The sequence below is a fragment of the Hymenobacter sp. M1-2 genome (assembly GCF_057808495.1).
The window spans coordinates 1-57671 of sequence record NZ_JBTYZO010000022.1 but is presented as its reverse complement, the minus strand read 5'-3'; the positions used below and the strand labels follow the sequence as shown (position 1 = coordinate 57671).

Below are 57671 nucleotides of genomic sequence, written 5' to 3'. Positions count from 1 at the left end.
TGGCAATATCCGGCTGCACCCCGACTACCTCATCGTGTTCTTGCAATACTTCCTGCCCGCCATGCTGCTGATCTACGTGATGCTGAACCGTACTTCCATTCTGAACCTGGGCTTGGCGGCCGTCAATTCTATGGCGGAACACTCACCCCGCTTTTCGCGGCTCGCTCGCCTATTCGTGCGGCGCAAGCTGCGGGATTTGCATAAGCAGGAATTCGTCTTTTTCACGAAAGGCGACAACGTCTCCAACCTCAACAAGGTGATGGCCTACGTGGTGGAAAACGAGTTCACGAACCGTCTCAAAATCGTGACCCTACTCAAGGCCGGCGAGCAGTATCCGCAGGAGCTGCTGACGGATATTCACGTGCTGGACCGCGCTTACGAGCAAATTGAGGTGGATTTTGTGTCGCTGGAGGGCCAGTTCGGCCCCGAGCTTATCGACCGGCTTTCGACGGAGTGGAACATCCCGAAGAACTTCATGTTCATCGGCTCCCCCGGCGACCGTTTCCCCTACCAGGTTTCCGAGCTAGGCGGCGTGCGGCTTATAGTTTGAGAATTGTCTTTTAGTCTTCGATAGCCAAACTGTCATTGCGAGTGAAGCGAAGCAATCCTTCCTCTCTGTGCAGAGACCTTCACTTGTAAGACAAGCCCTGGGCATTGGTGTGGTAACCTAACGTCAAAGGCTTGTCTGTTCAGTAAGCTTACTCGCTGTGAGAGGAAGGATTGCGTCGTCGTGCCTCCTCGCAATGACAGGTAGTACGACAGCTCGCTAGAATTTCACTCCTATCGAAGCCAGGAAGTTGCGGGTGGCCTGGGGGAAGTAGAAGTTGAAGCTTTGGCGCTCACCGGCGCCGTTGAGGTAGCCGTAGGTATAGCCGTTGGCCACGTATTCGCGGTCGAGCACATTGTTTACTAGTAGGCCGAATTCCAGCTCTTTCACGAAAGCGGGCCGAATTGCGTAGCGCAGGCGAAAATCCAGCACTTGATAGGGCTTGATTTGGCGGGCGGCGCTGGCGGAATTATCCAAGTACTGGCGGCCGACGGTTTTGTAGAGCAGCGCCACGCGCAGGCCCCGCAGCGGCTGCCCTTCCAGCGTGTGCGCCGATACCACAGTGGGCGAGTAGGAAATGGTGGAAGTACGGCCTTCCGAGGCTACCACAGGCTCGAAATTGCTGTCGTACACCACGTCGCGGTAATTGAGGATGCGGTTGCGGCTCAGCGTGAGCGTGCTGCTGAGTCTGATATGGTCATTGGCGGAGGCGAAGCCTGTCAGCTCGATGCCGGTGCGGTAGCTGCGGGCCACGTTGGTGCGCAGCGGCGTGCCCACGTCGTTGAGCTGGCCGGTAGCTACGAGCTGGTTGCGGTAGCTCATGTAGAAATAATTTGCCTCGAAACGCAGTACCGTATTAGGGCCAAGCAGGCTGGCCTCGGGACGGGAGAAGCGGTAACCGCCTTCGAAGTCGTTCAGACGCTCGGCTTTGGCGGTCTGGTTGCCAGCGGGGCGGTCGGTGAAATCGGAGCGGACGGGCTCGCGCTGGCCCACGGCGAAGCTGGCGTAGATTTGCTGGCCTTCGGCGAGGGTTAGCGTGGCGCCGGCTTTGGGGTTGAAGAAAGTGTAGCGGGCGCGGGTGGTCACGTCGTTCTGGTCGTCTTCTACGCCGTCGATGTTGTAGGTGATGTGGCGCACTTGAGCGTCGGCGTACACGCCCAGGCGAGGCAGCACCTGCCAGGTGGCGCGGGCGTAGGCGTTGTAATCGGTTTTGGCGGCGTCGTTGAAGTAGTAGCGGTGGCGGATGCTACCGTTGGAAGCATATTGCGCCCAGATTACTTCGCCGTAGTGGTCGTTGAGGAAACGGTTCCAGGCGCCGCCCACGGTGGCTTGCAGCCTATCGTTGGCGCGGGGCTGGTAGTTGAGCGCGAAAGTGCCGCCGAAGAAATAGTTGTCGAGCCACTGGCGGTCCACGAGGTTGGTGCGCATTAGCGTGTCGCCACCGATAATCACGTTTGCCAGGCCGTAGTCGGCAAATTCACGGCCGGCCCGGTAGCTTTCGTAGTAGCCGAAGCCGCGCGTGAGGTGCAAGGCCGCGCCGAGGTTCCAGTCTTCGCCTACACCCTGCGAGAGGTGCAGCTGATAGTGGTTTTGCTGATAATTATCGGTCTGGTTGTCGTAGGTGTAGTAGCTGTAGCGGCGGCCTTCCTGCCAGAGGCGGGCGGTATCGGCGGCCGAAAACTCGCCGTTGTCGAGGAAGGGTTGCAGGGCAGCGCGGTTGCCGGTGAGGGCCGGCTCGGGCACGCCGTTCCACGCCTGGTAGGTTTTTTCGCGGCCCGAGAAGGTGATGAACTTGAGCAGTGTGTTCTTGCCCTGGTAGCCCGCCGCGAAATAATACGACTTCAAATCCGACGAAGCCCGCTTCATATACCCCTCGCTCACAATCCGCGACAGTCGCCCATCGACCATAAAATGCCCGTTCAGCAGCCCGGTACCAAAGGAGGCGTTGTTCTTCCAGGTGTTGAATGAGCCGTAGGTGTTCTGGCTTTCGCCGTAGGCTTCGCGGCGCACATCGAGCGTAGAGATGTTGATGCTGGCCCCGAAAGCTGCGCCGCCGTTTTGGCTCGTGCCCACCCCGCGCTGCACTTGCAGGCTATTGACAGACGACGCCAGATCGGGCAGGTTCACCAGGAACGAGCCGTGCGACTCGGCATCGTTGAGCGGCACACCGTTGATGGTCATGTTGATGCCTGTATTGCTCGTGCCCCGGATGCGGATGTCGGTGTAGCCCACGCCGGCCCCGGCATCGGAGTTCACCACCACGGAGGGCGTCTGGTCGAGCAGGTAGGGCAGGTCCTGGCCGAAGTTACGCTTGGCTAAATCTTCGCGGCCGAGATTGGTGTAGGCGGTGGCCGTGCGGTCGTTGGCGCGGGAAGCCGTTACGAGGGCCTCGCCGGTAAGCACGCCGCCCGGCCGCAAGCTGCCAGCGAGTTGCTGCGGCGTGGTTTGGCCTTGCAGCGGCCGTACGAGCGGCTCGTAGCCCACAAACGTGATGCGCAGCTCGTGCGCCCCGGCGGGCACGGTAGCAATGGAAAACGTGCCGGCGGCATCGGTGGCGGCGCTGGGGGCGCCATCGAGCAGTATTGTGGCGCCGGGCAGCGCTGTTCCCGTATTGGCATCGGTGATAGTGCCGGACACGGGACCTTGCGCCCATGCCGCTAGAGGCAGCGCCAGCAGCGCCACCCCGGAAACCAGGAAATTTTTCAAGAATTGAAAAAAGAAAAAGTGGAACGGACCGGATGCCAGGGGTCGGCATCGTCGGTTTGTCGCTCGCGGATCGTCTGTTCCCTTCGCCGGCATTACCCGGATCAGGTTCAATGGGTATGATCTCAGCCCCGCGCCACTCCCGGCTTGGGGCACCCCTAAACTTCTAGGCGCAAATGTACGCGGCAGTTTCTGGATGCAGCGCGAAATTTCATCTTGCAGGCCGGTAGGCGTTGCTCCATAGCCTAAGCGCTCAGGAATGCAACTCTAGGCTATGAAGCGGGACAGGAAACAAAATTTCGCGGCAGCGCAGAAATTACGCTTGGGCTTTTGGTTGATTATCAGTTACCTTAGAAAGGTGTTCTGCGCGTGTTATCCTCACTTTTACCAAAACAACGAGGGTGCTGGCTTCGTTACGTATCTAGTTGCCGTCGCACCGCTCGTCCGTTTGCCTTTTCAGTTTCCCCGGCCATGACTCCCCTCGTCTACCTGCTCCTGCTTCTAGCCATTGCCGTGTATTACGTAGTGATTCCACGTCGCCGTTTCCCCAACCCGCCGCACCCCGACAACGATGACGAAGGCGGCGAACCGCTCGATGACGGCCTGCCCGACCTGGACCTGCCGCCCGGTATCTCGCGCCCCATCAACGACTGGGAACCCGACTACAACCGGCGGCCCCGTACACCCGCACGGCCTTCTGAGCCCATTTTGGGGTGAAAGAAAAACGCAGAAGTTGCATCTAGTAACTTCTGCGTTGAAGGGACAGAGTCAAGCCCCAGCGGGGCGGCATGTCGGTAGTCGTTATGCCTCAGTCATTTCAAAGCCCCCTCGGGGCGACACAGACCTTGCGGAGTGTCGCCCCGAGGGGGCTTTAAGCAGTTGTGCGGGCGGTGTTTCTACCGACATGCCGCCCCGCTGGGGCTCAGCTAACTACTGACAGGCATTGCTTGAAATATATAGCTGTCTACAGCTCGCAAGCCATACGGATGTATGGGATAGGGCCTTTGAAGAATTTGGGGCCTTCCGGTTGCAAGCCAAACCGGGCGTAGAAAGTGGCGCTGTCTTGGCGGGCGTCGCACCAGAGGTGGCGGGCGCCCCGGCGCTGGGCTTCGGCTATGACGTACCGCAGCAGCGCGCTACCAATGCCTTGGCGTTGATGGGCCGCGTCGGTGGCGAACTTGCGGAAACGGGCTTCTTCCCCGGCTACGAACAGCGAAATGACAGCCACCAATTGCTCGTGCAGAAAAGCGCCGAAATGCTGGCCCTCCTCATCGTTTCCCACTTTCACGAACTCCAGTGGCTTGTCGGGCCAGAGCACTTGGTGGCGCAGTGGGTAGGTTTCGGCAGGCGTGATAGCGCGGATTTCCACGGCGGCGGGCATGGCTATTCGGCGGTGATGCTGTAGGAGGCCACGAATTCCTGCCCCGGCTCCAACGCCAGAATGCCTTCTTTGTCGGCCAGCTGGCCGGTGTCGCCGACGGAGCTGGCGATGCCGTGCCAGGGCTCGATGCACACGAAAGGAGCCCCGAGGCCCTTGGTCCAGAGGCCAAGGTAGGGGAAACCGTCGAAGCGCATGCGCACCGAGCGGCCGGAGCGGCGGCTGCGGAGGGTGAGATGGGTGAAATCGAAATGCTTTAGCACCAGCGCGTCGCGCTCAAACAGGGCGTAGCTGAGCGGCAGGGTGGCTTGTTGCTCCAGCACCGGCCTGGTTTCGCCCGTGAGCAAGCCGCCTTCCAGCAAGTGCTGCGCGAAGCTTACGGGGTGGTCGAAGACAAATTCATAGTCTTCAAATGTCTCATCCGGCCCCAGCGGGCAGCGAAAAGCCGGGTGCGCGCCGATGCTGAACAGCAATTCTCCCGTGCCCACGTTGCGCACTTCCCAGCCAATGGTGAGCGTGGGCCCCGCTAGCCGGTACGATATCACCAGACTGAACTCGAAAGGAAACAGGGCGCGGGTGGCATCATTGGCGCGCAGCTCAAACCATAATTCAGCCGCCGTTTCCCGCACGAGCGTAAATTCCTGGTCACGGGCAAAACCGTGCTGCGAGAGTTGGTAGGCCTGGCCTTGGTGCTGGTAGGTATCCTGCGGCAGCCGCCCGACGATGGGAAACAGCACCGGCGCGTGGCGGCCCCACACGGCGGGGTCGGCTTCCCAGATATATTCCAGGTTGTCGAGGTCTTTGCGGATGAAGCTGCTCAACTCAGCGCCGTGGCTTTGCACCTGCACGCGGCACAGCTCGTTTTCGAGGGTATGGGTGGTCATGAGAGAAGTGTGTAGCCCAGGCGTACGCCCGTGCCAAAATGAAACGCCTAGAACGCAGAACCCATACGCAAATCTGGCAGCAGTGGGCGTAGCATGTTGCGGTAGGGCTATTGAGCAGCAGAACCGCCCATCGTCGCGCTGGTTTTTGGCGCCGCGGAGAGTTTAGGCCATAGTTGCCAGCAGCTTGTCGACATGGTAGCAAGCCTGTTCGAAACGCTGAGCGGGCGGACCACTGATTTCAGCGGAATGGGCCTTTTGCTCTTGCAAGTTGCGGCGGTACAGCTGGTAGAAATATTCCCGCAAATCTGGGTGCTCCCGCAGCGGGTCGGGCTCCCAGGGCAAATCCACGTTTAGCAGCAGAACCAGGTCGTAGTGTTGCTGGGCCATGCGTTGCAGAATCCAGTCGGGGCAGTGGCCAAAGGCGTGCTCGGCCCAGATTTTTATTACCAGCAGATCGGTATCACAAAAGAAAACCAGTTGACCCTGCTGGACGGCGGCGTCTTTGGCTTCTTGCTCAGCGCGCAACTGTCCGTGGGCTATGGCTTCTAGGTCGGCGAGAGTGTACTGTGGACCTTTTTCTTCGAGGTATTCACGAGCATATTCGGCAGCCCAGCTGGTCCGGTAATAAGCGGCGAGCTGACGGCTCAGACTAGTTTTCCCCGTCGATTCAGGACCCGTAATAGCAACGCGCAGCATTTCTTTGAATGAAGAATGAAGAATGAAGAATGAAGAATGAAGAATGAAGAATGAAGAATGGCTACGCCGTCTACCCTACGCCGGGTTGTCTCAATTTCTCATTGATTTCCCACTGCCCTAATTCCTCATTCTTCATTCTCAATTCTTCATTTCTAAACGATTTTCGCCATTCGAGGTAGCCGTAGAAAGCCAGGCCGAGGTAGAGAGCGTAGAGGCCGCTGGTAGGATAAAGCTGTTTGTACCAGAGAATAGGCACGTAAAGAATATCGACCAGAATCCAGAGCCACCAGTTTTCCAGGCGTTTGCGCATGAGTAGGTATTGCGCGGCCAGGCTCACGGCCGTCGTGAAACTATCCCAGTGCGGCAGCGCGGCATCGGTGTGGTGTTGCAGATAGTAGCCGAAGCCCGTAGTGAACAGCAACACAAACGCGGCGCACACCCCCCATTCCCACCGCCGCGTGCGCGACACCGGCAACTCAGTTTTGCTGCGGCCGCCGTAGAGCCACTCGTACCAACCGTACACGCTCAGTGCGATGAACATGACCTGCAAAGAGGAGTCGGAGTAGAGCTGGGCCCGGTAGTAGACCACGATGTAGAGCGCGCAGCTGACAATGGCCACCGGGAAATTCCAGAGCGACTCGCGGGCCGCTAGCCACACGCAGGCAAAACCTGTGAGCACCGCCACCCATTCCAATGGCGTGTTGCCGACGGCGGCGGTCCAGAACTCGTACAATGAATGCAGCAAAGTGGAAGGCTAAAAAGGCGAAATGCCCACCATCGGCGCCGGGCCGCACGATAGGCGGCCAAAGCTAACCAGCGTTGCGGTATTTTTGCGGCGCGGCCTTTTCCTGCTGCTCCTCCTGCCTATGCTGCCCGAACTCACGCCCGAAGAACTGCACGCCCGCCTCGCCAGCGGCGAACCTCTGCAACTCGTGGACGTGCGGCAGCCCGAGGAATACGATTACTGCCGCATCGAGGGCAGCGAACTAATTCCGTTGGGCGAGTTGGCCCGCCGCGCCGATGAAATTGCCGACGACCGGCCCGTGGTGCTTATCTGCCACCACGGCGTGCGCTCCATGCAGGCACTCGCCTATTTGCAGCACCGCCACGAGCACACCAATCTGCTGAACCTGCGCGGCGGCATTCACGCCTGGAGCCTACAAGTAGACCCCACGATACCAGTGTATTAAGTTGATAGTGCAGAGTGCTTGGTGCTTAGTTTGACTAGCCTACTCTGCGTCGTCTGCGCCTACTTCCGCGTCGTCTGCGGGCTAAAAAACCAGACGCTCAATTCAGGTGGCGCTCTGATAAAAAGCCAACCACCAGGCACCTGAAAACGAAACCTCTATAATCTATGACCTATCCAGATCTTCCCATCGTAGCAGCTCTGCCCGACTTGCTCACGGCGCTGGCCGCTCACGAGCGGGTGGTGTTGCAGGCTCCGCCCGGTGCCGGCAAAACCACGGTAGTACCGCTGGCGCTGCTGGATGCCGCCTGGCGCGCCGATGGCAAGATTCTGATGCTGGAACCCCGGCAACTGGCCGCCCGTGCCGCCGCTACCCGCCTGGCCAAGCTACTCGGCGAGCCAGTAGGTGAAACCGTGGGCTACCGCGTGCGGCTGGAAAGTAAAGTTTCGGCCCGTACCCGCATTGAAGTCATTACGGAAGGCATTCTGACCCGTCTTATCCAGGATGATCCAGCTCTGGAAGGCGTGGCAGCCGTCATCTTCGACGAGTTTCATGAGCGCAGCCTGCGTGCCGACCTTGGTCTGGCTCTTGCGCTCGACGCTCAAGCTGTATTGCGGCCCGAGCTGCGGATTCTGGTGATGAGCGCCACGCTAGAGGCAGCGCGCATGGGTACCTGGCTACAAGCCCCGGTGGTAAGCAGCGCCGGCTTTCTATTTCCTGTTGAAACCCACTACCTGAGTCCGCGCCAAGCAGCGGCCGGAGGCACCCGCCCCGCCGAACGACTGGCAACACTAGTGCCCAGCGCCGTACGCGAAGCCCTCCGCCAACATCCCGACGGCGACCTGCTTGTATTCCTACCCGGCCTCGCCGATCTGCGCCGCGTGGCTGACAAACTAGAACCAGTCATATCCGACCAAATTCGCCTGCACCTGCTGCACGGTGAGTTGCCCTTCGAACAGCAGGATGCCGCCCTACGCCCCGCTCCAGCTGGCATTCGCAAAATCGTACTCAGCACTGCCATTGCCGAAACCAGCCTCACTATCGAAGGCGTGAGGGTGGTGATTGACGGCGGCTACGCGCGGGTGCCCTGTTTTCAGGCCCGCACCGGCTTCAGCACCCTCGAAACCGTGCTCGTCAGCCAAGCCGCCGCCGACCAGCGCCGGGGCCGCGCCGGCCGCCTTGGCCCCGGCATTTGCTACCGCCTTTGGACCACTGCCGAGCACGAGACGCTACCCGCCTACCTGCCCCCCGAAATCCTCACCGCCGACCTCAGCGGCCTGGCCTTGGAGCTAGCCCTCTGGGGCGCCGCACCGCAAAGCCTCCGCTGGCTCGACGCCCCGCCCGCTCCCGCCCTTTCCCTCGCCCACGATCTACTGCGCCGCCTGGGAGCAGTGGTAGCTGAAGTGACAAGTGAAGAGGTGATTGGTGACAAGTGGAAAGATGAAAGCAACCTCTCTTCACCTGTCACCTCCTTACCTGCTACCTCCTTACCTCCTCACCTGTCCCCTAATCACCTCCAAAAGCCCCCAAAGCCTACGGCGCATGGCCGGGCGCTGGCGCGGCTGGGGCTGGTGCCACGGCTGGGGCACTTGGTGGTGCGCGGGCATGAGCTAGGGCATGGTCCGGCCGCCGCCGCGCTTGCGGCGCTGCTCTCGGAGCGGGATGTGCTGCGCGCCGCCGACGCCCACCCGACTCCGCCCGACCTACGCCTGCGCTTTGAGGCCATAGCCTCCGGCCGGCCGCCTTTGCCGGGCCTGTTGGTGCAACACAATACCCTACACCGGGTACGGGACGCGGCTCGTAATCTTCGTCAGCGGGCCGGAATCAGGGAAACCACCACTGCCGACGCGGCCGACGCGGCCGGTTTGCTTACGGCCCTGGCCTACCCCGACCGGGTGGCCCAGCGCGAAACCGCCGACCGGGTGCGCCTCGCCACTGGCCAGCGCGTAGCCTTGCCCGCTGAGCATTTCGGCCGCGACGACCAGTTTTTGGCCGTTGCTTACCTCGATGGTCCCCCACAGCAGCTACGGGCCGCATTGGTCGCGCCCGTTAGTCGGCAGGAATTGGAAGAGCTGTTTCAGGAACAGATAGAAGCCACCGATGAGGTGCGTTGGGATGCTGCCACTGGCCGCGTACAAGCTCGGCGTCGGCGCCGGTTGGGGGCGCTGGTTCTTTCCGATGCTCCCTTGCCCCACCCCGATCCGGCGCTGGTGGGCGCGGCGCTACTCGAAGCCTTACGCACCGAGGGTATAGCGCGCCTGCCCTGGTCTGAGGCGGCCACCGCGCTGCGCCAGCGGCTGGCATTTTTACATCAGCACTTCCCGGAAAACTGGCCCGACGTATCAGATGAGGCGCTGCTGGCGGAGCTGGATGAATGGCTGGAGCCGCACTTGGTGGGCTTGAAAAGCCTCCAAGAAGTGAGCCGGCTCGATTGGTCTGAACTGTTGCTCCAGCGCCTGCCCGGCAGTTGGGCTCAACGCCAAGAGTTGGACCGACTCGCGCCCTCGCACCTGACCGTACCTAGCGGCTCCCACGTTGCGCTAAATTACTCCGAACCGGCCGCGCCCGTGCTGGCCGTAAAGCTCCAGGAAGTGTTTGGCTTACTCGATACGCCCCGTATTGCCGCCGGCCGGGTGCCGCTCACGCTGCACTTGCTCTCCCCTGGCGGGCGCCCAGCCCAGGTCACACGCGACTTGCGGAGCTTCTGGCAAAACGGCTACTTCGAGGTGCGCAAGGACCTGCGCGGCCGCTATCCCAAGCATCCTTGGCCCGACGACCCACTTACGGCCGTGCCTACCAAGCTCACCAAAAAACGGTTTGAAGCCAGGCAGTAACTGTCAGGCATGCCATTCTATTCACTCGAACGGATACCACCCGGCCATTTTTCGATCTTAATACTTACACTTGGCACTAAGCGCAGCCTACCTATAGCCTAGGAATCATCTAGCCCGCAGTTTGCTCTACGCGCGTATTTCTGAATAAGCTCATCTACTGCATAGGACCTCTGAAAATATAGTTGGTAACATTAGCGTAACACTGATAATATTTCGGTAATATGCTTAATGGACTCACTTCTACCTCAATTTTCCTGGAAGAACGTGCTGGCCCTGCTGGTGCTGAGCCTAGGAATGGGCGAAGCAGTGCAGGCCCAAAGCACCAACCCTTCCCAAACGGGCGCTTCCGGCAGCAACATTTGGCTGACCTTTCTAAGCGACGCTCGCCTCAGCACTCACTGGGGGCTGCACACCGATGTACAGACGCGCCGCGCCAAAGACTCCCGCTCTTCACCACAACAATTGGTGCGGCTGGGCGTCAACTATCGGGTGGCAAACGCCTTGCAGCTCACAGCCGGGTACACCTACGTCTCCTCGTATTTGTACGGCGATTACGCCACGGCTAGCCCCCTTCCCGAGCACCGCGTCTACCAGCAACTCCTGCTGCGCGAAGACAGTGGCAAAGTCCACACGCAGCACCGCTACCGCCTCGAGCAACGCTGGGTTCGTCGGCCCGGTGAGACGGTTACGTATTTGAACCGTATGCGCTACCAGTTGCGGCTGGCCGTGCCGTTGGGTAGCCACGGCCAGATGGTGCCGCGCACACCCTACTTGGTAGGTGCCGATGAAGTGTTTATCGGTTTCGGCGCCAACTCTGGCCGCAACTTCTTCGATCAAAACCGCCTCTATCTGGCCCTAGGTTACCAGTTTTCGCAGACCACTGCTGTAGAGGTAGGTTATCAGCACCAAATGGTACAGCCCCTTGACGCTATCGGCTACCAATACAACCACACGTTACAGCTGGCCCTTAGCTTCCACCCGGACCTGCGGCGGGGCTTAGCTCTGGCTTCCGCGCAGTAAGCGAGTGGGGTTTTCTTGCAGTTTGGGCTCTACCTCCGGACTTCTTTTTGTGCTCTTAGCCGGAAATTTGATCATCTAGCTGGTCTTTGGCAGTTTGATGCAGCGTGGGCGTGTAGTGGCGATGCAGCCAGCGACTAAGCCCACCCAAGCCCGGAAACAGCACTCGCTCCGTAATGCCCGCCTGGTCGAGTTTGTCGCGCACTTCCCACTTCAATTTCGCTGGAATTACGATGCGGAAGTATAATTCCGGGTGCTGCTCCAGCCACTCGTGCAGCGTGTCCTGCGCCGTGTTGATGAGGGAAAATAGTGCGTACTGATGCACGATACGCGCATCGAGAGAAGGCGGCTCTAGAAACAATAGAAACGGATTTTGCTGGAGCGTCTCTAACTCGCGCAAATTCGCGCAGAGAGGTTCCAGCAACTCCGGGGTGAATACGTTGGAACCTTCGTTGCGTAGCGCCTCACGCAGGCTGGGTGGCAGAGACTCGGCCGCCTTCACGTAGTTGATGGCCCAAATAACGCCCGCCTGGTCATAGGCTTCGAGGTCGTCGGTGGCAAAGTGCAGGGCTACGTAGGGCGAGTACGTCCAGTCGAGCATGCGTGTGGGCAGGCCGTGGTGCTGGGCTAGGGCCAGCCAGTTCCAAACCGACGTGCCAGGCTGCGTGAAGTCGCGGGCGTACTTGCGAAAGTTGCGTAGCAGATGGTTTTCCAGCTGATGGTACTCGCCCCCGAGGCGTTGCAGACTGGTAGTAAGAGACCAATTGTGCGAGCGAAGCCCACGATACACGAACGGGGAGCGGAACCGGCCGATTCGGCCGTCCCAGGTGTCCTGAAACAGCGCTTGCTGCAAATCGGCCCAGGAAGTTACTTCCACATCGTTGGAAAAAAGCGGCACGGGAGGTGGTTGTTAGGCGAGGGTGGAGAGGTCAGCAAGATACGGTGAGGCAATGGGGAATGGCTAGCCAGTGAGGGCAGAACTTTGCTTGGTTCAAGCAAACCTTCTAATGCGCGGCGGAGCTTTAAAGACGTAAACAACTGGCTTAGCCGCTGTTGCTCACCCAATAATGAAAGCTCGGAACTGGGAGGTGAGAAATTAGGCTGTGTGCTGGTTAGCTGAGCCTTATTTTATGGGTGGGTGCTTAGGGACCATTACATTAAAAAGCGAAAGGCCAGCAACCCGTAAGTCGCTGGCCTTGATTTGTAGAGGTCGTTTTCTTACTTATCTAGTCCAGGGTAAAAGCCGCTGGAGTTGACGCATTACTCGGGGAAGTCGGCTGCGTTGCCTATCTCGGCTACACCTTCCAGTTCCTTCAGCAGTTCCGTAAACTTGTCACGGGCTCCTTTCACCGCGGCTTTGCCGAGGGGCAAGTGTAGCGGCGGATTCTCCTGGCGCACTACATCATACATGGCTTGCGCCGCCCGCACCGGGTCGCCGGGCTGGCGGCCGCTGTAGCCCTGAATGCCGTTGAGGTTCTGGCCTACGGTGGCTTTGTAGTCCTCGATCTGGGTCTGGGCCACGGCCAAGGAGCGGCCCGCCCAGTCGGTGCGGAAGCCGCTGGGCTCGATGTTGGTTACTTTAATGCCAAGCGGACCGACTTGCTGCGCCAGGCTCTCGCCAATAGCCTCTAGCGCAAACTTGCTGGCGTTGTAGATGCCCACGCCGGGAAAGGTTTTGAGCCCGCCAATGCTGGTGATGTTGAGAATGTGGCCACTGCGCCGCTCGCGCAAATGAGGCAGCACGGCCCGCAGCACATGCAGCGGCCCAAACACATTCACGTCGAACTGACGCTGCACCTCAACAGCATCAACTTCTTCGATGCTGCCCAAGGAGCCGTAGCCAGCGTTGTTCACCACCACATCCAAGTGGCCAAAGTGCTGAATAGCGTCGGCAATACCTTGCTTCACCTGCGCCTCATCGGTTACTTCTACCACGAAGCCGCGGCCGTTGGCACCAGCTCTCTTTGTGAATTCTTCTGCCTGCTCAGGTTTGCGGAAAGTAGCAGCTACTTTGTCGCCTTTTTCGAGCAGTAAGTCGGCCAGCGCCGCGCCGAAGCCCGTGCTCACGCCGGTAATAAACCAGTTTTTGGAAGTGGTTGCCATGAGTGATTGTTAGATGATTTTTTCGCTAGCCAAATCGAGCAGCGGCAGCTTGTTCCAACTATAAAGGCCCCTTGGAGGTTTTAACGAACCTTAATTGCCAACTAACCCAGCTCTCTTGATTGGCCTCCTTCGCGTTGCGGTTTACCAGTCACCTCCACTATTTAACAACGCACTCATAACACAGAACCCAACTTTCCGCCGTAGCTTTGTCCGGCAATAAGAATCACCTAACCTTCTTGTTGCCATGGCCGACTACGCTGCCAAAATTGCCTTTGAGGCGCTCACCTACGACGACGTCCTGCTGCTGCCCGGCTATTCCGAGGTACTGCCCCGCGACACCGACCCCAGCGCCCAGCTCACCCGCAACATCCGGCTCAAGCTCCCTTTCGTTTCGGCGGCTATGGATACCGTGACTGAAGCCGAAATGGCCATTGCCATGTCTCAGGAGGGCGGTATCGGCATCATCCACAAGAACATGAGCATCCGGGCGCAGGCCGAGCTGGTGCGCCGCGTGAAACGCTCCGAGAGCGGCATGATTCTCGACCCGTTTACGCTCGAAGAAACCGCCACCCTGGCCGATGCCAAGAAGCTGATGCGCACCAACAACATCGGCGGTATTCCCATCGTGGACGAGCAGCGCCGCCTCAAGGGCATCCTCACCAACCGCGACCTGCGCTTCGAGAAGGACATGACTCGCCCCGTATCGGCCGTTATGACGCCCTCGCCCCTCGTTACGGCCCAGGCGGGCACCGAGCTAGCCGCCGCCGAAGACATTCTGCAGGATTCGAAAGTGGAGAAACTGCCAGTCGTGGATGCGGAGGGGCGCCTTGTGGGCCTCATCACCTATAAAGACATTCGCAAACGCCGCCGCGCCCCCAATGCGTGCAAAGACGAATTCGGCCGCCTCCGCGTAGGTGCTGCCGTGGGCGTAACGCCCGACTTGCTGGATCGTGTAGCCGCTCTCGTGGAAGCCGGCGTTGATGTAGTGAGCGTAGACACCGCCCACGGCCACAGCAAAGGCGTGCTCGACGCCGTGCGTAACCTCAAGCAGCATTATCCCAAGCTCGAAATCATTGCCGGCAACGTGGCCACCGCCGAAGGAGCCCGCGCCCTCGCCGACGCCGGGGCCGACGCCGTGAAGGTGGGCGTGGGCCCGGGCTGCTTCGCGGCGGGCACCCGGGTGCTGATGGCCAACGGCACCTACCAGAATATTGAGTTGATCCAGGCGGGCGACCGGGTTATTAACATGCTAGGCCAACCCGTAACGGTGCTGAAGGCGTGGTGCACTGGTGTACGCCCGGTGATGGCCGTGCGCCACGTGCATAGCCTGGAAGAAACCATCGTAACGCCCGACCACCAGTTCTGGGTAGGCGACCTAAGCACCGTGAACGCCGAAGCCGTAGCCTCCAAGGGCTACGCCCGCGTGCTGGAAAAGCCGACCCGTTTTGGGGAAAGCAAGCTGCGTTGGAAAGAAGTAGCGGAAGCTGCTCACGATACCTTTCTGCTGCCGCGTTGCATAGCCTTTGAGTGGCCACAGCACTTCACCAAGGAGCTAGCCAGCTATGCCGTGCGGCCCGCTAGGCTGGCCCGCTACCAGCCCCTCATCACCGACAGCTACGAAACGGGTTACGTGTTCGGTACTTTCCTCGGCGATGGTCATGCCTTCTTGAATACCAATGGCCGGAGCGAAATCGGTCACGTGTCTTGGTACTTTGGCACGCACGAGACTGCTATAGTCCAAAAGCTGCAACGCTGTCTGACCCAGGTAGTAGGCTTTGCGGGCAGTGAGGTGGTCAGTTTCAAAGGCAACCTGATCAACGTGCAGCTTTACTCGCTGCCTTGGGCGCGCCTGCTGGCCCGCTTTGGCAAGCGCGAAGAAAAGCATTTGCCCACCGACTATCTCTGCGCAAACCCCGACTACCTCCGCGGACTCCGCGACGGCTTGCTCGACAGTGACGGCCACACGGCCGCCGATGGCCGCTTGTGTTTTCACAACACGGCCAAACCCCTGGTGGAGCTGTTTGCCCTCCTCACTTTTCTGCTGGAAGGCAGCTTTCCTAATCTGCACGCTGAAGCGGGTAGCATGGGCGGCTTGCAAGGTACCCGCGACGAAAACTGCCGGGTCAGCTACCGCGCCCGCCTCAACCGTACCCACGCCAAGCGCCAAACCACAGATTACAACGTGGTGAAAGTGCTGGGCCAGCGCCAGCTGCACACGGCGGTGCCGGTCTATGATATTGAAGTAGATTGCCCTACGCACAGCTTTATCGCCGACAACGCCATCGTGCATAACTCCATCTGTACCACCCGCATCATTGCTGGCATTGGCGTACCGCAGTTGTCGGCGGTGCTGGAAGCCGCCCGTGGCCTCGAAGGCACCGGCGTCCCGCTGATTGCCGACGGCGGCATCAAGTTCTCCGGCGACATCGTGAAAGCCCTGGCAGCGGGTGCTTCTACTATTATGATAGGCTCGCTGCTGGCTGGCACCGAAGAAGCTCCCGGCGAAGTCACGCTCTTCGAGGGCCGCAAGTTCAAGAGCTACCGCGGCATGGGTTCCGTGGAAGCCATGGAAGACGGCTCCAAAGACCGTTACTTCCAGGATGCCGAAGACGACGTGAAGAAGCTGGTGCCCGAAGGCATCGTGGGCCGCGTAGCTTACCGGGGTCTGGCGTCGGAAGTCTTATTCCAGCTAGCCGGTGGCTTACGAGCCGGTATGGGCTACTGCGGCGCTCCTACTATTGATGTGCTCCAACAAGCCCGCTTCGTACGCATCACCGGCGCCGGCCTCCGCGAGTCGCACCCCCACGACGTACAAATTACGCAGGAAGCGCCCAACTACAGCACGAAATGATTCTTTGATGTGCTGATTTTTTGATGTGCTCATGTGCTGATGTATTGAGATGAGTAGTGAAGCGTGTTTGGGTTGCTACAGGTCGAGAAGCCACTCTCTGTTTCGTTGGGAGCTGATGCCGTTGGGCTGCTGGTAGGTTGCGTTGCCAAGGCTGCCACGGTATCATTTCACAGCCAGCTTGGCTGCCTTTACACCAGCTCCCAGGTCGGGGCCGCCTTGCCTATCCTAATATCGATAGTCAAAAACTAACTTCCATCCCACCAAATCATTAGCAATCAACCCATCAGCACATCAGCACATCAAAGAATCAACCCTGTTATCTTAGCGGTCCGTTTGCCCCCACGCTCATCCTAAACTTGCGGAATGTGGGGGACACTAGTCCGCCTCTATGCCCGCACGCCTACCAATAAAATCCATTATTTACCTGCTCAGCATTGTCAGCTGGGTGGTGCTGCTGTTGAGTACGCTCAGCAGCACCCAAGGCAGTGCTGCCACCTGGCTGGGCGGCCCCTGGCCCATGTGGGTGACGCTGACAGCCCAGGCAGCATTTGCCGCGGGGGTGTTTATTTATCAGCGCGAACGGGTAGAACCGCTACGGGGCCACGATTTCGTGGGACTACTGCGCCGCCTGGTGCTTGGGCCGGGTATGCTGGCCACTGCCTGCGTTGGATTTCACTTGCTGGAGCGGCTGCTGAACCAGCAGATACCCACCACCGACCGCACGCTCTTTGCCCTGATTTACACGGTCAATCTGGGGCTGTTCGTCATTTTTCTGGCCAATACCAACTACTCCTGGCGCAGCCTGGTGCTGTTTCGGGCCTCGCCGCGCATTCAGCGGGAGTGGGTGTGGTTTGAGATTTTGTTGGGTGGCACGCTCCTATTCCGCCTCCTCGACTGGGTTCCGCCCCACCCCGTCGACTACGTTGTGCTGGGTAGTTTGGGAGCCTTTGGGGTTTACTTGAGCGGCAACCAGCAGTGGGTGGCTTACCTCAGTCGCCGCCAAAAGTGGGAAGCTGTGCTGTTACAGCTGGCCATTCTGGTGTCGATGGGCGTGTTTGTGTCGTACTTTCTGCGCATCGAGCACGACCCCAAATTAGTGGCGCCGGCGCCGCAGCACGCGTTTTTGCTGCTCACGGTGTTTTTCGCGGCCTTTTATGCTTTTATGGGGCTGATGGTGACGCTGTTCAATCTGCCCACCGCCGGCGTATTCGAGCAGAAGCGCGAGGAAATCTTGAGTCTACAGCGCCTTACGCAGCTCATTCAGCGCGGGCAGAACGAGGAGGAAGTGTATGCCATGCTCTTCGACTCGGCGGTGCAAACCGTGGATGCGGAAGCCGCTTGGATTATGCTCGAAGAGGAAACCGGGACCCGCGAAGTGCAGAGCTACCGTATCTCGCCGGAGCAAACGGCCGCCATTCACCAGCTCTTACAGGAATACAACCTGCACCACATCGAATACCTCAACAACGACCTGTTCAGCAGCACCGGCTTCCGCGACCTGAACCTGCCTTACGGCTCGCTCATCGTGATGCCGCTACGCTCGGCCAAGCGCCGTTACGGGGCGCTGTACATGCTCAAGCAGGCCCGGCAAGGCTTCGACCGCGAAAACCTGAGCATCCTGCAAACCTTCGCCAGCCAAACGGTGCTCAGCATCGAGAACCTAACGCTGATGAACGTGTCGCTGGAAAACCAGCGCGTGCAGGAAGAGCTGAAAATTGCCTCCGCCGTTCAGGACAGCCTCATTCCCAAAGACCTGCCTATCGACAGCTGGTTTGCTATCAGTTCCTACGCCGCCTCGGCCAAGGAAGTAGGCGGCGACTTCTACGACTTCCTGCACTTGCCGGGCCGGCGGCTGGCCATCCTCATTGGCGACGTGAGCGGCAAGGGCGTAACGGCAGCTTTCCACGTGGCCCAGATGAAGGGCATCTTCCACGCATTGATGCAGGAAAACCCGCTGGCGAAGTCGGAGCGCGATAAATTTCCGGTGCCGAGTAAGTTTATGACCCAGGCCAACAATGCCCTGGCCCGCTGCTTGGAGAAGTCAGCCTTCATCACGGCTTCGCTCTATATAATAGACTATGAGAACGGCGGCTTTGTGTTTGCACGGGCTGGGCACTGCCACACGCTCTATTATCACTCCATCAAGGAAGAAGTGTCTTACTTCCAAACCGCTGGCTTGGGACTGGGCATTATTCGCAACGAAGGCTACGAGAAGCACATCAAAAACCAGTTCTACGACTACAACCCCGGCGACGTGATGGTGATTTACACCGACGGGATTGTGGAAGCGCGCAACGCGGCCCAAGAAGAATACGGTGAGCAGCGGCTGCAAGAAATGCTGGAAAAGACCTTCTCCCTCGATGCCAACGACATCAAAGAGCAAATCCTGGCCGACCTGGCCCAGTTCAGCACCGGCCAGCCCATGCACGACGACCAAACGCTGCTGGTAGTGAAGTTTAAGGCCTCCCAACCTGGTCCTATGAACTGACGTACGCTGGACTTATGAAAATAACGCAACACGCCTCCGCAGATACTCTCACCCTGAGCCTTGATGGGGAACTGGACGCCAGTTCTTCCGTTTTGCTGGACTCAGAACTGGCCAAGCCAGAAACGCTACAGTTTCAGAAAGTGCTCATCAACTGCAAACAGCTGAATTATATTTCCTCAGCTGGGTTGGGCGTTTTCATTTCGCACCTGCAGCAGTTCAAGGATGCTGGCGTGAAGCTGGTATTCTTCAACATGCAGGACAAAGTGCACAACGTATTCGAGATTCTCGGTCTTGACGCCTTGATGACCATCGTGCCATCGGAAGCTGAAGCCACTGCTTTTTAATAGTTACCACTCGCCGATACTTGGTAGGCCCGCAGGATGAAAAACGCACTCAGGATCAGTTGCAGCCGTAACAACCTCAAGGTTGTCCGCGACTTCGTGACGGATTACCTGATGGCCTACCATCTGCCGCCGCTACAGCTCAACCAGATTGTGCTGGCCGTGGATGAGGTGGTTGCCAACCTCATTATTCACGCCAACGCGGAGGATGAGTCGCAATACCTCGACCTTGCTCTGCATGTCGACGATCATACCTTTACCATCGAAATCTTCGACTATGCCACCGCGGCGTATCGGCCGGCCAGCTACCAGGAACCCGATTTACAGGAGTTTATCCGGCAGGGCAAGAAAGGCGGCGTGGGCATGACGCTGGTTAACCGGATTATGGATCGGGTGGAGTTTACCACGCAAAGCAACCGAAACGTGTGCCGGCTGTACAAGCGGCTCACTATCTGAGTTTTGTGTTGATTTCCGCTCCAACCAGTGCATCTCACTACACGCAAGAGCCTCCTCTGCTAAGGTTGCAAAGGAGGCTCTTGCATTATGTGTCTTGGTGTTAGTGACCTGCTTTGGCTGTTAAGCACTTGGCAATAGGTAATGGTCCTTCCTGTTTATTATCTGCCTGACTTTACAGCACCTCACCTGCCTCACTTCTCAGGTCCTATTATCTCATGTCTCACCACTTACCGTTCGGATCTATCCTCCTCATCCCAAAAAAAAATCCGTAAAATTGCGTCAGTCACTACGCTATGCCCGGCCCGGCCGGCAGCGACGGTCACGCATTGCAGTTTCTTATCTCTTGTATGCACAAAAGCATTTTGTACGCCGGCACCGCCGCCGTTGCGCTACTGGCCGCGTGCCAGTCTACTAAACCCACCACTTCCGCCAAACAACCCGTTGTCGAAACGCTGGGTACCACGTCGGTGCCTGCTGGGGAGTTTGCCTACGTGTACCGCAAGAACAACAGCTCGGCGCCCGAGTTCGGCACCAAACCTAGCGTCACGGAGTACCTGGATTTGTACACCAACTTCAAGCTGAAGGTGCTGGAAGCCGAACAACGCGGCCTCGACACCACCCAGGCCTTCAAGCGGGAACTAGACGGCTACAAGCAGCAACTGGCCCAGCCCTACCTCACGGAGAAAAGCGTAACCGACCAGTTGGTGCGCGAAGCCTACGAACGGATGGGCAAGGAAATCAACGCCTCGCACATCCTGCTGCGCCTCGCTCCTGACGCGACGCCCAAGGATACGCTGGCGGCTTTCCAGAAAATCACGGCTCTGCGCCAGCGCGTAGGTGGCGGCGAAAACTTCGAGCAAGTAGCCCGCGAGGTAAGCGAAGACCCTTCGGCCCGCGAAAATGGCGGCCGCCTGGGGTACTTCACGGCCATGCAAATGGTATATCCGTTTGAGTCGGCAGCCTTCAAAACGCCGGTAGGCCAAGTGTCGCAGCCGGTGCGCACGCGCTTCGGTTACCACCTCATCAAGGTGAATGACATCCGGCCCGCCCAAGGTGAAATCAAGGTGGCTCACCTCATGATTCGCTCCACGCCCGGCATGCCCAAAGCCGATTCCGTAACGGCGAAGAAGAAAATCGATGAGCTGTACACCCGCCTCACTCAGCGCAAAGAGCCCTGGGACAAGCTAGTGGCGCAGTTCTCGGAAGACGCTGGCTCGGCGGCTAACGGCGGCGAGTTGCCGCCCTTCGGCACGGGCCGCATGATTCCGAGCTTCGAGGAAGTAGCCTTCAAGATGAGCAAGCCGGGCGAGTTGTCGAAGCCCGTGCAGACGCCCTACGGCTGGCACATCATCAAGCTGATTGAGAAGCAGCCGGTACCCACGTTTGAGGCCATGGAGCCCACGCTGAAAAGCAAAGTGGCTAAAGACTCCCGTTCCGAGCTCAACAAAGCGGCCTTCCTGAAGCGGATTCGCCAGGAAAACCAGTTCACCGAAATCCAGGCTGGCAAGGACTACGCTTTCTCGAAAATTGATACGGCAGTGGTGAGTGGCCGCTTCAAGTACACTGCTCCGGCCGCGCCCGCCTCTGGCAAACCAGCCGCCGGCAAAGCCGCTCCCGTCAAAAGCGCTAAAAAAGCCGAAGGTGATGCCCAGCCGTTGTTCACCATCAAAGGCAAGCCCTACGCCGTTTCCGACTTCCTGACGTACGCGGTGCAGAACCAGCGTCCCCGTCCCGGCGCCGAGCCGCGTTTCGTGGCCCAGCAGCTCTACGATCAATTCGTGGAGCAGAGCCTGACCAATTTCGAGAAGGACAACCTCGAAACCAAGTATGAGGACTACCGCATGCTGGTGAAGGAGTACCGCGACGGTATTCTGCTGTTCCAGCTCATGGACGAGAAGGTGTGGAGCAAGGCCATCGAAGACACCGTGGGCCTGCAGAAATTCTTCACCGAAAACCAGAGCAAATACCAGTGGGACACCCGCGTGCAGGGCACCGTTATCAGCGCCGCATCGCCGGAACTACTGGCTAAAGCCAAGCAGCAGCTGAAAGTAGGCCGCTACGAGGTGTCACGCCTCGCGCCGCAGCCCGCTGGCTTCACGCCCGGCACCGATAAGTTGCTGAAAGGTGCCAAAACCAACCTCGACCGGCTAGCCAGCGTGCTGCAAGCCGATACTGCGCTGAGCGTAACCCTCACTGGTCGCGCCAAGAAAGGTGAGCCGGCCGGCATGGCTAAGCGCCGCGCCGCCGCCGTTGCTACCTACCTCACCAGCAAAGGAGTACCGGCCCGCCGCATCAAGCAAGTAGCCCAAACAAAGCCGGCCACGGAAATTGCCACCCTTCAGACCGTTACTAGCACCAGCACCACGGCGCTGGAAGAGCAGCTGAACGCGCAAAATCCGCTGTCGGTGCAAATCACGCAGAAAGCTTTTGCCCAGGGCGACAACAAAGTTGTAGACGAGCTGCTAGCAAAAGGACCCGGCTCCTACGACGTGCAGAAGGATGGCCGCTACTACACCGTCATGATTGACAAAGTGCTGCCAGCCGGCCCTAAAACCCTGAACGAAGCTCGCGGCCAAGCCACTTCCGATTACCAGAACTACCTGGAAAAAGAGTGGATTGCCCAGCTTCGCGCCAAGTATCCAGTGCAGATCAACCAAGCCGAGGTGGATAAACTCATCACCAAATAGACTCCCAAGCCCACAAAAAGCCTCGGCATCCGCCGGGGCTTTTTTGTGCCAGTAGCGCAGTAGCGCGAAGCTCCAGCTTCGCGTATCGTTGCTGACTGCCGCGCCGAAGCAACGACCATCGTTCAACGCAACGCGAAGCGGAAGCTGCGCGCTACTTACTGTTTTGCGGTTTAGGCGTGCAACGCTGGCCGCTTTTTACGGCTCTGTAGTCTGATCCTGTGCGGTAGGCGTTGTTTTTGCCGGAGAAAGGATTTATGTCGAAATTTACGGGCGACTTTGTGCGTTTAGCTGGTCGTTGGAGCTGGCAGGCTCGCTTGGAGTGCGCCAGCCGTTACTGTTGAAACCTTCCATGACTCATTTCCTTCGTTTACCCAAGCGGGCCGCGCTGCTGACTGTCGTGCTGCTTGCTTGCACCATTACCACCAGTTTCGCGCAGCTTGGCATCGGCCGGCCCGTGGGCGTCAAGATTGTCGATGGCATCATCGCCAAAATCGACAACCAGATTGTGCTGCGCTCCGACCTGGAGAACATCTACGCCCAGGAAGTGGCCCGCGCCGAAGGCAAGCCGCTGCCGCCCGACCTGAAGTGCCGCATTATGCAAAGCCTGGCCCTCAACAAGCTGCTACTCGCCAAAGCCGAAACCGACTCTGTAGTGGTGGAAGATGCCCAGGTGAAGGGCGAGCTGGACCGCCGCATGAACTACTTTGCCCAGCAGATCGGCTCGGAGAAAAAGCTGGAGGAGTACTACAACAAGCCCATCAAACAGCTCAAAGATGACCTTCGGCCGCAGGTAAAAGAGCAGCTCACGCAACAGAAAATGCAGGAGCAGATTGCCGGCAAAGTCACGGTGACGCCCCGCGAGGTGCGGCAGTACTTCAACCGTATTCCCAAAGACAGCCTCCCCTACTACTCCACCGAAGTGGAAGTGGGCCAGATTATCAAGTACGCCAAGGTGAACTCTTCGGCCAAGCAAGCCGCCCAGGCCAAACTCAACGACCTGCGCGCCCGCATTCTAGCCGGCGAAAGCTTTGAGGAGCTAGCTAAAAAGTATTCCGAAGACCCCGGCTCGGGAGCGCAGGGCGGCTATTTGGGCTTCTTCAAGCGCAAAGAGCTGGTACCGGAGTACGAGGCGGCGGCTCTGCGCCTGGAACCGGGGCAACTTTCGCCGGTGGTGGAGTCGCAGTTTGGCTTTCACCTGATTCAGCTCATTGAGCGCAAAGGTGAGCAGTACAGCACGCGCCACATCCTGCTGAAGCCCGCTACCGGCACTACCGACGCCAACGAAGCCGCCAAAGAGCTGACCAAGCTGCGCCGCCGCATTCTAGCCGATAGCATCACGTTTGCTAAAGCTGCTAAAGACAATTCCGACGATAAAACCGGTGGGGCCAATGGTGGCCTGATCCAGAACCGCGAAGATGGCAGCACCTACTTGCCCCTCGACAAGCTGGACCCGGCCATTTTCTTCACCATCGATACCATGAAGGTGGGCCACGTGACGCCGCCCATGCCCTACCGCACCGACGACGGCAAGGACGCCGTGCGCATCATCTGGCTGAAGTCGAATACGGCGCCCCACCAGGCTAACTTCAAGGACGACTATCAGAAACTGTCGCAAGCAGCGCTGGCAGAGAAGAAAAACAAAGCGCTGGACGAGTGGTTCAAGCAAAACCGCGGCAGCGTCTATATCGAAGTCGACCCGCAGTACGCCGATTGCAAGCTGCTCGACCTGACCAATTAAGCGAGAAGTGAAATGCAGAGACATGAGAAGCCTAGCTTTTCGTGTCTCTGGTTTTTACGGCCGAGCGCGCTGCTTTAGCGGCGGCGGCCGTGCATCTGCTTCTCAGTTCCCCTGTCTCTGTACTGATGTCTATACAATTCTCTTCCGACAAAGAAGCCGCCGACGCGCTGGCTCGCTCCTACCACGCCCTTCGCCAAGAAATCGGCAAAATCATTATTGGGCAGGACGAAGTGGTGCGGCTGGTGCTCACGGCCGTGTTTTCGCAGGGCCATTGCCTCTTAGTAGGCGTGCCGGGCTTGGCCAAAACACTGCTCATCCAAACCATTGCCGACTCGCTGGACCTTTCATTCAACCGCGTGCAGTTCACCCCGGACCTGATGCCTTCCGACATCGTAGGTTCCGAGACACTCACGCAACAGCGCGACTTCCAGTTCGTGCCGGGCCCGGTGTTCGCCAACATCGTACTGGCCGACGAAATCAACCGCACGCCGCCCAAAACGCAGGCCGCGCTGCTGGAATCGATGCAGGAGTACGCCGTGACGGTGGCCGGTAAGCGGTACCCATTGGAGCGCCCTTTCTTCGTACTGGCTACGCAGAACCCCATCGAGCAGGAAGGAACCTATCCGCTCCCGGAAGCGCAGCTCGACCGTTTCATGTTCAATATCGAGCTGGGCTACCCAAGCTACGAGGCGGAGCTGCAAATCGTGAAGAACACGACTTCCGACACCAAGCCCACCGTCAGCAAAATCCTACACGCCGACGAAATTCAGGCTTTCCAGCACCTTGTGCGCCGCGTGCCCGTTGCCGATAACGTGGTGGAATACGCCGTGAGTCTCGTGCACAAAACCCGCCCCGGTACCGACCGGGCCACGTCCCGCGCCACCCAGCTTCTCGAGTGGGGCGCCGGTCCGCGCGCTTCGCAGCACCTCATTGTGGGCGCCAAGTGCAACGCCTTGCTCAACGGCAAATACTCGCCCGACATCGAAGACGTGAAGGCCGTAGCCTTACCCATCCTGCGCCACCGCCTGGTCCGCAACTTCAAGGCCGAAGCCGAAGGCATCACCGTCGAGCAAATCGTAAAAGAACTGCTTTAGAAGCGAGACTGTGAGACATAAGACTTGTGGACTGACGCCCAGTGTCGCCTCAACCTAATCTCACTTCTCAGGTCTCATCATCTCAGGTCTAAGTCTCTCCTCTAATTTCTCACTTCTGCCATCATGGAAGTTCCCGGCTACTACCAGCAGTTCGAGCGCAACATCAATATTCTTCTCGACGCCCTTCAGGTGGGCCTCAACCTGCGTACTACTGCCCTCGAAACCTCCCTCCCACTCGAAGTGTATGTGCTTTGCGAGGTGCTAAATCAAGGTGGCGCCAACTACCGGCTTAACACCGAAGGCCTAACCCGCGTGGCAGAGTTTCAAGCGCAGTTTGAATCGCAGAAAGCCGAAACGGAGGCCATCATGCGCCAGCTCCTCGCCGACCCACGCGCCATGATGCGCACGCCCGAAGGCCGCGTTCTGACCAAAGAAATGCTGATTCGCCGCCTCGAATACTTCAACGAAGCCGCCCGCCAGGTAAACGTCATGCGCACCCAGCAAGCCCTCGGTAGCCCCGACCAACACAAATCCGGCATCGGTACGGCCCTGCAAAAATGAACCGCGGATTCTAGCGGATTAGCACGGATTCCACGGATTTTGTGGACGGCCCTTAAAGCCAAGTCCCAAACTGAAGTCCAAGACGAGGAACAGGGTAAAAAGAAAGGCTTGCCAGTTATCTGAACTGGCAAGCCTTTCTTTTTTCAACCGTCTACAAAATCCGTGAAATCCGCTAAAATCCGTGCTAATCCGTGGTCACCATGGTTCCGGCCACGTCTTCACGGATTTTGGTGTGGCCGTCCTTGGCGTGTTTGAGGTTTAGTTCGCTGACTGGCTCGCGGCGAAGATGACTGGGCACTTCGGCACCGTGGGGTCCTTTCGAATTCGTGACACCGCCATCAACGAAATACAGCGCGCCGGTTACGTAGCTGGCTTCGTCGGAAGCGAGGAATAAATAGACGTTGGCTATTTCTTCGGGAGTGCCGCGGCGACCAAGGGGCGTGCCTTCAACGGTCTGCTTTTCCATTTTAGCGCTCATCGGGCCGGTTTCCTTGTGCGTCCAGGCCGTATCGACGGGGCCGGGACATACGCAGTTGGCGCGCACGCCGTGCTTAGCCTGTTCCGTCGAAACTCCCTTCATGAAGGCGTGAATAAAGCCTTTGGTGCCGCCGTACGGCGTGTTCTCGGCGATACCCATCCAGCCCGCCTCCGAACCTGCTGATACGATATTACCGTGCGTTTTTTGTAGGTAAGGCAACGCGGCGCGCGTCATCATGAAAGCTGAGTAGATGTTGTTTTTAATCATGTACTCGAAAGCCTCCACGGGGTACTTGTCCAGTTCGGCCGTGGCCGGGAACACTCCGGCGTTGTTGATGAGAATGTCCAGCTTGCCGAAATCTTCCACCGCTAGTTGTACACACTCTTCGGCCTTTTCTTCCACCGAAACATCGCCTAGGTATCCAATGGCCGTGCCGCCGCGCAGTTGAATTTCATCTACCACTTTGCGCACCGGGTCACTTTCCAGACCACACACCACCACGGCCGCGCCTTCGGCGGCAAACCGTTTGCTGATGGCTTCGCCAATACCGGCGCCGCCACCCGTTACGATAGCTACTTTGCCTTCGAGTCGTCTTTTCATGATGAGTTCTAATGAGAGGTGAAGCCGAGGCAAAAAAGCAACTAGAAGTCTATAATAGCCCATTTCTTCGCCCTGGCCAGCAATGCTGGGCTAAACGACGCTAGGTGATGTGGGTTATGGCTGAGCTTATTCGGCTGCCTTATTTTCAGTCCTTTCGGCTTGTCCGTGCGTAAATGCGTGCACTAGTGCCCTAAATCATGTACGCTGCTTTGTTGCCTCCCGTCGCGCCACCCACTAGCCCTCTGCATACTGCCCGCCTCACGCTCCGGCCCTACCACCCCACCGACGAGGCCGAGTTTTTCGCGTTACTCAGCCAGAACAGAGTAAGGTTACAGCCGGCATTTCCGGCGCGCGTAGCGGCCGTGCAGACCTCCGCCGATGCTGGCCGGGTGTTGGCCCAATTCGCGCAGGACTGGCGCACCGGCCGGCTCTATGTGCTGGGCATTTGGGAAACTGCCACCAACACTTACCTCGGCGACATCAGCCTCCGTCCCTCCTGGGGTACGCCGGTCAGCATCGAAATTGGCTACTATCTAGCCGCTGAAGCCGAAGGGCACGGCTACGCGCGGGAGGCGCTGGCTGCGGCCGTGGAGTTCGGTTTCGGTGAGCATCTGCGGGCCGCGAGCCTCACCTTGCGCTGCCGCCGCAATAACCCCCGCAGCATGGCGGTGGCCGAAGCAGTTGGTTTCCGGGCTCTTACCACCCGGCGGCGCAGATTTTGGCTTATGAGCAACGAAGGCGCCGATATTGTGCACTACCAGTTGGTGCGCTGATTATGGCCTTCAGCTGCTTTTCAAGTAAAAGACCATAAGTGGGCAGAGCGGGCAAAGTACGCCTCGTCTGTTTCGTCTCCCATATCTTACTGATTCAAGTCTAGCAGCTAGTTGTCGCTTTTGCGCAGGGTTTTGAGCAAGAAGCTTTGGTTGAAATTGAAGTACAGCGCGAAGGAAAAGTCGAACAGGCCGTTGTTGAGGTCATACAGCGGCTCCAGGCGCGTTGTCAGGATGAGGTTGCCGGGTAAATAGTAGTCGCGCAGGAAACGCAGAATCACAAGCTGGCGGTCCTTCTCCACGTACTGCGGGTCGCTAACGGAATTGGAAATGGAACGGTAGAGTCGCCCGCCTAGCGGCGAGATGTAGCCATTGCCGCGCCAGTACGCCACCTGCACGTTCGATAGGCGCGTATCTACCCCACCGTTCAGATACAGGCCCATGCCATCGCCAAAAGCAAGTTGGCGCGTGAAGGAATAGTCATTGAAGTACGTTACGTAGCCATCAAAATGCACTGCCTGGAAAAACCGCGACGCCAGCGGCTTGCGCACCCGCAGGCCGCTGGCTACATTGAACAGGGTTTGCAGCGGCGCCTCAATGGTGTCTATCTGGCCCCCGCGGTGCGTGGCCGTGAATTGCAGCGGCACCCGCAACCACCAACTGCTGGAGTCGCCGCGCACGGTGGCTTCGGCGGAAAGGCCGCCAGCCACTTCTTCCTGAAAATTGCTGAATCGGTACTGTTGCCGCTGCCAATCGACCCAGGCATCGAGGTTCAGGCGGGGGTTCTTCAGTTGGTATTGCACACCTTCTTCCAGCCGGTTGGTCATCACCCGCTCAAAGTCGAACAGTGGCTCAATGTAGCCGTGGTGCAGATTGCCCTCAATGTTGCCAAACAGAATATTGTGCGGCCCGTTTTGGTATTTGATGGTTAGCAACGGCCGCACTTGGCGGAGGCGGGGAGTACCGTAATCTTTCCAGAGAAACACGCCAGCTTCCACCCGCAGGTTGGCACTCGGGAAGTACACCAGCCGTGGCAGCAGGTGCGCCCCAAAGAAGGTCCGGCCGTCTTCAATCTTGTTGAAATATTCGTTGTCCTTATTGAAAAGGAAGGCTTGCACGTCGAGCCGGAGTTGCCGTTCATACTGCGGACCCAAGGGCAGCGGGCGCAAAAAAGCCCGGTTGTCTAGCTGGGCCCAGGCAGTGCTTACCGTGCCCCAAGCCGCTACGAGCGTCAGTATCAGGACGGTAGAAAGACGGCGAATTGCCAAATATTTTAGCATGAAAAAATCATCCCAGATTAAACGAAATTTTTTAGCATTGTGGGCACAAAATATAGGTTGCCTTCGTTACCACTAGCCGGCACGGAAAGGCCCTGGCGGCACGGTTTGGCAATACCCGCTAAGGGTTGCGCGGGCCACCCAAAACGCCTACATTCACCAAACCTAAGCAATTCTTCATAACCCCATTCTAATGGCTGCAACCACCACTGACAAAGCCGACAAGGCAGTTAATGCCAACGCCGAGAAAATGAAAGCCCTCCAGCTCACGCTGGACAAGCTCGACAAAGCCTACGGCAAAGGCACCGTCATGAAACTGAGCGACAACAAGGTGATGGATGTTGAAGTCATCAGCACCGGGTCGCTGGGCCTCGACATTGCGCTGGGCGTAGGCGGCCTGCCCAAAGGCCGCGTTATTGAAATCTACGGCCCAGAATCGTCGGGTAAAACCACGCTTACCATGCACGCCATTGCCGAAGCCCAGAAAAAGGGCGGCTTGGCGGCTTTCATTGATGCCGAACACGCCTTCGACCCGGCTTACGCCCAGAAGCTTGGCATCGACACTGAGAACCTGCTCATCGCGCAGCCCGACAACGGCGAGCAAGCGTTGGAAATTGCCGATCAGCTGATTTCCAGCGGCGCCATCGACATCATTGTAATTGACTCCGTGGCCGCGCTGGTGCCGAAAGGCGAACTGGAAGGCGACATGGGCGACTCGAAAGTAGGTCTGCACGCTCGTCTGATGTCGCAGGCGCTGCGGAAGCTGACGGGTACCATCAACAAGACCGGCTGCTGCTGTATCTTCATCAACCAGCTCCGCGAAAAGATCGGGGTAATGTTCGGCTCGCCCGAAACTACCACTGGTGGTAACGCCCTGAAATTCTACGCTTCCGTACGTCTGGACATCCGTCGTATCGGCCAGATCAAGGAAGACAAGGACAACGTGACCGGCAACCGCACTAAGGTGAAGGTGGTGAAGAACAAAGTGGCACCGCCGTTCAAAGTCATCGAGTTCGATATCATCTACAACGAAGGCATTTCCAAAGTGGGTGAAATCCTGGACCTGGGCGTCGACATGGGCATCATCGCTAAGTCGGGCTCGTGGTTTAGCTACAACGGCGACCGTTTGGGCCAAGGCCGCGAAGGGGTAAAAACCATCCTGCAAGACAACCCCGAGCTGGCCGACCAAATTGAAGCTAGGATCCGCGCCATGGTGAAAGGCGAGCCGGAAGCTGCGCTAGCTGCCATCCCCGAAGACCGCACCCTCGACGACGACGACACGCTGTAGAAGCTGACGCCTGGTAACAAGACCAGTGAAAACAAGAAGCCTTCCCGCAATATTGGGAAGGCTTTTTTGTTGTATGCTTCGTATAGTCGGCCAACCGTCCATTCAGAGTATATTTGCTGGCATCTCTTTTGTCTGGAGTGCCGGAAACTACTTTCCTGCTTTTGCGAACTATGAACCGCCGCTGGCTACTATTTTCTCTTCTCGTTTTGCCGGTGATGGGTCTACTGGCGTTTGGCCAGGCTGATGATATTCGGTCGGTACCCAATAAGAGCTTCAAATCGGGTGAGGTGCTGCAATACAAAGTGCACTACGGCCTCATCAACGCCGCCGAAGCCACTATCGAGGTTGATAACGGGTTACACCGCATAAACGACCGGCCGTGCTATAAAGCCACCGTAACCGGTCGTACCACCGGCTCCTTCGATTTCTTCCTGCGCATCCGCGATACGTGGCGCTCCTACATCGACACGACCAGCATTCTGCCGCAGAAGTTTTTTCGCAACATCGAAGAAAACAACTACCGCAAGAAGGAGACTATCGATTTCGACCATATCAAGCACATGGCGGAAGTGGAAAAGCACGGCCGGGACAAAAACAACGTGAAGCACGGCAGCTACAAAATCCCCGACAACGTGCAGGATATTGTGAGCGGCTTTTACTACCTGCGCACGCTCAACTACGACCAGCGCCGCGTGGGAGAAGTTATCCGGGTACAAGGCTTTTTCGACGACGAAGTGTTTTCGCTGGATGTCACCTTCAAGGGGCGCGAAACCGTCGACACCAAAGCTGGCACTATCCGGGCCATTCGGCTGGTGCCAAAGATGCCGAGCAACAAGATCTTCAAGGGCGAAAACTCCATTTCCGTATACCTTTCCGACGACCAGAATAAGGTTCCGGTCCTCATTCAGGCCGAGATGTTCGTAGGTTCCGTGAAGGTGGATATGTATAAATACCAGGGCCTTAAAAACCGGCTGAATCTGGTAGCCAAGAACTGACTTCGCTTGCAGCGGCTCCTTCCGGAGCCGCTTTTTTTTGCTTACTACTTATGCATACTGCTTAGCCTTAATTACGCCTTCTTCAGTGAGCCATGGTCTGCTTGAGCCAACAAAGTTGGACGTTAGTTCTTGTAGAGTGTAAGCTGAACTCTAGCTCTTAACGAGTACTTCTTACTGGTTCACAAAAACGTAACACGCTCAAGGCCGCGGGCGGCGGTACTTTTGTGTTTGCGTACTTCGTTTTACTCAAAACGCCTCGACCCGTGCAAGCACCTGCCAACCCCAATGCCTACAAGATTCTCGTTGTCGATGACGACCCCGACATTGTAGAGCTACTGGAATACAACCTGCGCAAAGAGGGCTACGCGGTGGCTTCGGCCTCGGACGGGCGCAAAGCCTTGGAAGTAGCGCCGCAGTTTTCGCCCGACATCATCCTGCTCGACGTGATGATGCCCCAGCTCGATGGCATTGCTACTTGCCGGCAGTTGCGCGAGCAACCCAAGTTCAAAGACACGTACATCATCTTCCTGACGGCCCGCGCCGAGGAGTTTTCGGAAGTAGCCGCTTTTGAAGCCGGCGCCGACGATTTTATTGCCAAGCCCATCAAGCCCCGCGCGCTGCTGAGCCGCCTCGCCGCCTTCGTACGCCGCGACCGAGACCCACAGTCGGTGCAGGATACCATTGAAATCAATGGCCTCAAAATAGACCGCACCGGCTTTTCGGTGTACCAAGAAGGCCGCAAAATCACGCTGCCGAAGAAGGAATTTGAGCTGCTCGCTTTCCTGGCCGCTACGCCGCACAAAGTATTTGGCCGTGAGGAGTTGCTCCAGAATATCTGGGGCAACGACGTATTTGTACTGGCCCGCACCGTGGATGTGCACGTGCGCAAAGTGCGCGAAAAGGTGGGCGACCACCACATTCAAACGATCAAGGGAGTCGGTTATAAATTCAACACCGATAACTAAATTAATTAAAAATTGAGAATTAAAAATTAAGAATTGGCCGTTCAACAGTTCCATTTAGGACGTTGAACGGCCAATTCTTAATTTTTAATTCTCAATTTTTAATTTGGCAAACCTATGCGGTTTAACATCTCCTCCCGTACCATTGCCATTTTACTGTCGTTGCTGGTAGCGGCCGTGCTCACGACGCTGGCTTGGGTAGGCCCCACCATGCCGCTAGAACAAGGCGTGCTGGTGGCTGGCATTACGGTGGCCGCCTGCTTTCTGCTGATCTATCTGATGTTTGAGGCCCTCATTTTCAAGGAAATCAACAACATCTACGAAAGCCTGGAGAACATTAAGCGCAAGGAGTTCCGGCGTATGTCCAACAAGTTTCTGTTTCGGCCGGAGCCGCTCAAGCGCATGCGCGACGAAATCCTGGACATGGCGCAGCGCAAGCAGCAGGAAATAGATGAGTTGAAACGCCTACAAGCCCTCCGTCGCGAGTTCCTGGCCGACGTGTCGCACGAGCTAAAAACGCCCATTTTCGCGGCGCAAGGCTTTCTGCATACCATACTCGACGATGAAGACGTCGATGATTTCACGCGCCAGAAATTTCTGCGCAAAGCGGCCAATAGCCTCGATGCCCTCGATACTCTAGTCCAAGATCTGGTTACCATTTCACAACTGGAGAAAGGCGTTGTGCGCATGCGCCGCCACGGCTTCGACCTAGTGGAACTGGTGCAGGAAATATTTGAGCAGTTGGAAATGAAAGCCGCTCAACGCGCGGTACGCCTGGAGCTATTTCCGCCCAACCTGCCCGAAACCGGCATCCGCGTATTGGCTGACCGCAACCGCATCCGGCAGGTACTCATCAATCTTATTGATAACGCCATTAAGTACGGCCGCGAAAACGGGCACGTCATTGTAAGCCTCATCGAAAGCAGCAAAGCCGTGCGCATCAGCGTCCGCGACGATGGCGAGGGCATTCCTAAGCAGCATCTCAACCGCATCTTTGAGCGCTTCTACCGCATCGACAAAAGCCGCTCCCGCGACTCCGGCGGCTCCGGCCTTGGCTTGGCCATCAGCAAGCACATTGTGGAGGCGCACAAATCCACTATCCGAGTACGCAGCGAAATGGGCCAAGGTACCACGCTGGAGTTCAAGCTAGCTAAGCCTAAAGACTTATCGCAGCCATCCAAGGTGACGGGTGAAGAGTAACGAATGGTGGGTGATGAGGGATAAGTAGCAGGTGAAGGTAATCGGGCAGTCATAGCGACGAGTTGCTCACTTTTCACCTACTACGTGTTACCTGTCACCTATTACCTTTGCGGCCTCTTTATGAAGCTACCCCATTTCAAAGACCTGATTCTGTTCGAGGACGAAGACTACATCGTCATCAACAAACCACCCTTTCTAGCGACGCTCGACGAGCGGTTCGGCGGCGCACCCAATATCCTGCGCCTGGCCCGCGAGCAATACGACGACGTGCAAGCCTGCCACCGCCTCGACAAAGAAACAAGTGGCGCCTTGGCATTGGCCAAGAACCCGACGGCCTACCGCCATTTGGCTATGCAATTCGAGAATCGGGAGGTCAAGAAGGTGTACCACGCCGCTTCTTGGGGCGTACATGAGTACGAGGGCCTGCGCGTGGAGCGCAACATCGAAACTACCACCAAAGGCAAAGCGCGTCTTGCTTTCAAAGGCAAGCCCGCCGTAACGCTGGTGCGCACGCTGGAAGTATTTGCCAAGCACACCTTGCTGGAGTGCCAGCCCATAACGGGCCGCATGCACCAGATTCGCTTGCATCTTGCTTATCTACAAGCACCCATCATTGGCGACACGATGTACGGCGGCGAAGACTTCTACTTGTCATCGTTGAAGAAGAAGTTCAATGTGAAAGAAGGCGAAGAGGAGCAGCCTTTTATCAAGCGGTTCGCGCTGCACGCTGCTAACCTCACGTTTGCCAAGCTCGATGGCACGAGCATCAGCACGGAAGCACCTTATCCGAAAGACTTCCGAGTGCTGGTGGAGACCTTGCGGCAGTACCAATAAGCACTGCTAGGAAGGGTTGAGAAGACAGCTGATTGCCTTCTGACTTCCTTGTACTCGCTTCTATTACAGGCACAAATATTCGAGTGGGCCTTGCAATTAAGCCGAAAGACGGTAACTTTGTGTCCGTTTTTCCCGAACCGTGTTCGGTTTCTCCTCATTTCCAAACGCTTACCCTCCTCCCCAATGGATCATCTGAGCTTCAAGACGGTATCCGTCAACAAAGCCAACGCCGATAAGGCATGGGTCGTGGTTGATGCCAGTGTTGCGCCGCTGGGCCGTCTGGCTAGCCAGATTGCCAACATGCTGCGTGGCAAGCACAAGCCTTCGTTCACTCCTAACTCGGACTGTGGCGACAACGTTATCGTTATCAACGCCGACAAGCTCTACGTGACGGGCAAGAAGCTGACCGACAAGATTTACGTAACGCACTCGGGCTACCCCGGCGGCCAGAAGCGCATCAACCTGCGCGACAAAAAGGCCAAGGACTCGACCCGCGTGATTGAGCACGCCGTGAAAGGCATGCTGCAAGGCAACCGCCTCGGTGCCGAGCAATTCCGCAACCTGTACGTGTACAAAGGTGCCGAGCACCCACACGAAGCCCAGCAGCCCAAAGCTGTTGAACTCAAAAACCTCTAAGCCGACTTCGGCCTCTTTTTTCTTTAATTCTTCACTTAATGGAAATCTCCAACACCTCTGGTAGAAGAAAAACCTCGGTGGCCCGCATCTACATGCAGGCCGGGCAAGGGAATATCACTATCAACGGCCGGGATATCAAAGCTTACTTCAGCAACGAGCTCCTGGAAAACATCGTGAACCAGCCTTTGGCAACGGTCGAGCAAGTCGGCCAGTACGACATCAAGGTGAACGTGCGCGGTGGTGGCATCTCGGCTCAGGCCGAAGCTATTCGTCTGGCCATCTCGAAAGCCCTTGTGGGCGACAACGCTGAGGTTCGCCCGGCGCTGAAAAAAGAAGGCTTCCTGACCCGCGACCCGCGCATGGTGGAACGCAAGAAATTCGGCAAGCGCAAAGCCCGTCGTTCGTTCCAGTTCTCGAAACGCTAATCCCAGAGGAAACTTATCATGGCTCAGTCCACCACCTATAAAGAACTGCTTGATGCCGGTGCCCACTTTGGCCACCTTACGCGCAAGTGGGACCCGAAAATGGCGCCGTACATCTTCATGGAGAAGAACGGCATCCACATCATCGACCTGAACAAAACCCTCGTTTCGCTCGACCAGGCAGCTGCGGCCATCCGCAACATTGCTAAGAGCGGCCGTAAGGTAATGTTCGTGGCCACCAAGAAGCAAGCGCAGGAAATCGTAACGGAAGAGGCTACCCGCCTCAAAATGCCGTTCGTAACCGACCGTTGGCTGGGCGGCATGCTCACCAACTTCGCCACCGTGCGCAAGTCCTTGAAGAAAATGAGCACCATCGACAAGATGGTGAAAGAAAATACGGCCTACGCCGCCCTCGCTAAGCGCGAGAAGCTGATGATGTCGCGCGAGCGGGAGAAGCTGGAGCGCGTACTCGGCGGCATCGCCGACCTGAGCCGCCTGCCTGCTGCCCTGTTCGTGGTAGACGTGAAGCGGGAGCACATTGCCGTGAAAGAAGCGCAGAAATTGGGCATTCCGGTGTTTGCTATCTGCGACACGAACTCCAACCCTGAGTTGGTACAGTTCCCGATTCCGGCCAACGACGACGCCTCGAAGTCAATTCAACTCATCGTAGGTGCCATCGGTAAGGCTATCGAAGAAGGTCTCTCGGAGCGTAAGGTCGACAAAGAAGACGCCGACAAGAAGCAAGCCGAAGAAGAAGGCATCCAGGAGAAGCAAGCTGCCGACGAATAGGTCTTTGCAGGAGCTAGAAGCTAGGAGCTAGGAGTTAGAATCTGTGATGCCGGCAATTGCCCACTCAGGTCTGACTTTTAGCTCCTAGCTTCTTTCCATAACCTTCTTTTACTTTTCTCTCATTCTAACTCCTAGCTTCCAGCTCCTAACTACTTTAAAGAAATGGCCGCAATTACCGCCGCAGACGTGAACAAGCTCCGCACCATGACCGGTGCGGGCATGATGGATTGCAAAAAAGCTCTGACCGAGGCCGAAGGTGACTTCGAAGCCGCGCGCGACATCTTGCGCAAGCAGGGCCAGAAAATTGCTGACAAGCGCGCAGAAAACGCTACGGCTGAAGGCCTCGTGCTGGCCGCAGTGAGCGAAGACGGCACCAACGGCAAACTGATTGCTTTGGCTTGTGAGACGGAGCCAGTAGCCAAAGTGGCTGACTTCCGCAACCTGGCGCAGCAAATCCTGGACGCGGCTTTGAAAAGCAACGCCGCCGCCAAAGAAGATCTGCTGGCTTCCGCGCAGGAAGATGGTCGTTCGCTGCAAGAGCACATCACCGACCTGATGGGCAAAATCGGCGAGAAGCTGGACGTGGTAGCGTACGAAAACATGACGGCTGAGAAGGTGGCTTCGTACATCCACTCAGACAACAAGAAGGGCGTTCTGGTGGGCATGAAGAACGTAGGCGGTGCCGACGTAGCTGCCGTTGGCCGCGACGTAGCCATGCAAATCGTAGCCATGAAGCCAGTGGCCCTCGACAAAGACGGCGTGGACTCGGCTACCGTGGAGCGTGAAATCGAAATCGGTAAGGAGCAGGCGCGCGCTGAAGGCAAGCCCGAAGCCATGCTGGAGAAGATTGCCCAGGGCAAGCTCAACAAATTCTACAAAGAGAATACCCTGCTGAACCAGGAGTTCGTGAAGGACAGCTCGCTGACTATCAGCCAACTGCTCGACAAGACCCAAAAAGGCCTGACCATCACGGACTTCAAGCGCGTAGCTATCGGCGCTTAAGCTCTAGGTTTAAGTGAATAAAAAGCCCCGCTGGCCTTGTGCCGGCGGGGCTTTTTAGTGGTACGCTTACTTGAGCAGTAGGATGTTAGTATTGAGGCGTAATTCAATAATATGGAAATTAATGAGCTTGATAAAATCTCACTGCTTGCTACTTAGCTGAGGGTTTTGGCGTGTTCATCTCTATATGCGTGCTAGTCATCATCTCCAAGTAATTTTCCAACGGCTCCATTCCAATCGCCGCACGGCGCTTATTCACGTTTTTGGGGTCGCGCAATGACTTAGGAACCGCTTTACCAAGCCCGGGGCCCTCATAAACTACTTGCGTGCCATACTCCTCTAATTGGCCTGAGTTTATTGCTACTCGGTCAGTTAAGTAGGCATAGTATACTGAGTTGGCATTCTTATTCTGCACATTTGGCAACATTAGGCGCAACACTTGCCGCTGAAATTCAGGATGTGCGTCGGCGTGCTGCACCAGAAGCCAAAAATTGTCAGAGCTTGTTTTGCCTACTTGCTTGAAGCCCGGAAAGCCGTACTTCCTTATAATGGCTTCCAGAATCGGTTGATGCCGTGCGAAATTAGATTTTTCTACCTCTACTAAGTTTCGGCCCGCGCTATCTGCTTTTTGCTGCATCATTTGCTGCATGGGCCATTGGTCTACGTAGGCCAAACTGTCGAGTGTTTTGCTGAGCTTCGGCAATAGTACCGGCGCAGATTGTGCGGCGGCAGCTCTGCCAGCCAACAATCCAATAAGAAGAATAATCGGTTTTTTCATGCTAAAACTGACTGATTGCGAGTAAGCTAAATTTAAGAAGAAAAATCTCCTACTGATTTGTCTGCTGCCAAGCCCGCACTCGCGCTACGGCGTTTTGGCGCACATTCAGGTAGAACAGGCCGTAATCGGCGAGGTGGAAGGAATGGCGGAGTTCGGGGCGGCCGGGCAGCAGAAAACGAGGGTAGCCACCAACTTTGGGTGGATGAACCCACAGGAGGCCGTCGTGTATTTTGGCGGCAGTGAGGTGCGGGTCCACGCGGTCGAAATTGTAGGGGACGGCGCCGCGGTTGAGGGTCGCGGGAGCCGCGGCGGTGTCGGTGGTCCAGGTGAGCGGGTTGGTGACGACGGTACCACGATAGGGCGGATAGTCGTAGCCCCACTCGGCGGCGTTCCAGCTCACGTAGCAGCCAGTTTGCAGCGAGTCTTGGCAAGGACGCAGCACTTGGTACAACTCGGGCCGCACTTCGAAGCCTACCAGATACGCCGCGACGAGCTGGTGGCGCAGCTTGGGGTCGTGGTCGAAGAAGTCTTGCAACAGGCGGCGAGCGTGGTAGGCGCCCTGGCTGTGGCCGGCTAGAATGATGGGGCGACCTTGGTTGTAATGCTCCAGGTAATACGTGAAAGCCGCTTTCACATCGGCGTAGGCCAGTTCCAAGGCCTGCGGGCCGTTGCCACTACTGTCGAAGAAGGAATACAGGGCAGCTTGCCGGTAATGTGGAGCGTAGATGCGGCCGGCAGCGTTGAATACCGAGGCCTGACGCATGAGGCTGACCTTATCCGTGAATTGATTGATGCTTTTGTTGACGAGGTCGGCGTTCCAGCCCGTGGGCCGAATGAGCGTCGTTAGGTGCAGGAAGAAGACATCGGCCGGGGCGGTAGCTTGCTCATCGCGCAGACTAGAATGGCGAGGCACGGCATCGGCCGAATCGCGGATGGTGGGTAGCGCGGCCCAGTTGGCTATCTGTGCGTAGTCGGGAGCGGTGGGTGCGGGATAGCGCGCAAATTCCCGCCGGGGTTTGATAACGCTCAGGCATGAGCCGAGTACTACGCCCAAGAGCAACAAGCTGCCGCGAAAGAACAGATTCATAAGGCTATACAAAACGCAGACACGCGCCGCCGGACTTCGGCGGCGCGTGTTGGATAGTTGCGCGCAAAGATACGGCGGTGGAGCTTAGTCGGTGAACGTGTTTTCGAGGAGCTTTTCCTGCCGCAGGTATACGATTTTGAAGTCTTTATCGAGCCGTACGCGTACCTGCGCGCTGGTTTGCTGGTGCTTTTGCAAAGACTGCCGAAACGCCTGGCTCTTCTCCCGGAAGGTAACCACGCGGGAGCCGTCGGCGACTGGCGGGCTTACCTTCAGGCTGCCCGGCTCGATTTGGGTGGAAGCTTCGGTGAACTCAGGAAAGTGCGTCTTGGCTAATTCCGCATCAATAGCGTCGGGCGTAGTGCTCGACAAAGTATAAAACCGCTCCACGGTGGGTGCGAAATACTGCGCGGCACTGAACGGAGCCGCGGCGAGGTCGGCATAGTACGATTCTAGCACCTGCTGGGCGCGGGTTACGGCCGTATTGTCGTTGGCTGGGGCAGGCTCGGGAGCAGCGGGAGTAGAAAGAGTGGCTGTAGCGGCCGTATCGGTGGCGGCGGGAGTAGCAACCACGGGAGGCGCAGCCGGGGCAGCCACGCGCACGGTTTCGGGAACCGACGCCGGAGGCAAGTCAATCTGCTCGGCCTGCGGGCCTACTTCGGGCGTTACTGCCAAAGAATCGGCCGCCGTCTGGGAAGTGCTGGTGAGCCGCTCCGATTCCCGCTTGCCCAACATCAGGTAGGCAACCAGCGCCAACAACGCCACAATGCCGCCAATGATGAGAATGGTTCCGAGCGGGCTTTTAGCGGGCGCGGTGTAGGGCGCTTCTTCCACTTCTTCAGTGTCGTCGGCAGCAGCAGCATACTGTTCCGGCGCGGGCGCGGAGGGCGAAGCTTCTGGACGACCAGCGCTAACCGGACGGCTTAGCGGCTCGTCGGGCGTGGCGGGAGGCTGAATTGTTGAGGGCAGTGACTCCGGCCTGAAGTGGTGGTGTACTACCGGCGGCAGCAACGGTTCCTCAACCGGCGAAATGGTGGTCGGCTCTGGTGGGGAAGGCGGAGCGGGAGCTATTGGGGCAACTGGCGCAGCAGGCGTAGTGGCGGCTTCATTGAAGAGCAACTTCCGCTTTAGCGCATCAAATTCCTGCTGCGTGATAGTGCCGGCATCGAGCCATTCCTTGAGCTGCCGCAGGGTGTCCAGTGGCGACGGGTCCTTTTCCATAGTTTTGATTGAGCGCTTCTTGCGTGTCCGGCGCAACCGACACGGCTGGGTGGCGAAGCAATTTCGCCCTTTACGAATAAATAGCCCCAAAGTCGGGGACCAAGTCAGTGGTACTTTACAGCAACATCCCCGGTACCTGCCAGCAGATAACGGGGATGTAAGATGCGGAGAAATACTTGTTCTATTTGCGGTCCAGGGTGGCTAGCCGGTCGCGGCGGCGTTGCAGCTTGGCTTTGCGGGCTTCCATGAGCTGAGCGTTGGTGATGAGTTGCACCGAGTCCTGGCTGGATTTGAGCTTGTTTTCGGCATTCACCTTTTTGAGTGCTTCGATTTTATCGAGGTTGCTTTGGGTGTTGGCGTTGAGAGTAACTCGTTCTTTTTCGAGGCGCTCCTTCTCTTTCTCCGTGTCGCGCAGCTCCTTCTCCGCCATCGTAATTTGCTCTCGGTAGGCCTTCATACGAGCCGCGGAAGCAAAACTCGTGGCCATGCTGCGCAGGGCAGCGTATTCGCTCGGCGTCTTTTCCGGGTCGAAATAAGAATCCGAGTTAAAAGCGGCGAATACGGCCAGCTCGGTGATAGTATCGGAAGGGGCCATCACGATGGCGTAGAGGTCGATAAGCTTGCCCGACACGCTGGACGCCGGCACTTGCTTGGCCGTCAGAATGTCGCGCTTGCCGACGCCCATCAGGCCGTTGCCTTTCACCCGAATGTTGTAGGTGTCCTTGAGCCAGGCTTGCCAGAAGTCGCGCGTCCATTCGGGCGTGGCTTCCACCTGCACTTTTAGCGCCGACCGTTCCTTCTTTTCGTGGTTGATGCTGCTTTGACGCACTTCATAAAGCTGAGCAGAAGCCGAATGGCGCGCCAGCAGTAGTGACAGCAAAAGCAGAAGAGTCGAGGCGGTTTTCATACAAAAACGACGTGAGCAAATGAGTAAACGCGGAATTCGCGCGGGCAAAATTATAAGTCGTGCCGGTCGAAAGCGGCCTGCAAATCGGCGCGCATGTCGGTGAAGCGGGCAATGGCGGCTTGCAGAAACTCCGTGTCGAGCAGAGCGTGCACGTCTTCTTCGCTGGTGATATCCAACTCGCTCACCTTATAAGTCTGTTCCAGCGGCCCTTTTTCGAGCTTGATGAGGTACTTGCCGTTCCAGGAGAAAAGCGTGATTTTGACTTCGAGGTGCGGAATGTCGGCGAGCTGGCGCATGGTGAAAACTACACTTAGCAAAGCACGAAGATAGGCAGCCCAACGCAGGCCGCCGCAAGCTCAACACAACAGAAGCTCAGCATAACGCCCCGTACCACCTGCCGTATAGCCACGTGACACGTATCGTTTCACTTTTACGCCTTTTCATCATGCCACAAGGAGATAAATCGGCTTACACCGACAAGCAAAAGCGGCAAGCTGAGCACATCGAAGAAAGCTACGAGAAGCGCGGCGTTCCGGAAGAAGAAGCCGAGAAACGCGCCTGGGCTACCGTCAACAAGCAAGACGGCGGCGGTAAAAAGAGCGGCTCCGGCCGCAAGAAGTAATTCAGATTGCAGTTCTGCTTCTGAGGAGAAGGAGTTCTGCAAACGCAAAGGCCCACCAGCGTATGGTGGGCCTTTGCGTCTTATATGTAGACTGATGAGGAGGCTTCCGTTACGCCACTGTGCGCAGAACCACCCAGAGCGAAGCAGCCGAGATAACCGCCCACAGCAGCACACCCTGCACGAAAGGCCGCGCCCCTACTGAGCGCAGCACCGGCGCCGACAAGCCCGCACCAATCAGAAATAACGTGAGCGTGAGGCCAATTTTGGAAAGCTGCACAACCACTGGCGCTAGTGGCTGCAATGCCGGTACGTAAGTGTTCAGCAGCATGGCGGCCACGAAGCCGAGGATGAAGTACGGCAGCTTGATGCTGGCGCCGGGCGTTTTGAAGAGGAAGGCCGTACCGAAAGCCACTGGAATAATCCAGAGGGCGCGGGCCAGCTTAACGGTGGTTGCAATTTGCAGCGCCTCGTTGCCGTAATGGCTGGCCGCTCCCACTACCGAGCTGGTATCGTGGATGGCAATGGCGGCCCACAAGCCAAACTGATGCTGGCTTAGGTGCAGGCTATGGCCGATGGCCGGAAACAGAAACAGCGCCACCGAATTCAGGATGAATACCGTGCCTAGCGCCACCGACATTTGTCCCTCCTCGGCACGCAACACTGGCCCAACGGCCGCAATGGCGCTGCCGCCACAAATGGCGGTGCCGCTGGCAATGAGGTGGGAAGTCTTCCGGTCGATGCCGAGCCAGCGCCCCACGAAGTAGCCGAGTGTGAGCGTGCCCGCAATGGATGCCACGGAAAAAAGCAGTCCTTCACGCCCGGCTTGCATGGCCTGCTGCGCGTTCAGCCCAAAGCCCAACCCTATAACCGACCATTGGAGCAGCTTGCTGGTGTATCGCTTACTCTGAACCGGAAATGGATTGCCAACTGCCAGCGCTATCAGCAGCCCCAGAGCCAAAGCCAGCGGCGGAGAGCCCCACGGCGACAGGCAAACGGCTAGAGCTACCAGAAATAGAACAACCCGCGGCGAAAGATGCAGACCGGCTACAACGAAAGTTTGCCCCAGGAATGCGGCAGAGATATTCTGCGCGCGTTCCAATCGGGTGGGTGAGTATGGGGGGACGGGATGGGTAATTTTCATGGCGAGAAGGCCATCAGCAACGGCCCTCAAAAGTACGTAGCTCCCTCCCCTATCGATAATCAAAAATGATTATCAATTATTACCTCAGGTTATTGAAGTAGGAACCGTGGTATGGACTTTAGTCCGTAGCCTTACGCCAGCTAATCAGCGGCGGCAAATGTGAAACGACTGGTTTATAGAGTTATATAGCCCTAACACGGCAGGCTACGGACTGAAGTCCGTGCCACATAGCTTCATGCTGCTTATGCCGTTACCGCGTCGAGGTGCTTGCGGGCGAAACTGAGGAACCGTTGCGCTTGGGCCGATAGCGGCTGGCCCTGCACCCACACGGCATCGAAATGGCGGGGCAGATGCAAGTCCAACACGGGTACTGCTTCCAACCGGCCCGCGGCTACTTCCTTCGCCAACGCCCGTTTCGAGACTACGCCTAAACACTCCGGGGCGGCTTCTAGATAGGATTTGATGGCCTCGGTATTGTCAAGGTAAAGGGCCACGCGCAGGCTGGACAACTTAATGCCGTGCTTGCGCAACGCATATTCCAATACTTCGAGCGTACCGGAACCCCGCTCCCGCAGCACGAGCGGCTGTTGGAGCAGTGTGGCTAGCGGCAGCGGTGCGGGCGGTGGGCCTGCGGGTGTGGCTTTACGCACTACTTGTAGCTCGTCGTGCAGCAGCAGTTCGTAGTGCAAGTCGCGGCTGCGGACCTGGCCTTCCACGAAACCGAGGTCGAGGTGGCCATGGAGGAGGGCTTCGGCGATTTGTTCGGAATTGGCATTGAGCAGGCTGAGCTGCACTTGTGGGTAGCGCTGTTGGAAGCTTGGCAAGATGGGCGGCAACACGTACTGGGCCAGCGTGGTGCTGGCGCCGAGGCGCAGGCGGCCGGCGGTTTCGTCGTGCAGGGCGTGGAGCTGGTCGGTGAGCTGCTGATGCAGAGTTTCCACTTCATCGGCGTGCTGGAGCAGCAAGCGGCCGGCTTCGGTGAGGCTGACGCGGTTGCCGCGCCGCTCAAACAGCCGTTGCCCGTAGCTGCGCTCCAACTCCCGAATGTGCTTGGTAATAGCGGGCTGGGTGATGTAAAGCTCCTGCGCCGCCTTGGTGAAACTCAGGTGCCGGGCCACCGACTGAAAAACGCGCAAACGAAAATCGGGCATAAACGAAAGTAGCGCGAAATCTGGCGTGGCGGTTACCTTACGGCCCTCATTTGCCTCCGACTTTAGGGCCTTTGAGCCACCATCTTCACCAGACGCACGTTTTGCTTGCCGAAATCAGCCACGGCCATGGGCTCCTCGTAGCGCAGTATTTTCAGACCAGCCGCCGTGTAGAGGTTCTTCAGTTCATTGGTGCCGAACACTACGCCGGAGCCGATTTTACGCTCTTTGGCCGCGTCCTCATGAAAACCTTCCAGCACCACGATGCCGCCGGGCTTTAAAGCCTGCATCACCTTCTTGGCGTACTCGCGCCCACCGGCGTAGGACAGCACTATTAGATCCCATTTACTTGTGCCCCAATAATATCGGTCCACGTCTTCTACCACGGTAGTGATTTTCACCTTGGCGGCGGTGGCTTTTTTTTGCGCCAGAGTCAGAGCTTGATCGGCAATGTCGACCCCAACTACCTGCCAACCTTGCTGAGCCAGAAAAATGGCGTTGCGCCCTTCCCCCATGCCCACATCCAACGCGGTGCCCGGCGGGCGCCCCTGCACGGTTTGGGCCAGCAGGGCATTGGGAGCCGCATTAAGAACCCGCAGCCGCGCCAGCGAATCGGTGAGTACAAAATTCCACTTCTTCCGCTCGGCTGCCAGTTGTTCGGCGTAGGCGGTATCAGGCGGTGAGGCGGCGGAAGAAAGAGTTGCTGGCTTGGCCGGAGTGTCGGGAGCCGACTGCCCGTAGCTGTGGTAGCCAGTCAGAAACAAAAGCAGGAACAGAACCGCGGCTTGTTGCATGAGAAATGGCTTGGTGGTAAGGCAATTAAACGGGCCGAATGTAGCCAAATTCGCGTCGGCCACAATTGGATGAGAAAATGATGGGCGCAGACGGGCCTATCAGAGTAGCCGCTTTCTATCTACCTTGGTCAACTAATTTTGTCTCTTATTTACTGATGAGAAAACCACTTTTGACTGCGCTGACGCTGTTGCCGCTAACTGCGGCGGCGCAACAAACCGTATACACGCCGGAGCTGCTCTGGAAACTGGGGCGCCTGGGCGAAATGCAGGTGTCGCCGGACCGCAAAACGGTGGCGTACACCGTGACGCGCTATTCCCTAGCCGACAATAAGGGCAACTCCGACATCTGGACCGTGCCCGTAGCAGGCGGCGCGGCCCGGCAGCTCACCAACACGCCCGGCTCCGAAAACACCATCAACTGGCGGCCGGATGGCAAGCTGACCTTCATTTCCGGGGAAAGTGGCACCGACCAGCTCTACGTGATGAATGCCGACGGTACGGGCAAGCAGCTACTGAGCCAGTTTCCTGACGAGGGCCTGAGCAACCTCAAATACGCGCCCACCGGCAAATTCATCTTGTACACGCAGGACGTAAAAACCGGCCAGACCGTGCAGGACATCTACCCAGACCTGCCCAAGGCCGACGCCAAAATCATCGACGACCTGAACTACCGCCACTGGAACGCCTGGGACGACTACAAAGCCTCGCACGTGTTCTTCCAGCCCATCGGCGACGATGGCAAACCCACGGGCTACGGCAAGGACGTGATGGCGGGCGAGAAGTTTGACGCCCCGCTACAGCCGCTGGGTGGTTCGGAGCAATTGACTTTCGCGCCCGATGGGTACCGGCTCGCCTACACCTCGCGCAAGCTCACAGGCAAAGCCGAAGCGCTAAGCACCAACTCCGACATCTACCTCTACGACGTGCGTACCGGCCAAACGCAGAACCTGAGCGAGGGCCTGGGCGGCTACGATACCGAACCCGCCTTCGCGCCCGATGGCAGCAAAGTGGCTTGGCTGAGCATGGCGACGCCGGGCTTCGAGGCGGACCGCAACGGCATTGTGGTGTACGATTTCAAGACCAAGAAGAAAGTGGACATCACGGCTGGCTCGGAACAAAGCGCCGGCAATATTCGCTGGACTACCGATGGCAAAAGCATTGTGTTCGTGAGCGTGCTGGCCGGCACGGAGCAGCTGTTTTCGGTGCCGAGCAAGGGCGGAAAAATCAAGCAGCTGACCAAGGGCGCACAGAATTACAACGCCTTCGAGCTGGCTGGCAACGATGTGGCCATTGCCAACAAAACCACCCAAGCCCAACCCGCCGACCTCGTGCGCGTGGATCTGAAAACCGGCCGCGAAACGCCGCTCACCAATATCAACCAGCAAGAGCTGGCCGGCGTGAAGACGGGCAAGACCGAAGCGCGGATGGTAAAAACCACCGACGGCAAGCAGATGCAGGTCTACGTCATCTACCCACCCGACTTCGACCCGGCCAAGAAGTACCCTACGTTGCTGTACTGCCAAGGCGGCCCGCAGAGCCCGATTACGCAGAGCTTTTCGTACCGCTGGAATTTTCAGCTGCTGGCCGCCAACGGCTACATTGTGGTGGCTCCCAACCGGCGCGGTTTGCCGGGCTTCGGTACGGAGTGGAACAACAGCATCTCCGGCGACTGGGGCGGGCAGCCCATTCGGGATTATCTGTCGGCCATTGATGCCGTGAGTGCGGAGCCGTACGTGGATAAGGACCGGCGCGGCTGCGTAGGCGCTTCTTACGGCGGCTACTCGGTGTACTTTTTGGCTGGCAAGCACGAGGGCCGATTCAAGACCTTCATTGCGCACTGCGGCCTCTACAACCTTACCAGCTGGTACCCCACCACCGAGGAAATGTTCTTCGCCAACCAGGACCTGAAAGGTACCCCCTGGGACGCCAAGCTCAACAAAACCTACACCGACTTCAACCCGCAGCAGTTTGCCAAAAACTGGGATACGCCCATGCTCGTCATCCATGGCGGCAAGGATTTCCGGGTGCCTGAAAACCAGGGCATGGAGGCTTTCGGCACGGCGCAGCTGCGCGGCATTCCGAGCCGGTTCCTATACTTCCCCAACGAAGGCCACTGGATCAGCAAGCCGCAGAACTCGGTGCTTTGGAACCGCGTGTTCTTCGACTGGCTGGCCCGCTCGCTGAAACCAGAGGCGCAACCAGCCAAGTAAGCTTCTGCATTATGTAGATCGAAAAGCCCGCTTGGTTCTTCCAGGCGGGCTTTTTTCGTACTTGAGCTTACTAGGCAGTCTCGAGCCAGCTGCGTTGGCTCTTCATCTCCACTCAATCTTATGACGGACGTTTCAGCTTTACTCACAGAAATCAAAGAACAGCTTACTAGCTCGTTTACGCACATTGATGCGTGGTTCGATAAGGACGAAGCCGTGCGAGAATACCAGCCTAGCGGTGGTGGTTGGAGCGTACAGCAGATTCTGGAACATATTGGCCTGACTAATTTCTTCCTGCTCAAACTAATTCGCAAAGGCACGCAAAAAGCCTTGCTCAACACGCGCAACCTGGATTTAGCCTCAGAGCTAGCGAGCTACCAGTTTCACCGAGAGAAGCTGAGTGAAATAGGTATTCACCGTTCCTTCGACTGGATGCGGCCCGAACACATGGAGCCGCATGGAGAGAAGACTTGGCCGGAGGTACGGCAGCAACTGCACGGGCAGCTAGCCGAATGCCTGGATTGCCTCCAACAGCTGCGCCATGGCGAAGGAGTGCTATATCGCACTACCATGACGGTGAACGAGCTAGGCAAGATTGATGTGTATGAATACCTCTACTTCCTGGCCCAGCACGGCCAGCGGCACCTGACGCAGATGCAGCGCAACAAGCAAGAGTACCTAGCATCTTCCAAGTAGCTTCCGGTAAGTGACCGTCTGCGCTTGGCTGCGCCATGCTCAAGACAGCCCACCTGTATTTTGTGGCAGAGCACAACGAGCTGGAACAGCCCTCCTACCCCAGTACTTCCTCCGTCACCTTGTCCAGGTCGCTGCTGACTTTCTGGATGAAGTCGAGCTGCTCGGTGAGGTGCGAGTCGGCGGGGGCGGGGGGCTTGGGGGCTTCGGGGGTGGCGAGAACCGAATAAGAAAAACTTACAGCTCAGTCGCAGACGACTTCAATTCGTCAATCCGTAGTAATATAGTATTCTCGGCGGCTACGCGCGGATTACTGCTGCTGGCCAGACTCAAGTCCGGCCCCACGACCAGTAGCCCGTTAAGTAGTATGAGCAGCGCAGAAATTATGGTTAAGAGCGTGCCTGGAAATTAGCGGGGCCTGGCTCGTTACGGCGTTATAGTCAAATCGGCAGTCAAGCAACCGGACTGTGGCGATACGGTCATGATCAAGGGCGAAACAACGAAAGCAAGTCCCGCACCGTGTTAAAGCGCCAGCCCACACATACGCCCGGCAGCTTCCGGCCGCAACCAGTTGTTTGAATTATACAGAAACTGGTTTGAGTAGCGAAACCCTAGTCCAGCCGGCCAGTGCGACTTTTGCAGCGTCAGGTACTCCACCTGCTTTTCGGCGGCGACAACCGCCTTTATCAATCAACAGAAATAATATGCAAGCAGTCAAGATTAACCAGTACGGCGACGAGAGCGTTCTGCAACTGGTGGACGTACCCACGCCGGAGCCCGCCCACGACGAGGTGTTAGTCAAAGTGTACGCGGCCAGCGTAAACCCGATAGACTGGAAGATCCGCGACGGGGCGGGTGTTCGTTTCGGAATGCAGCTACCCATTTTTCTGGGCAGCGAAATTGCCGGGGTGGTGGCGCAGGTGGGTGAAAGCGTCACGGAGCCGCGCGTGGGCGACGAAGTGTACGGTACGGTCAAGGCCGGTGGCTACGCCGAGTATGTTTTAGCCAAGCCGGAAGCGCTAGCACCCAAACCTGCGGCGCTGGACTTCACCCAAGCGGCGGCCATTCCGTTGGCCGCGCTCACCGCTTGGCAAGCCCTGTTTGATTTGGCCAACCTTCGCGCCGGGGAGCGCGTGCTGATTGCCGGGGCCGCCGGCAGCGTGGGCGCGCTGGCCATACAGCTGGCCAAAGCCAAGGGGGCCGTCGTGACGGGCCTGGCTTCGGGCGGCAACGAGGCGTTCGTCCGGGGCCTGGGGGCCGACGAGTTCGTGGACTACACCACGCAGCCGTTCGAGAACGTGGTCTCGGACATGGATGTCGTGTTCGACGCGGTTGGAGGAAACACTTTTGAGCGAGCTTTCGCTTGCGTGAAGCAAGGCGGCACCCTAGTTACGGCCGTGGCCTTCCCGACCCCGGAGCAGGAAGCACAATTCGGCATCCGGGCGGTACGGGTGTACAGCCAGCCCAACCGCGAAGAACTGGACCAGATCAGCCAGCTTGTGGAAACCCACCAACTCCATGCACGGGTGGCCCAGGTTTTTCCGCTGGCGCAGGTTGGCATGGCGCAGAAGTTGTCTAAAGAGGGACACACCAAGGGGAAAATCATCTTACAGCCTCTCCACTAACCCACTTCCGGCACTTCACAATCTGTCGGTCATCTGGCGGCAGTCTTGAGCCAACTGCGTTAGCTCCCGCGCCGCCTAGCGGTGCCAGATGGCTGGGCGGCTCTGGCACCGCTAGGCGGCGCGGGAGCGTTGTAGGCCTGGTTTTCTACAACACTGCCGCCGCAACGTAGGGTTGCTACTTATTCGATTTGTTGAAGCAAGATACCAGAACTCCCCTACCCCAGCACTTCCTCCGTCACCTTATCCAGGTCGCTGCTGACTTTTTGGATGAAGTCGAGCTGCTCAGTGAGGTGCGAGTCGGCAAGGGCGGTATCGGGTGGTTTGGGGGTTTCGGTGGGAGCGGCAGCCGGAACTTCGGGTTCGGTGGGGTCGAGGCGGCGGAGGCTGCGGTGCAGGGCTTGCTGGGCCTGGCGCACGGGCCGTAACAGGGTACTGGCGTACACTGGGCGGGTTTCGCCGGCCAGCAGCGCGGACGTGATGGATGCCACGTTGGAGGACAGAATGTGGTTCAGCACCACAAACTCGTGCACTTCGCTGGGGCGGTGCTGCTTGCCGCGCGGCTCCGACGACATGCGCTGAAACGCCGCCGCTAGATTCGCGGAGCTGACGTACACCTCCTTGCGTGCCAATTTGTAATCGACAACCGCCACAGCAGAGCCGACGAGGGTTTCCTGAAGCGTTTGGAGGTAGCGCAGGTTGGCGCGCAGCACCGCCTTCATGTAGTCGTGCAGCTGGTCGGATTCCCAACGCGGAAACAGCAGGTAGCTGGCTCCGAAGGCTAGCAGGCAGCCTAGCACGGTATCTAAAATCCGCTCCTCTACCACGGCCAGGTAAGGCAGGCCCAGAAAGCTAAACAGGATCAGCACAAAGGGCGTCATGAACGTGACGGCCACGATGTAGTTGCTGCGCGTGAAGCTGAAGGAAGTGAGCATAAACAAGGCCAGCAATGCCACCAGCACGGCTTGGTCGCGGACGAGCCACAGCACCAGCCCGCCAATTACGCCGCCCGCCAGCGTGCCCAGCACCCGGTGAATGTTGCGCTGCTTGGTGAGGCTAAAGGCGGGCTTGAGCATGTACGTGATGGTCATGATAATCCAGTAGCTGTGGTGGCCGGGCAGCAGCACTTTCGCCACCACGAAGCCCGCCAGGCAAGCCAGCATCATGCGCATGGCGTGCCGGAAAACGCCAGAGCTGAGCGTCAGATGGTCGCGGAGCTGGCTGAGAGTGAAGCTTTGGTGGGCCACGAAGCGCCCAAACTCCAGCTCCCGGCCAGTAGCCGCGGGGGCGTTGACATCGAAATATGCTTGGATGTCTTGCAACCGCTGGGTGAGGTTGCGTAGGTTCACCAGAATCTTCTTCAGCACCCGCGTGTGGCCGGGCTGAGCGGGGTCTTCCAGCGTATCGATGCGGGCTTTGATCTGTTCTAGCGCGCCGTTCAGATTTGCGGGCGAAGTGTAGCCGTGGTTGGCTTGTATGGCAAACCCAATCCTTTCCAGTTCTGTAGCCTGTTTTTCCACCAGGTCCGCAATGGCATCGAGCACGCCGGTGGCTTCGAACCGGGTGTGCAAGGCAGCGTAATCGTAGTACGTGACCGTGATTTGCTCGTAGAGGTCTACCACATCTACGAAGGTGAGGACCAGCCGCCGCCCCGTGCCCGTGGATTCCTGCATCATCTGGCGGGTTTTGAACAGCAGCTCCCGCACGGCATCCTGCTTTTCGCTCACCGTTACCTGCTGCGTCATGAGGCGGCGGTAGTCTTCCTGGAGGCTGGTGCCGGTGCGGTAAAATTCCGCCTTCAGCCGCAGAAAGCCCGCCACTACCCGAATACACTCCCCTAGCGCCTGCTGCGCCGGCCGATACGGCAGGATATGGTTGGAAAGCAAACTCAGCAGCAGATACCACAGGCCCCCAGCCGTGACTTGCAGCGTGTGCGCCAACAGTTGCGACCAAGTGAGTGTGCGGTCTATCATCAAGATGATGAGCAGCAGGCCCGCCGTGCCCACTGAAGCGGCGCGGTTGCCGTACACCAGAAACAGCGTGAACACAAAGCTGAGTACCCCAATTTCCAGCCCCAGCAGCCACAAATACGGTTGTACCAGCCCCGTCAGCAAAGACAGTACTGGCAGCAGCGCCGTCGTTACGAGCATAGCGTTGCGCTTGTGCACTACTGGCCCCGGCGTATCGGTGATGCTGACGCACAACGCGCCCAGCGCCACGCCTAGGCCCGCTTCCAACTGCCCCAACCAGCCCAACAGCACGCCTGGCCCCAGCACGGCCAGCGTGGTGCGCAGGCCATCCGAAAAATCCTGGCTGAAGAAGAAGTAGCGAAACTGGCGGGCGTGGTCGTTCATGGAGGCGGCAGGCAGCGACAGGTTTGAAAGCACCCGCGCGGCAGAAGAACCGTGGGCTAAACTACCGCAAAATCAGTTGCTACCCCTCAGCCAGCATAGAGAGCAAACACGTTTTCGAACCTCTGAACGCCTATTATTTGTCCTCAAAACCAACCAAAAAGCCACGTGGTACGCTGCAAGAACAGCAGCATCCCACGTGGCTTTTTGGTTAACAGTTGATTACGATTCGCTCAGGCGTGCATCTGCTCGAAGATAGGTAGCGTATACCGCTGCCCGCTGCTGAGTAGGTGCAGGCGCAGGTCGCGGATGGAGAAGGTTTCGCCGGGCTGCACCTCGTGGATATTGGTGTCGGTAATACTCATGCCGTCGAGCACTACCACCATGCCGCTGCCAATGATTTCCAGCTCCCGGCCTTTGGTGACGATGACGGCCGTGTCTTCTTCCAGCCCCAGCCCAACGCACGCGGGATTGGTGGCAATAATCTGAGCCATGCGCACAATACGGCCCCGCGCCACGAAGTGCGTGTCGATGGCCACATTGTGCAGAAATTCGAGGCCGGTGGTGATGTGGATTTCGTCTTTGCGCATGCCGGCATTGTTGCGGCCCTGGTAGATCATGGGCGTACTCATGGCCGACGCGCCGGCGCTGGTACCGGCAATAATGAAGTTCTCGTGGGAGTAGCGCTCCTTGAGGCGGCGCTGAAACTCGGTGCCGCCAAGCAGGGCCGTGAGGCGCAGTTGGTCGCCACCCGTAAACATGACCCCGGCCGCCTCGTTGAGCAGGCGTAGACTCTCTTCGGTATCGGCAGCCTGGCGGGCCTTTATATTGAGAACTTCCACCCCCGCCGCCCCGAAGTGGCGGAACACCCGCACGTAGTCTTCGGCGGCTTCCTGAGGCTCTTCCGAAGCAATGGGCAGCACCAGAATCGGGCCCCGGCCCCCTATTTCTTCCACCACCCGCCGCAGAATCACGGCATCGGCCATATCCTCATTGGCATCATTGGGCAGGTTTTTCTGTTCGTGCCCACCAATAGCGATGAGCATACCCAGTGGGTGCGGGCAAGTAGCTTCCGCGGAGGCAGCCGCCGGAGCGGTTTTATTTTTTTTGGCGGGCATGGCAATAGCCGGGATAAGGGCAAAAGAATGACTCGCAGCCCTGCGATATGCAGCCTACGCGGGAAAAATCAGTGATTTTAGCGTACTAAAGAAGTCACTCAACAGAGGCCAGGTCTTCGTTGGCGGGGCCACTCAGGAGTTGGCCGTATGCCGTGAACCGGGAACCGTGACACGGGCAGTCCCAGCTGCTTTCCAGCGAATTCCAGTGTACCACGCAGTGCAGGTGGGGGCAAATGGCCGAGCACTCGTGCACTTGCCCTTTGGGGTCGCGGTACACGGCTACTTTCAGAGGGCCGCGGCCTATTACGGCGCCGGAGCCGGGAGCTATTTCTTCGGCGCTCTTCACCTCGCCGCCCGTGAGCAGGTCGGTGTATTCGGCGGCTACGTTGATATTTTCCTTCACGTACTCCTTCACCGATTCCAACTTCAATGTCACGCGGCCCGGGTCGTAGAGTTTGGCCCAGGGATTCTCGCGGCCCAGAATCAGGTCCGTCACAATCATGGGGCCGAGCGTGCCGTGCGTCATGCCGTGGCCGGAGTCGCCGGTGATGATGTAGACGTTCTCCTCGTCGAGCGGATTGCGGCCGGCATAAGCCAAACCATCTACCGGCTCCATCACCTGCCCCGACCACCGGTAGTCGATGCCCTTAACAGTGGGGAAATTCTCCCGCGTCCAGTCTTCGAGGCATTGCAAATGGTCTTCCGGCTCGGGCTCCTGGCCGGTTTTGTGGTCCTCGCCGCCCACAATGAGCAGGTCGTAGTCGGTTTGGCCGCCGCGGGGACCAGCATCCACTTTTTGCAGGCGAATGTAGTGGTACGGGTCGGCGGTATCCCAGTACAAGGCCGTCGTGACAGAGCCTTTGGGCACCCGCGCGCCCACCACGTACGTGCGGTAAGGGTGCTGCTTGGTGTGCATCACCACTCGGTCGTTGAATGGCGTATTGGTGGCAATAACTACGGCATCGGCTTCCACTTCGTGGCCCTCGGTAGTGGTGACGCCGGCGCTGCTACCACCTTTTACCTTGGAGGCGTGGGTGTGCGTGAAAATCCGGCCGCCCTGGCGCGTAATAGCATTGGCGAGCCCGCTTAGGTATTTGAGGATGTGAAACTGGCCTTGGTTCGGAAACACCAAGCACTCGCCCGTCGTGAAGCCTTGCACGCCTGCATCGGGTAGGCGGCGCACGTCGATGAGGCCCGCCCGGTGGGCTGCTTCCAGCTCCTGGTCCAGTTCCTTCGCTTTACCGTCCTTGGGCAGAAACAAATAGCCATCGAGGCGCTCGAAGTCGCAGGCTATCTTTTCGCGCTTCACTATTTCTTCAATCTTATCGATGGCGGCGCCGTGGCTTTCGGCGGCGAGGCGGGCGCCTTCCTTGCCGAAAAGATTTTCCAGCGTGGTGTACCGGTCGTCCAGGGCATTGGAGAGGTGCGCCGTCGTGCGGCCCGTTTCGCCAGACCCGATTTCGCCATCTTCCAGCACCACCACTTTTTTACCTGCTCTGCCTAGCAAATAGGCGGTAGTCAGGCCCGCAATGCCCGCTCCTACTACCACTACATCGGTGGTGGTGGGGCCAGTGAGTTTGACAAATGAAGGCAGCGAAGGAGCGGTGGCAAACCATGAGGTTTGGGTGGTGCCGGAGGTGCGGTCGGGGTTGGGCTGATTGGCCATAGACGAGCGGGAAGAGGTGAAGTGCTTCTTCCATACGCCCGCTTTTCCATCGAGGTTAAGGTGGAGCTTAGATATTCAACCGTAGATGCAAAGCCAGGCGGATATAGGAATTATGAAAAAAGCACTCACCTATTCCACTCAGTATCATCTTTCTGTTAAGATGTACTAATCTCGCCAGAAAACGCCCAATGCCTTTTTGAAGCGGTCGAAAGAAACCCTATACTTGATTTATCTTCCCCCTACACAATTGGTCGTCATGAGGAAAATCATACTCTTACTCAGTATTCTACTGACTGCCGCGGAGCTGCGTGCCCAAACTACGCGCACCGTAACGAGCAGCGCGGATAGTGGTGCCGGCACGCTCCGCGAGGCACTAACGGCGGCCGCTAACGGTGACCAAATCGTGTTTGCGCCGAGCTTGGCGAACCAGACCATTCGGCTTGCTTCGCAGCTCACGCTCAACAAGAGCGTCACCATAGATGGACAGGCGGCTGCTAACCTCCGGCTCAGCGGCCAGAACACCGTGCGCATCCTGCTCATCGATTACAGCTTCGTGACGGTCAGCATCAAGAATCTCACTTTCGCCAACGGCCGGGCCACGGACACCAACCCGAACAACACGTTGCGCGGCGGCGCCATCGAGCTGCTCGACCCCAACACACTGCGGCTGGAAAACTGCCGGTTCCTGAACAACGTGGGCGAACGGGGTGGGGCCCTCTTCGTAGGCTACGGCGCCCGCGCCACCGTAATTGGCTGCACTTTCAACGACAACGATGGCTCCGTGGCGGGCGACGGATTCAGCGCGGGCGCCATTTCCACCTATGGCGGCGGGCCGGGCGCTACAGTGCTTTCCAACGGCGTGGGCGGCAACGCCAAGCTGGAAGTGCGGGACTGCACGTTCCGGCGCAACAAAGGCGTTAATGGCGGCTGTATTTACGTGCTGCTCGGGGGGCTGGAAGTGGAAAACTGCCTGTTCAGAAAGAGCGAGGCCGAATCGGGCGGCGCTATTTTCCAGGATGGCTGCAACGGCACCGAGCGCGAAGACATGATTGGCGGCACCACTATCATTCGCAACTGCCAAATCGATAGCAGCGTGGTGCGGGGGCTGGGCGGCGGGTTTTTCCTGTGGGGCTACTCGCGCGATAAATATGTGATTGAAAACACGACTATCGCGCACAACACCGTAGTGCGCGGCGGCCAGTTCAACGATTCCAAAGGCGGGGCATTTCACGTGCGCGACCGAGCGTCGCTGCTGGTCCGCAACTGCACCATCGCCGACAACAGCGTAGCGGCGCAAGGTGGCGGCGTCTGGATAGACTGCCGCGGACCCGAGGGCATAACGTTCGAGAATTGCACGTTCAGCGGCAACCAAGCGGCCACCAGCACCGGTGGCGGCGACATTGGCGGCGCCGTTATTCTCAACACGCCCGCCAACGTGCCCATTCGAATCACCAATACCACCTTCGTCAACAACAAAGCCGACCGACAAGCCGGCGCTATTTGGATAGCCGGGGCGCCCAACGCGCAAAATCTGACTTTGACGAATTGCATTTTCAGCGGCAACCGCGCTGGGTTTGATGGGCAGCGTGAGCAAAACGTCAACTTCCCGGCCCTGAGCGGCGGGGGTAATTTCGTGCAGAACGCAAATGGCGCAATTCAAAATATTCCCAGTGCCACCTATCTGGCCGATTTGCGCCTCAGCCCTATGCTCCAAAACGTAACGGTGGCCGGACGTACTATGCCCGTGCACGCGCTGCTACCTACCAGTCCGCTTATTGACGCGGGCGTGGCCGTGGCCGGCCTCAGCACCGACCAGCTCGGCACCACCCGCCCGCAAGACGGCAACCGCGACGGCACGGCCCAGTTCGACCCCGGCGCCGTGGAGTTCAGCACGGCAACCCCGCTGGCTGCTACTTCCGGCACGACTGAGCTACCGTTCCGCAATTTCCCCAACCCCTTCGCTGAACGCACCACTGTGGCCTACACGCTCGACAAAGCCGGGTCGGTGCGGTTGGAGCTACACAACGCCACCGGCCAGCGCGTAGCCGTACTGCTCGACGCGCCGCAAGCCGCCGGCCCGCACACTTTTACCCTGGCTGCCGACACTTACAAACTGGCCAACGGCGTGTACTACTGCACCCTACAAACCGAAGACAGCCGCCAAAGCCAGCGCCTGGTGCTCTATTAGTTGTTGGTTGTTAGTTGTTGGTTGCTGGTTTTTCGTTTTTGGTCGTGTAGATCTTGTGATAGAAACTGTTTAGGAAGTCATCTGAAATCCTCCTGAACGTTATGCTTGCTTTAGCGTCCGCTTGTCGAAGCATGACCGAATGGACTTCTCAAACAGCTTCGTAGTAAGAATCGAACAACAAAAGCCAAAAACGAAAAACCAACAACCAAAAACCAATCTAGTATAGTACGTCGTCGATGGGAGCCAGCTTGGGGGGCAGGTGGGTTTCGCCGAGCATCTCGCGCAGGTCGATTTCGATGGTGCGGCAGATAGCCGTCATGGACACGTCGTTGATTTCGTTTTCGAAGGGGTTTTCCGAGGTGTGGCCTACTACTTCGATGGTGTTGAACACCCACGAGACGAGCACCGAAAACGGCACGGTAAGCCAGATGTGGGAAGGTCCGAGCTTGGCAAATTCGCCGATGAGGCCCAGCGGCAGCAGCGCCGCGAGCAGCCACACAAACACGAAGCTGTAATAAGCATACTGGCGTGGAAAGGGCGTATTCTTGATTCGCTCACAGCCGCCTTGCAGATTGAAGAGCTGTTCCAGGCTCTGCATCATGTTCACGTGCTGGAAATCGTTGAGCAGGCCGCGCTCCTCGCGCAGCACGCGCAGGTCGGCGGCTTGCTGGCGCAGCAGGTGGGCCGGTGGGTTCTGCTTGCGCCGCACAGCAGCCGACTCGGCCGGATCGAGGAAGGGCGCTACGTCGGTGTCCCACAGATCGGGCTGGCGGCGCAGGTTCAGGCGCACCGCGTTTACCCACGCTATTTGCCGGTATACGAGGCGGCGGTGGCGCAGCGCTAACTCCGCTCCCGAAGCGGCCGGCGCATCCACCCCCGGCGCATCCACCACCGACGTCACGTATTCCAGCGCCTGCACGGACCACGTACGGCTGTAGTTCACGATGCCGCCCCACAGCTGCCGCCCCTCCCAGAAACGGTCGTAGGAGCCGTTATTCTTAAAACCGATGTAGAACGCCACCGCCGTGCCCAGCAGCGCCACCGGCTGCCACGGAATGGATATATAGCTTACGCCAAGCGGCCCGTAAAGCAGGCATACCATGGCGGAATAGACCGTAAAGATCAGCAGACTCTGCCGGGCATACTTCCAGGTGATGTGCCAGCGAATGTTTTTCCGAACGTACATTTTTTACTGAGTGAATGGTTGAATTGTTAAATGGCTGAATTGCTAATGGTTAAATGGTTGATTGTTCTGGTGGCTCTAGGTTGTACGGACAATTAGCGCAGCCACAACAAGGCCGCAACGAAATGGACCA

48 protein-coding genes, 2 pseudogenes and 1 riboswitch (1 of these 51 running past the window's edge) are annotated in these 57671 nt (G+C 58.0%); of the genes and pseudogenes, 29 read left to right on the top strand and 21 right to left on the bottom strand.

Annotation, left to right across the window (positions count from 1 at the left end; translation table 11 throughout):
• On the top strand, positions 1-550 hold the end of the coding sequence (locus tag ACYSMN_RS19525) for an APC family permease (protein ID WP_488925588.1). The gene continues 1190 nt to the left of window position 1, outside the view; only the last 550 of its 1740 coding nucleotides appear in the window; its start codon lies off the left edge, out of view; its stop codon occupies positions 548-550.
• Positions 551-766: 216 nt separating this feature from the next.
• On the opposite strand, the gene ACYSMN_RS19520 is transcribed toward ACYSMN_RS19525, so the two are convergent.
• Positions 767-3253: a TonB-dependent receptor gene (locus ACYSMN_RS19520; protein WP_488925587.1), complete on the bottom strand. Its 2487-nt coding sequence runs from the start codon at positions 3251-3253 to the stop codon at positions 767-769.
• A 59-nt stretch (positions 3254-3312) separates the two neighbouring features.
• Positions 3313-3420, bottom strand: a riboswitch (TPP riboswitch).
• A 301-nt stretch (positions 3421-3721) separates the two neighbouring features.
• Between ACYSMN_RS19520 and ACYSMN_RS19515 the strand changes: the two genes are divergently transcribed.
• A complete protein-coding gene (locus ACYSMN_RS19515; protein WP_488925586.1) occupies positions 3722-3967 on the top strand; it encodes a hypothetical protein in 246 nt (81 codons plus the stop codon).
• A gap of 247 nt (positions 3968-4214) precedes the next feature.
• Here the strand turns inward: ACYSMN_RS19515 and ACYSMN_RS19510 are convergent, their stop codons facing one another.
• The 4 genes from ACYSMN_RS19510 to pnuC all read right to left on the bottom strand — a co-directional run bounded on the left by ACYSMN_RS19510 (position 4215) and on the right by pnuC (position 6953).
• The gene (locus ACYSMN_RS19510; RefSeq protein WP_488925585.1) at positions 4215-4631 is read right to left on the bottom strand and encodes a GNAT family N-acetyltransferase; all 417 of its coding nucleotides are present in this window, start codon (positions 4629-4631) and stop codon (positions 4215-4217) included.
• A gap of 2 nt (positions 4632-4633) precedes the next feature.
• The gene (locus ACYSMN_RS19505; RefSeq protein ID WP_488925584.1) at positions 4634-5512 is read right to left on the bottom strand and encodes an aldose 1-epimerase family protein; all 879 of its coding nucleotides are present in this window, start codon (positions 5510-5512) and stop codon (positions 4634-4636) included.
• A gap of 162 nt (positions 5513-5674) precedes the next feature.
• Complete coding sequence (locus ACYSMN_RS19500; protein WP_488925583.1) at positions 5675-6208, bottom strand: AAA family ATPase; 534 nt, start codon at positions 6206-6208, stop codon at positions 5675-5677.
• 70 nt (positions 6209-6278) lie between these two features.
• Positions 6279-6953 carry a nicotinamide riboside transporter PnuC gene (pnuC, locus tag ACYSMN_RS19495; protein ID WP_488925582.1) on the bottom strand — a complete coding sequence of 225 codons (675 nt, stop codon included), beginning with the start codon at positions 6951-6953 and terminating at the stop codon, positions 6279-6281.
• Between the two features lie 121 nt (positions 6954-7074).
• Here pnuC and ACYSMN_RS19490 point away from each other — a divergent pair, with 121 nt between their 5' ends.
• From ACYSMN_RS19490 to ACYSMN_RS19480, 3 genes are all read left to right on the top strand, one after another.
• On the top strand, positions 7075-7398 hold the full coding sequence (locus tag ACYSMN_RS19490) for a rhodanese-like domain-containing protein (RefSeq protein WP_488925581.1): 324 nt from the start codon (positions 7075-7077) through the stop codon (positions 7396-7398).
• Between the two features lie 164 nt (positions 7399-7562).
• The gene (gene hrpB, locus ACYSMN_RS19485) at positions 7563-10229 is read left to right on the top strand and encodes an ATP-dependent helicase HrpB (protein WP_488925580.1); all 2667 of its coding nucleotides are present in this window, start codon (positions 7563-7565) and stop codon (positions 10227-10229) included.
• A gap of 228 nt (positions 10230-10457) precedes the next feature.
• Entirely contained in the window at positions 10458-11249 is a 792-nt protein-coding gene (locus ACYSMN_RS19480) for a DUF2490 domain-containing protein (protein ID WP_488925579.1), read from the top strand.
• Positions 11250-11304: 55 nt separating this feature from the next.
• Here the strand turns inward: ACYSMN_RS19480 and ACYSMN_RS19475 are convergent, their stop codons facing one another.
• Positions 11305-12144 carry an FRG domain-containing protein gene (locus tag ACYSMN_RS19475; RefSeq protein ID WP_488925578.1) on the bottom strand — a complete coding sequence of 280 codons (840 nt, stop codon included), beginning with the start codon at positions 12142-12144 and terminating at the stop codon, positions 11305-11307.
• 362 nt (positions 12145-12506) lie between these two features.
• Entirely contained in the window at positions 12507-13349 is an 843-nt protein-coding gene (locus ACYSMN_RS19470) for an oxidoreductase (RefSeq protein ID WP_488925577.1), read from the bottom strand.
• A gap of 244 nt (positions 13350-13593) precedes the next feature.
• On the opposite strand from ACYSMN_RS19470, the pseudogene guaB reads away from it, so the two are divergent.
• The 9 genes and pseudogenes from guaB to ACYSMN_RS19425 all read left to right on the top strand — a co-directional run.
• Positions 13594-14613 (top strand): annotated as a pseudogene (guaB, locus tag ACYSMN_RS19465) (IMP dehydrogenase); the annotation flags it as partial.
• A 1029-nt stretch (positions 14614-15642) separates the two neighbouring features.
• Positions 15643-16200, top strand: a pseudogene (locus ACYSMN_RS19460) (IMP dehydrogenase); the annotation flags it as partial.
• A 388-nt stretch (positions 16201-16588) separates the two neighbouring features.
• Positions 16589-18688, top strand: a complete 2100-nt coding sequence (locus ACYSMN_RS19455) for a PP2C family protein-serine/threonine phosphatase (RefSeq protein WP_488925576.1) — start codon at positions 16589-16591, stop codon at positions 18686-18688.
• A gap of 14 nt (positions 18689-18702) precedes the next feature.
• Entirely contained in the window at positions 18703-19032 is a 330-nt protein-coding gene (locus tag ACYSMN_RS19450) for an STAS domain-containing protein (protein ID WP_488925575.1), read from the top strand.
• 36 nt (positions 19033-19068) lie between these two features.
• The gene (locus tag ACYSMN_RS19445; protein ID WP_488925574.1) at positions 19069-19485 is read left to right on the top strand and encodes an ATP-binding protein; all 417 of its coding nucleotides are present in this window, start codon (positions 19069-19071) and stop codon (positions 19483-19485) included.
• 347 nt (positions 19486-19832) lie between these two features.
• Positions 19833-22172 (top strand): peptidylprolyl isomerase, encoded by a 2340-nt coding sequence (locus tag ACYSMN_RS19440; protein ID WP_488925573.1) that lies wholly within the window; start codon positions 19833-19835, stop codon positions 22170-22172.
• 349 nt (positions 22173-22521) lie between these two features.
• Entirely contained in the window at positions 22522-23910 is a 1389-nt protein-coding gene (locus ACYSMN_RS19435; RefSeq protein ID WP_488925572.1) for a peptidylprolyl isomerase, read from the top strand.
• Positions 23911-24035: 125 nt separating this feature from the next.
• Complete coding sequence (locus ACYSMN_RS19430; RefSeq protein WP_488925571.1) at positions 24036-25004, top strand: AAA family ATPase; 969 nt, start codon at positions 24036-24038, stop codon at positions 25002-25004.
• A 123-nt stretch (positions 25005-25127) separates the two neighbouring features.
• Positions 25128-25565, top strand: coding sequence for a hypothetical protein (locus ACYSMN_RS19425; protein WP_488925570.1), 438 nt, complete (start codon positions 25128-25130; stop codon positions 25563-25565).
• Between the two features lie 184 nt (positions 25566-25749).
• On the opposite strand, the gene ACYSMN_RS19420 is transcribed toward ACYSMN_RS19425, so the two are convergent.
• On the bottom strand, positions 25750-26643 hold the full coding sequence (locus ACYSMN_RS19420; protein WP_488925569.1) for an SDR family NAD(P)-dependent oxidoreductase: 894 nt from the start codon (positions 26641-26643) through the stop codon (positions 25750-25752).
• Between the two features lie 197 nt (positions 26644-26840).
• Between ACYSMN_RS19420 and ACYSMN_RS19415 the strand changes: the two genes are divergently transcribed.
• Positions 26841-27416, top strand: a complete 576-nt coding sequence (locus ACYSMN_RS19415) for a GNAT family N-acetyltransferase (RefSeq protein ID WP_488925568.1) — start codon at positions 26841-26843, stop codon at positions 27414-27416.
• 107 nt (positions 27417-27523) lie between these two features.
• Here ACYSMN_RS19415 and ACYSMN_RS19410 read toward each other — a convergent pair whose 3' ends face one another.
• Positions 27524-28681 carry a hypothetical protein gene (locus tag ACYSMN_RS19410; RefSeq protein ID WP_488925567.1) on the bottom strand — a complete coding sequence of 386 codons (1158 nt, stop codon included), beginning with the start codon at positions 28679-28681 and terminating at the stop codon, positions 27524-27526.
• Between the two features lie 202 nt (positions 28682-28883).
• On the opposite strand from ACYSMN_RS19410, the gene recA reads away from it, so the two are divergent.
• The 9 genes from recA to tsf all read left to right on the top strand — a co-directional run bounded on the left by recA (position 28884) and on the right by tsf (position 36818).
• Positions 28884-29978 carry a recombinase RecA gene (gene recA, locus ACYSMN_RS19405; protein ID WP_488925566.1) on the top strand — a complete coding sequence of 365 codons (1095 nt, stop codon included), beginning with the start codon at positions 28884-28886 and terminating at the stop codon, positions 29976-29978.
• A 170-nt stretch (positions 29979-30148) separates the two neighbouring features.
• Positions 30149-30973, top strand: coding sequence for a DUF3108 domain-containing protein (locus ACYSMN_RS19400; protein ID WP_488925565.1), 825 nt, complete (start codon positions 30149-30151; stop codon positions 30971-30973).
• 263 nt (positions 30974-31236) lie between these two features.
• The gene (locus ACYSMN_RS19395) at positions 31237-31938 is read left to right on the top strand and encodes a response regulator transcription factor (RefSeq protein ID WP_488925564.1); all 702 of its coding nucleotides are present in this window, start codon (positions 31237-31239) and stop codon (positions 31936-31938) included.
• Between the two features lie 114 nt (positions 31939-32052).
• Positions 32053-33135 carry a sensor histidine kinase gene (locus ACYSMN_RS19390; protein WP_488925563.1) on the top strand — a complete coding sequence of 361 codons (1083 nt, stop codon included), beginning with the start codon at positions 32053-32055 and terminating at the stop codon, positions 33133-33135.
• A gap of 120 nt (positions 33136-33255) precedes the next feature.
• The gene (locus ACYSMN_RS19385) at positions 33256-33969 is read left to right on the top strand and encodes an RluA family pseudouridine synthase (protein ID WP_488925562.1); all 714 of its coding nucleotides are present in this window, start codon (positions 33256-33258) and stop codon (positions 33967-33969) included.
• Between the two features lie 183 nt (positions 33970-34152).
• Positions 34153-34605 carry a 50S ribosomal protein L13 gene (rplM, locus tag ACYSMN_RS19380; RefSeq protein WP_488925561.1) on the top strand — a complete coding sequence of 151 codons (453 nt, stop codon included), beginning with the start codon at positions 34153-34155 and terminating at the stop codon, positions 34603-34605.
• A 38-nt stretch (positions 34606-34643) separates the two neighbouring features.
• The gene (gene rpsI, locus ACYSMN_RS19375; protein ID WP_185888855.1) at positions 34644-35030 is read left to right on the top strand and encodes a 30S ribosomal protein S9; all 387 of its coding nucleotides are present in this window, start codon (positions 34644-34646) and stop codon (positions 35028-35030) included.
• An 18-nt stretch (positions 35031-35048) separates the two neighbouring features.
• On the top strand, positions 35049-35816 hold the full coding sequence (rpsB, locus tag ACYSMN_RS19370) for a 30S ribosomal protein S2 (protein ID WP_488925560.1): 768 nt from the start codon (positions 35049-35051) through the stop codon (positions 35814-35816).
• Positions 35817-35978: 162 nt separating this feature from the next.
• Entirely contained in the window at positions 35979-36818 is an 840-nt protein-coding gene (gene tsf, locus ACYSMN_RS19365; protein ID WP_488925559.1) for a translation elongation factor Ts, read from the top strand.
• Positions 36819-36966: 148 nt separating this feature from the next.
• Here the strand turns inward: tsf and ACYSMN_RS19360 are convergent, their stop codons facing one another.
• From ACYSMN_RS19360 to ACYSMN_RS19340, 5 genes are all read right to left on the bottom strand, one after another.
• A complete protein-coding gene (locus ACYSMN_RS19360; protein WP_488925558.1) occupies positions 36967-37593 on the bottom strand; it encodes a DUF6624 domain-containing protein in 627 nt (208 codons plus the stop codon).
• A gap of 49 nt (positions 37594-37642) precedes the next feature.
• Positions 37643-38680: a DUF3089 domain-containing protein gene (locus tag ACYSMN_RS19355; RefSeq protein ID WP_488925557.1), complete on the bottom strand. Its 1038-nt coding sequence runs from the start codon at positions 38678-38680 to the stop codon at positions 37643-37645.
• Positions 38681-38764: 84 nt separating this feature from the next.
• Positions 38765-39898 (bottom strand): hypothetical protein, encoded by a 1134-nt coding sequence (locus ACYSMN_RS19350; RefSeq protein WP_488925556.1) that lies wholly within the window; start codon positions 39896-39898, stop codon positions 38765-38767.
• A gap of 181 nt (positions 39899-40079) precedes the next feature.
• Positions 40080-40805: a hypothetical protein gene (locus ACYSMN_RS19345; protein ID WP_488925555.1), complete on the bottom strand. Its 726-nt coding sequence runs from the start codon at positions 40803-40805 to the stop codon at positions 40080-40082.
• Positions 40806-40855: 50 nt separating this feature from the next.
• Complete coding sequence (locus ACYSMN_RS19340; RefSeq protein ID WP_488925554.1) at positions 40856-41101, bottom strand: hypothetical protein; 246 nt, start codon at positions 41099-41101, stop codon at positions 40856-40858.
• Between the two features lie 149 nt (positions 41102-41250).
• Here ACYSMN_RS19340 and ACYSMN_RS19335 point away from each other — a divergent pair, with 149 nt between their 5' ends.
• Positions 41251-41427 (top strand): hypothetical protein, encoded by a 177-nt coding sequence (locus ACYSMN_RS19335; protein ID WP_488925553.1) that lies wholly within the window; start codon positions 41251-41253, stop codon positions 41425-41427.
• A gap of 109 nt (positions 41428-41536) precedes the next feature.
• Here the strand turns inward: ACYSMN_RS19335 and ACYSMN_RS19330 are convergent, their stop codons facing one another.
• The 3 genes from ACYSMN_RS19330 to ACYSMN_RS19320 all read right to left on the bottom strand — a co-directional run bounded on the left by ACYSMN_RS19330 (position 41537) and on the right by ACYSMN_RS19320 (position 44510).
• Entirely contained in the window at positions 41537-42568 is a 1032-nt protein-coding gene (locus ACYSMN_RS19330; protein WP_488925552.1) for a YeiH family protein, read from the bottom strand.
• A gap of 242 nt (positions 42569-42810) precedes the next feature.
• Positions 42811-43719, bottom strand: a complete 909-nt coding sequence (locus ACYSMN_RS19325; RefSeq protein ID WP_488925551.1) for a LysR substrate-binding domain-containing protein — start codon at positions 43717-43719, stop codon at positions 42811-42813.
• Between the two features lie 62 nt (positions 43720-43781).
• Positions 43782-44510: a class I SAM-dependent methyltransferase gene (locus ACYSMN_RS19320; RefSeq protein WP_488925550.1), complete on the bottom strand. Its 729-nt coding sequence runs from the start codon at positions 44508-44510 to the stop codon at positions 43782-43784.
• A 155-nt stretch (positions 44511-44665) separates the two neighbouring features.
• Between ACYSMN_RS19320 and ACYSMN_RS19315 the strand changes: the two genes are divergently transcribed.
• From ACYSMN_RS19315 to ACYSMN_RS19305, 3 genes are all read left to right on the top strand, one after another.
• Positions 44666-46720 (top strand): S9 family peptidase, encoded by a 2055-nt coding sequence (locus tag ACYSMN_RS19315; RefSeq protein ID WP_488925549.1) that lies wholly within the window; start codon positions 44666-44668, stop codon positions 46718-46720.
• 120 nt (positions 46721-46840) lie between these two features.
• The gene (locus tag ACYSMN_RS19310) at positions 46841-47413 is read left to right on the top strand and encodes a DinB family protein (protein ID WP_488925548.1); all 573 of its coding nucleotides are present in this window, start codon (positions 46841-46843) and stop codon (positions 47411-47413) included.
• 701 nt (positions 47414-48114) lie between these two features.
• Positions 48115-49035 (top strand): NADP-dependent oxidoreductase, encoded by a 921-nt coding sequence (locus ACYSMN_RS19305; protein ID WP_488925547.1) that lies wholly within the window; start codon positions 48115-48117, stop codon positions 49033-49035.
• A gap of 215 nt (positions 49036-49250) precedes the next feature.
• On the opposite strand, the gene ACYSMN_RS19300 is transcribed toward ACYSMN_RS19305, so the two are convergent.
• From ACYSMN_RS19300 to ACYSMN_RS19290, 3 genes are all read right to left on the bottom strand, one after another.
• Positions 49251-51386, bottom strand: coding sequence for an FUSC family membrane protein (locus tag ACYSMN_RS19300; protein WP_488925546.1), 2136 nt, complete (start codon positions 51384-51386; stop codon positions 49251-49253).
• A gap of 230 nt (positions 51387-51616) precedes the next feature.
• Positions 51617-52501, bottom strand: a complete 885-nt coding sequence (locus tag ACYSMN_RS19295) for a cyanophycinase (protein WP_488925545.1) — start codon at positions 52499-52501, stop codon at positions 51617-51619.
• 94 nt (positions 52502-52595) lie between these two features.
• The gene (locus ACYSMN_RS19290; RefSeq protein ID WP_488925544.1) at positions 52596-54167 is read right to left on the bottom strand and encodes an FAD-dependent oxidoreductase; all 1572 of its coding nucleotides are present in this window, start codon (positions 54165-54167) and stop codon (positions 52596-52598) included.
• A 256-nt stretch (positions 54168-54423) separates the two neighbouring features.
• Here ACYSMN_RS19290 and ACYSMN_RS19285 point away from each other — a divergent pair, with 256 nt between their 5' ends.
• Positions 54424-56355, top strand: coding sequence for a right-handed parallel beta-helix repeat-containing protein (locus ACYSMN_RS19285; protein WP_488925543.1), 1932 nt, complete (start codon positions 54424-54426; stop codon positions 56353-56355).
• Between the two features lie 217 nt (positions 56356-56572).
• Here ACYSMN_RS19285 and ACYSMN_RS19280 read toward each other — a convergent pair whose 3' ends face one another.
• Positions 56573-57541 carry a bestrophin family protein gene (locus ACYSMN_RS19280; protein WP_488925542.1) on the bottom strand — a complete coding sequence of 323 codons (969 nt, stop codon included), beginning with the start codon at positions 57539-57541 and terminating at the stop codon, positions 56573-56575.
• Between the last annotated feature and the right edge of the window lie 130 nt (positions 57542-57671).

Excerpts from the sequence above, each read along its gene's own strand:
- ACYSMN_RS19515 (WP_488925586.1), top strand. The coding sequence starts at position 3,722 with ATGACTCCCCTCGTCTACCTGCTCCTGCTTCTAGCCATTGCCGTGTAT.
- ACYSMN_RS19510 (WP_488925585.1), bottom strand. The coding sequence starts at position 4,631 with ATGCCCGCCGCCGTGGAAATCCGCGCTATCACGCCTGCCGAAACCTAC.
- ACYSMN_RS19505 (WP_488925584.1), bottom strand. The coding sequence starts at position 5,512 with ATGACCACCCATACCCTCGAAAACGAGCTGTGCCGCGTGCAGGTGCAA.
- ACYSMN_RS19500 (WP_488925583.1), bottom strand. The coding sequence starts at position 6,208 with ATGCTGCGCGTTGCTATTACGGGTCCTGAATCGACGGGGAAAACTAGT.
- ACYSMN_RS19490 (WP_488925581.1), top strand. The coding sequence starts at position 7,075 with ATGCTGCCCGAACTCACGCCCGAAGAACTGCACGCCCGCCTCGCCAGC.
- hrpB (WP_488925580.1), top strand. The coding sequence starts at position 7,563 with ATGACCTATCCAGATCTTCCCATCGTAGCAGCTCTGCCCGACTTGCTC.
- ACYSMN_RS19480 (WP_488925579.1), top strand. The coding sequence starts at position 10,458 with ATGGACTCACTTCTACCTCAATTTTCCTGGAAGAACGTGCTGGCCCTG.
- ACYSMN_RS19470 (WP_488925577.1), bottom strand. The coding sequence starts at position 13,349 with ATGGCAACCACTTCCAAAAACTGGTTTATTACCGGCGTGAGCACGGGC.
- ACYSMN_RS19455 (WP_488925576.1), top strand. The coding sequence starts at position 16,589 with ATGCCCGCACGCCTACCAATAAAATCCATTATTTACCTGCTCAGCATT.
- ACYSMN_RS19450 (WP_488925575.1), top strand. The coding sequence starts at position 18,703 with ATGAAAATAACGCAACACGCCTCCGCAGATACTCTCACCCTGAGCCTT.
- ACYSMN_RS19445 (WP_488925574.1), top strand. The coding sequence starts at position 19,069 with ATGAAAAACGCACTCAGGATCAGTTGCAGCCGTAACAACCTCAAGGTT.
- ACYSMN_RS19440 (WP_488925573.1), top strand. The coding sequence starts at position 19,833 with ATGCACAAAAGCATTTTGTACGCCGGCACCGCCGCCGTTGCGCTACTG.
- ACYSMN_RS19435 (WP_488925572.1), top strand. The coding sequence starts at position 22,522 with ATGACTCATTTCCTTCGTTTACCCAAGCGGGCCGCGCTGCTGACTGTC.
- ACYSMN_RS19430 (WP_488925571.1), top strand. The coding sequence starts at position 24,036 with ATGTCTATACAATTCTCTTCCGACAAAGAAGCCGCCGACGCGCTGGCT.
- ACYSMN_RS19425 (WP_488925570.1), top strand. The coding sequence starts at position 25,128 with ATGGAAGTTCCCGGCTACTACCAGCAGTTCGAGCGCAACATCAATATT.
- ACYSMN_RS19420 (WP_488925569.1), bottom strand. The coding sequence starts at position 26,643 with ATGAAAAGACGACTCGAAGGCAAAGTAGCTATCGTAACGGGTGGCGGC.
- ACYSMN_RS19415 (WP_488925568.1), top strand. The coding sequence starts at position 26,841 with ATGTACGCTGCTTTGTTGCCTCCCGTCGCGCCACCCACTAGCCCTCTG.
- recA (WP_488925566.1), top strand. The coding sequence starts at position 28,884 with ATGGCTGCAACCACCACTGACAAAGCCGACAAGGCAGTTAATGCCAAC.
- ACYSMN_RS19400 (WP_488925565.1), top strand. The coding sequence starts at position 30,149 with ATGAACCGCCGCTGGCTACTATTTTCTCTTCTCGTTTTGCCGGTGATG.
- ACYSMN_RS19390 (WP_488925563.1), top strand. The coding sequence starts at position 32,053 with ATGCGGTTTAACATCTCCTCCCGTACCATTGCCATTTTACTGTCGTTG.
- ACYSMN_RS19385 (WP_488925562.1), top strand. The coding sequence starts at position 33,256 with ATGAAGCTACCCCATTTCAAAGACCTGATTCTGTTCGAGGACGAAGAC.
- rplM (WP_488925561.1), top strand. The coding sequence starts at position 34,153 with ATGGATCATCTGAGCTTCAAGACGGTATCCGTCAACAAAGCCAACGCC.
- rpsI (WP_185888855.1), top strand. The coding sequence starts at position 34,644 with ATGGAAATCTCCAACACCTCTGGTAGAAGAAAAACCTCGGTGGCCCGC.
- rpsB (WP_488925560.1), top strand. The coding sequence starts at position 35,049 with ATGGCTCAGTCCACCACCTATAAAGAACTGCTTGATGCCGGTGCCCAC.
- tsf (WP_488925559.1), top strand. The coding sequence starts at position 35,979 with ATGGCCGCAATTACCGCCGCAGACGTGAACAAGCTCCGCACCATGACC.
- ACYSMN_RS19360 (WP_488925558.1), bottom strand. The coding sequence starts at position 37,593 with ATGAAAAAACCGATTATTCTTCTTATTGGATTGTTGGCTGGCAGAGCT.
- ACYSMN_RS19355 (WP_488925557.1), bottom strand. The coding sequence starts at position 38,680 with ATGAATCTGTTCTTTCGCGGCAGCTTGTTGCTCTTGGGCGTAGTACTC.
- ACYSMN_RS19350 (WP_488925556.1), bottom strand. The coding sequence starts at position 39,898 with ATGGAAAAGGACCCGTCGCCACTGGACACCCTGCGGCAGCTCAAGGAA.
- ACYSMN_RS19345 (WP_488925555.1), bottom strand. The coding sequence starts at position 40,805 with ATGAAAACCGCCTCGACTCTTCTGCTTTTGCTGTCACTACTGCTGGCG.
- ACYSMN_RS19340 (WP_488925554.1), bottom strand. The coding sequence starts at position 41,101 with ATGCGCCAGCTCGCCGACATTCCGCACCTCGAAGTCAAAATCACGCTT.
- ACYSMN_RS19335 (WP_488925553.1), top strand. The coding sequence starts at position 41,251 with ATGCCACAAGGAGATAAATCGGCTTACACCGACAAGCAAAAGCGGCAA.
- ACYSMN_RS19330 (WP_488925552.1), bottom strand. The coding sequence starts at position 42,568 with ATGAAAATTACCCATCCCGTCCCCCCATACTCACCCACCCGATTGGAA.
- ACYSMN_RS19325 (WP_488925551.1), bottom strand. The coding sequence starts at position 43,719 with ATGCCCGATTTTCGTTTGCGCGTTTTTCAGTCGGTGGCCCGGCACCTG.
- ACYSMN_RS19320 (WP_488925550.1), bottom strand. The coding sequence starts at position 44,510 with ATGCAACAAGCCGCGGTTCTGTTCCTGCTTTTGTTTCTGACTGGCTAC.
- ACYSMN_RS19315 (WP_488925549.1), top strand. The coding sequence starts at position 44,666 with ATGAGAAAACCACTTTTGACTGCGCTGACGCTGTTGCCGCTAACTGCG.
- ACYSMN_RS19310 (WP_488925548.1), top strand. The coding sequence starts at position 46,841 with ATGACGGACGTTTCAGCTTTACTCACAGAAATCAAAGAACAGCTTACT.
- ACYSMN_RS19305 (WP_488925547.1), top strand. The coding sequence starts at position 48,115 with ATGCAAGCAGTCAAGATTAACCAGTACGGCGACGAGAGCGTTCTGCAA.
- ACYSMN_RS19300 (WP_488925546.1), bottom strand. The coding sequence starts at position 51,386 with ATGAACGACCACGCCCGCCAGTTTCGCTACTTCTTCTTCAGCCAGGAT.
- ACYSMN_RS19295 (WP_488925545.1), bottom strand. The coding sequence starts at position 52,501 with ATGCCCGCCAAAAAAAATAAAACCGCTCCGGCGGCTGCCTCCGCGGAA.
- ACYSMN_RS19290 (WP_488925544.1), bottom strand. The coding sequence starts at position 54,167 with ATGGCCAATCAGCCCAACCCCGACCGCACCTCCGGCACCACCCAAACC.
- ACYSMN_RS19285 (WP_488925543.1), top strand. The coding sequence starts at position 54,424 with ATGAGGAAAATCATACTCTTACTCAGTATTCTACTGACTGCCGCGGAG.
- ACYSMN_RS19280 (WP_488925542.1), bottom strand. The coding sequence starts at position 57,541 with ATGTACGTTCGGAAAAACATTCGCTGGCACATCACCTGGAAGTATGCC.